This window comes from Streptomyces sp. NPDC003691 (assembly GCF_053981115.1).
On record NZ_JBSFNQ010000062.1, the window covers coordinates 1 to 45,598 of the forward strand.

Sequence of the window (45,598 nt, forward strand, 5' to 3'; positions counted from 1 at the left end):
GCCAAAGAGCCCCTGGCGGGAATCCCCGCCAGGGGCTCTGAGCTGCTGTGGACCTGAGGGGATTCGAACCCCTGACCCCCTCGATGCGAACGAGGTGCGCTACCGGACTGCGCCACAGGCCCTTGCAACGAGTGAAACCTTAGCACCCCGATCGGAGTGCTTGGAAATCCGTTCCTTCGCAGGTCACTCGTTGGCCGCGCGCGGGCGGTCGTCGTCCGCGTACTGGTCGAAGAGCGGGGTGCGGCCCCGTTCGCGGGGGGTGCGGCGGGGCGGGGGCTGGGGGGCCGTGGCCGGGGGTGGGGTGGGGTCGGCCGGGGAGGAGCGGGCCGAGCTCCAGGTCTCCGGGTCGTTCATGTCGATGCCACTGGTGGCGCGCGGGGCGACCGGGGCGGTGACATAGGTGGGGAGGGGGACGGGGACCGGGTCCCAGCTTCCGCCGGAGGCCGGGCCGCGGTCGCGCTGCTGGTCGACCCATTCGGCGTGATCGGTCTGCTCGACGAGGGCGCGGCGGCCGGCCTCCTGGGGGGAGACCGGGGCGGGCTCGGGCTCGGGGCGGGGCTCCGGGGCGGCCGGCTCCGGGTGGGGGTCGGCGGCCGCGGGGGGCTGGTGGCGGTGGTGGCGGGTCTCGCGCAGGCGCTGGGCCGCGGCCTCCGCCCGGCGGCGGTCCATGACCACCACGAAGCGCCGCCGCTCCTGGGCGCGGAGATAGGCGATGTACGCGCTGAGCGTCACCGCGGGCGCCGCGGGCGCCCACAGGAAGCCGAGGCCGCCGACCGCGGCCACGACGGAGCCGGCCGTGAAGGCGAGGAAGAGCAGCACCGTGGTCCGCCGGCGGCGGGCCAGCACCTTGCTGCGGCGGGCGCGTTCGGCGGCGGCCCGGCTGGGGCGCGGCCGCGGGCGGCGGCCCGGGCGCCGGGCGGCCGGGGGTGCAGACCCGTCGGAAGCGGGTTCCGGGGCCGCGGGCCGCGGGGCCGGGCGGGGCGCCTGTGCCACGAGGTCGGGGGCCTGGGCCCGGACCTCGGTGCGGGGCGCGGCGAAGGCCCGGACGTCCACGGTGCTCAAATGCTCCGTGACCGCGTCCGGGTCGACGTCGGAATCGGGCTGCTCCGGGTGGCGGTCCAGCAGCTCCTTGGCGTACCGGCGCTCCATCGCCCCGCGTCCGGACAGCAGCCGGATGGCGGTGGAGAAGCGTTCCGTCGGACGTGCTTCGTTCAGCTCGTCCTGCCTGCGGAGCCACATCGGCACCAGGTAGGCGGCCCAGGCCCCGACGATGACTGCGTAGATGAGGCCGCTGCTGCTCACGGTCACACCGTAGAGGGATTCTCGCAAGGACATCCGCCAATTGGGCCGGTGTGTCGCTCGATCCCGCTGATATGACGGACTTTTTTTGTGATTGTTCGGATCATCACATGGCCAAGGGGGGAGGGAATTCGAACATGCATTTTATTTGTGAGGTGTCTCGGGGCGGGAGCGCCGGTGCCAGCGGGGCAGCAGGCCCTCCGGGACCTCCTCCGCGGTCAGCGCGAACACCAGATGGTCCCGCCACGCACCGTCGATGTGGAGATAGCGGGGACGGAGTCCCTCCTCGCGGAATCCGAGTTTCTCCACCACCCGGCGGCTGGGGCCGTTCTCGGGCCGAATGCACACCTCCATACGGTGCAGCCCGACCGTGCGGAAACAGTGGTCCGTGACCAGGGCGACGGCCGTCGGCATCACGCCCCGGCCCGCGACCTCCCGGTCCACCCAGTACCCCACATGCCCCGAGCACATGGACCCCCAGGTGATCCCGGCGACCGTCAACTGGCCCACCAGCCGCCCCTGGAACTCGATGACGAACGGCAGCATCCGGCCCGCGTTCGCCTCGGCACGCAGATGGCGCACCATCTGGCGGTACGTCGGACGCTGCGCGGGGGGCGCGCCGGGCGCGGGGGGCGGGATGGTGGCTTCCCAGGGGCGCAGCCAGTCACGGTTGCGCCGGTTGACCTCGCGCCAGACCCGCTGGTCGCGCAGCCTTATCGGGCGGAGGACCACATCGCCGTCCGCCAGGACCACCGGCCAGGGCGCGTTCAGCTCGTACTCCCTGAGGGTCTGGTGCCGTCCCGGTGGGCCGCGGCGGGGTGCGGGTCCGGCGCGGGGTTCGGGTGCGGCGCGGGGTGCGGGTGCGGGTGCGAGTGCGGAGCCCGGGCCGTCGCGGGGGCCGCCGTGGGACTCGGGGCCGGGTCCGTCGCGGGGTCCCGTACGGGCTCCGGTCCGGGCCCGTGGTCGGCGCCGCGCAGCTGGTCGACCGCGTGCGGCAGCACCCGCTCCAGCACGGCCAGCCCGTCCCGTACGCCACCGGGTGAACCGGGGAGGTTCACCATCAGCGTACGGCCGGCGACGCCCGCCAGGCCGCGGGAGAGGACCGCGGTCGGGACCTTCGCGGCGCCGTATGCGCGGATCGCCTCCGGGATGCCGGGGATCTCGTAGTCGAGGACGGCCCTGGTCTGCTCGGGGGTGCGGTCGGTGGGCGAAAGACCGGTGCCGCCGGTGGTGAGGATCACCTCGTAGCCCGCGGCGACCCCGTCGCGCAGCGCCCGGCCCACCGGGTCGCCGTCGGGGACGACCAGGGGCCCGTCGACGGTGAAGCCGAGTGCGGCCAGGCCCGCCGCCAGCAGCGGGCCGCCGCGGTCCTCGTAGATCCCGGCCGAGGCCCGGTTGGAGGCAGTGATCACCAGGGCCCGGCCGCGACCGCCCCCGGCCGCCCCGGAGTCCGCCCGGCCGGGAACGGGGGCCTCGCCGCCCCGGCTCACGGCCGGCTCCAGTCGCCGGACCTGCCGCCCGTCTTCTCCTCCACCCGTACGTCGGTGACGACCGCCGCCTTGTCGACCGCCTTGACCATGTCGACGACGGTCAGCGCCGCCACCGTCACCGCGGTCAGGGCCTCCATCTCTACGCCGGTACGGTCCGTGGTCCGGACGGTCGCGGCGATCTCGACGGCGTCGTCGGCGACCGTGAGGTCGACCTTCACCCCGGAGAGCGCGAGCGGATGGCAGAGCGGGATCAGCTCCGGGGTCTTCTTGGCGCCCATGATGCCCGCGATCCGGGCGGTGGCCAGCGCGTCGCCCTTGGGCATGCCCTCGCCGCGCAGCATTCCGACCACCCGGGGCGAGACCAGCACCCGGCCGGAGGCGCGTGCCGTCCGCGTGGTGACGTCCTTCGCCGAGACGTCGACCATGCGGGCCGCCCCCGCCTCGTCGATATGCGTGAGTCCGCCTGCTTCTGTACTCATTCGCTGTTCGCCGCTCCCGGTCCGGGCTGGGGGTGTCGGTGGGTGTGGTCACGGCCCGTACGGGCCCGTGTGCGCAGCCACCGTACCGCCAGAGGCGGCAGGTCAGCCCAGGAGGACCACCTCCACGTCCGCGCCGGGCCCGACGGTCGTGTCGGCCTCCGGCACCACGATCAGACAGTCCGCGTGGGCGAGCGCGGCCACCAGATGGGAGCTGGCGCCGCCGACCGGGGACACCGCACCGGCATCGGGGTCGTACGTCCCCCGGAGGAACTGTCTGCGGCCCTCCGGCGAGCGCAGCGGGGCATCGGCCTTGAGCCGGGCCCTGACCCGGGGCCGGTGCACCTCGGGCATGCCCATCAGGGTCCGGATCGCGGGCCGGACGAACAGCTCGAAGGAGACGTACGACGACACCGGGTTGCCGGGCAGGGCGAGCAGCGGGGTGTGGTCGGGGCCGATGGTGCCGAAGCCCTGCGGTTTGCCCGGCTGCATGGCGAGCGTACGGAAGTCGACCCCGCTGCCGGAGGGGGCGTCGCTCTCCCCGGCGCCCTCCGGCCCGCCGACCGCCGACTCGCCGGCCGCCGCCTCTCCGGCGTCCGAGAGCGCCTCTTTCACCACGTCGTACGCCCCCACGCTGACCCCGCCGGTGGTGACCACGAGATCGGCGCGGACGAGCTGGTCCTCAATGGTGGCGCGCAGGATCCCGGCGTCGTCGGTGACCGCGCCGACCCGGTAGGCGATGGCTCCGGCGTCGCGCGCGGCGGCCGCCAGGGCAAAGCTGTTGGAGTCGTAGATCCGGCCCTCGCCGAGCGCCTCTCCGGGCTGCACCAGCTCGCTGCCGGTGGAGAGCACCACCACCCGCGGCCGGGGCCGCACCCGCACCGCACCGCGGCCGATCGCGGCCAGCAGCCCGATCTGGGGCGGCCCGAGGACCGTGCCCCGGGCGAGGGCGAGGTCGCCCGCACCCACGTCGCTGCCGCGCTCGCGGACATGCGCGCCCGCCGCGACCGGCCGGTGGACGCGGACCTCGCCGCCCGCCGCCCCGGGCTCGGAGGCGGCCGGGAGCATGGTCGTCGCCGCGCCGCCGCCGGTGCCGCCGTCGGTCCATTCGACGGGGACGACGGCCTCGGCACCCGGCGGCAGCGGCGCGCCCGTCATGATCCGCGCGGCCTCGCCGGGGCCGACGGCCGGGAGATCCGCGCCGCCCGCCGCGATATCGCCCACCACCGTGAGCACGGCCGGGAACTCCTCCGTGGCGCCCTGGACGTCGGCCACCCGGACCGCGTATCCGTCCATGGAGCTGTTGTCGAAGGGGGGCAGGGCAACGGGGACGGTGACGTCCTCGACGAGGACGCAGCCCTGGGCGTCGGCCAGGTGCAGCTCGATCGGGTCGAGCGGGCGGATCGCCGCGAGAATGTCCTCAAGGTGGTCGTCCACCGACCAGATCGTGCTGCTCAACGCGCTCAATTCGGCTGCATCTCCTCGGTCACATAGCCCCGGAGCCAGTGCCGGAACTCCGGTCCCAGGTCATCACGTTCGCACGCGAGTCTGACAATCGCCCGCAGATAGTCCCCACGGTCGCCGGTGTCGTACCGCCGCCCCTTGAAGATCACCCCGTGCACCGGGCCGCCGATCTTCTCGTCACCGGCCAGTTTCTGGAGGGCGTCGGTCAGCTGGATCTCGTTGCCGCGGCCCGGTTCGGTCTCCCGGAGTATCGCGAAGACCGCCGGGTCGAGGACGTAGCGGCCGATGATCGCGAGATTGCTGGGCGCCTCGGCGGGCTCGGGCTTCTCGACGAGCTGGGTGACGCGGACGACATCGGTTTCGGGGGTCGTCTCGACGGCGGCGCAGCCGTACTGGTGGATCTGGGCGGGGTCGACCTCCATCAGGGCGATGACACTGCCGCCCTCGCGCTCCTGGATTTCCACCATGCGCGCGAGCAGCGGGTCGCGGGGGTCGATCAGGTCGTCGCCGAGGAGGACGGCGAACGGCTGGTCACCGACGTGGGGCTCGGCGCACAGCACCGCGTGGCCGAGGCCGCGCGGGTTGCCCTGCCGGACGTAGTGCATGGTGGCGAGGTCGCTCGACTCCTGAACGGTCTTCAACCGGTGCTCGTCGCCCTTGCGGGTGAGCGCCTCCTCCAGCTCGTAGTTCCGGTCGAAGTGGTCCTCCAGCGGGCGCTTGTTCCGCCCTGTGATCATGAGTACGTCGGAGAGCCCGGCGGCGACGGCCTCCTCGACCACGTACTGGATCGCCGGTTTGTCGACGACAGGCAGCATCTCCTTGGGAGTGGCTTTGGTGGCCGGGAGGAAGCGCGTACCGAGGCCGGCGGCGGGAATGACCGCCTTGCTGATCCTGGAGTTCGACTCAGTCATGCCCGGCACAATATCCGGTGCATATGCGGGGAAGATCAGGCTCCGTTTGAGTTCCCGCTGGTAAAAGCGCATACGAGGGGTTTGTGAGCGGCGAATGAGACAGGAACGTTCCGGTGGAGTGTCCGAAAACGGAGCGGCCGCGGGCGATGCTTCCGGGGCCCGGACGGAGAGGGTCCGGAACGCCCGGGACACCGGGGGAACCAGGGGTCCAGGAGGCGTGAGAGAAGCCGGGGACAGCGGTGACACCGGAGGAAGCGGAACCGCCGGGAGCGGTGGCGAGGGCGGGGGCGGCGGCGAGGGCGGTGGCGGGGCCGGTGACATCACGGCGGACACCACGGCAGACACCGCGGCGGACACCGCGGCGGACACCGCGGACGGGAAGCGGGCCCTCCGGCGCCGTCTGCTCGACACCCGCGGCCGTCTCTCACCCGAGGACACCGGGGCCGCCGCCCGCGCCCTGACCCGGCACGCCCTGGAGCTGCCCGAACTCACCGGCGCCGGGACCGTGGCCGCGTATGTCTCCGTGGGGCGCGAACCCGGCACCCGCGCGCTGCTCGACGCGCTGCGCACCCGGGGCGTACGCGTCCTGCTGCCCGTGCTCCTCCCCGACAACGACCTCGACTGGGGCGTGTACGAGGGCGCGGACCGGCTGGTGCGCGCCGGGCGCGGGCTGCTGGAGCCGGACGGGCCCCGGCTCGGGTCCGGTGCCGTACGGGAGGCGGACGCCGTACTGCTGCCCGGGCTGGCCGTGGACGGGCGCGGGATGCGGCTGGGGCGGGGAGGCGGTTCGTACGACCGGGTCCTGGCCCGGCTCGCGACCGTCCCCGTACCGCCGCCGCTGGTGGTGCTGCTGTACGCGCACGAGGTGGTGGAGCGGGTGCCGGAGGAGGCGCACGACCGGCCCGTGCACGCCGTCGTCACCCCGGACGGGCTGCGGCGCTTCACCGCGGGCTGAGCGGTAGCGGGCGGCCGAGGCGGGCCGGGCAGGGGCGGGGCGCCCGGGGCGGAAACGGCGCGGGGCGTGGGCGGGGGAACGGCCTGGGGCGGAAACGGCGCGGGGCCCCGGCCGTGGATCCGGCCGGGGCCCGCGCTGCGTACTCGGATGGTGCTTCCGGTGCGCTCCTGGTGTGCGTCCGGTGTCAGGAGCCCGGGGACTCCGACGGGGTGAGGGTCAGGGTGTCGACCGTGTTCTCCTCCACCGCTTCCTTGCTGAAGGACCAGTCCAGCAGTTCACCCTTGGCCCATTTGTCCGTCTGGTCGGTGTAGTGCGCGCTGTACGCGTGCCCCGACGCGCCGGTCAGGTTGATCCAGCGCGACTTGTCCCAGTCGCCGACGTTGACCACCATCCGCATGGACGGCACCCAGACGACGTTGTATCCGGTGGCCGCGTTCCAGCCGGTGGCGTTCACCGTCGCCTCGCCGCCGCCGAGGTTCCACGGGCCGCGGTTGAGCAGGTGCTGGAGCAGTCCGGGGCCCTCGGTGCCGAGGGTCTGGTTCTTCAGCGTGAGCTGGTGCAGCCTGCCCCAGTTCCAGGTGTCGATGTCCTTGCCCAGCTTGGCCGTCAGCTCCCAGCGGGCGTCCTCCATGGCCCGGGCGAACAGCTCGTCGCGGGTCTTGGTGGCCGCGTCCGTACGGCTGGCCGGCGACTGCCACCAGACGTTGTCCTGGTCCTCGAAGATGCCGCGGACCACCTCGAACCAGCGGTCGCCGCCGTCCGGCTGCGCCGAGTCGCCGTCCCGCTCACCGCATTCGATGACCGGCAGGATCTTATCGTCGGGACCGGCCGCGTCCGCCGGGCGCACGCTCAGGCAGTCGCCCTCGGCCCGCAGCTCCTTCGGCAGCTTGTTACCGAAGGCGAGCTTGAGGATATTGCGCCACACCGCGTTGAAGTACGCGGCGGCGGCGGAGTCCGGCTCCTGGCTGTAGTCCCAGCCCTCCAGCAGCTTCTGCGCCTCGCGGACGTTGGGGTCCTTGATGTCGATCTTGAGCAGGGTGGGGTTCAGCAGGGTGGCGATCTCGCTGCGGTTGTCCATCTGCATGGTCCGCATGTCCTCGGTGGAGATCTTTCCACCGTCTTCGATCTTCTTCTCGATCAGATCGTTGATGCGCTGGCTGCGGGCGCCGTAGCCCCAGTCCTTGGTGAGCATGTGCCGGTACGAATCGTCGATGACGGCCTGGTTGGCGGTGACGATATAGCCGCGCTCCGGGTCTTCCTCGTACGGCATCTCGTCGAACGGGATCGGGTTGTTCTTCCAGCCGTACGAGGGGTCCCAGCCGGGCGCCGGGCGGGTGCCGTCGCCCTTGGTGCGGATCGGGACCCGGCCGGGAGCCTGGTAGCCGATCTTGCCGGTCTTGTCCGCGTAGATCAGGTTCTGGGACGGCACCTCGAACTTACTGGCCGCTTCGCGGAAGGACTTGAAGTCCTTGGCACGGTTCAGGTCGAAGACGGCGTCCATGGACCTGCCGGGTTCGAGTGCCGTCCACTGGAGGGAGACTCCGTAGCCGGTGGCACGGTCCGGAGCGGAGTTGTCGACCGGCGCCTTCACGCCGACGTTCTCCAGCTCGTCGGAGCGGTCGGAGATCAGCGGGCCGCGCTTGGTCTCCCGGACCGTGATCGTCCGGTCCTTGCCGCCCGCGACCTTGATGACCTCCTTGCGGATGGTCAGCTTCACCTCGCGGTTCCGCTTGGCGTCGGCGAGGTAGCTGTCGCCGGAGACCTTCTCCAGATAGAGGTCGGTGACATCGGCGCCCAGGTTGGTCAGGCCCCAGGCGATGTCCTGGTTGTGTCCGATGATCACACCGGGCATTCCGGCGAAGGTGAAGCCCGCGGTGTCGAAGTTGCAGCTCGCGGAGACGGTCCGGCAGTGGAGCCCCATCTGGTACCAGACGGAGGGCAGCTGCGGAGACAGGTGCGGATCGTTGGCGAGCAGCGGCTTCCCGGTGGTGGTGTAGCGGCCGGAGACGACCCAGGAGTTCGAGCCGATACCGTCGCCGTTGGGGCCGAGCAGGGCGGGAATGCCGTCGAGGGTCTCGGCGACCCCGGCGAGCTGGGCGTTCACGCCCTCGACTGCGTCGGAGGCGTCGGTACCGCCGGTGAAGCCTTCACCGGCGCTACTGCTGCCGGAGACGCCGGAGCCGTCGGCCGTACCGGAGCCGCCTTCGGAACCGGAGTCGGCGCTGCCGCCGTTGCTCCCGTTGCCGCTGTTGTCGTTGCCGAGGTCCGAACCGCTGCCGCCGTCACCATCGCCGTCACCGCGGTTCTCCGAGGGGTCGGCCTTCGGGTCGAAGGCGCCCTCGGACTCGTCGACGGCACCGTTGCGCACGATCGGCTTGTTCCTGCTGTACGGATAGTCCGGATACAGCTGGTCGATCTGCGTACCGGACAGCCGGGAGGTCATCAGCGCGCGGTCGATCTCGTCCTGCATGTTCCCGCGCAGGTCCCAGGCCATCGCCTTGAGCCAGGCCACCGAGTCGACCGGCGTCCAGGGCTCGGGCTTGTAGTCGTTACTGAAGGCGAGGGCCGCGTACTCGACGGAGAGCTCCTTGCCCTCCTTGCCCTTCAGGTAGGCGTTGACGCCCTCGGAGTACGCCTCCAGATAGGCCTTCGTCTTCGGCGTGAGCTTGGTGTCGTACTCCTGCTGCGCGACCTTGCGCCAGCCCAGCGTCCGGAGGAAGGCATCCGTCTTGACCTGCCCGGAGCCGAACATCTCGGAGAGCCTGCCCGCCGTCATATGGCGGCGTACGTCCATCTCCCAGAAGCGGTCCTGGGCCTGGACGAAGCCCTGGGCGCGGAAGAGGTCCTCGTCGCTGTCCGCGTAGATCTGCGGGACGCCGTAGTCGTCGCGCTTGACCTCGACCCGGCCCTTGAGGCCCGGGACGCTGATCTCGCCGGTGGTCTGGGGGAAGGAGGCGCGGACTGCGTCGACGCCCCAGTAGCCGCCGTAGCCGACGCCGCCGAGCAGCGCCAGCACCAGGACGATCACGAACAAACGGCCGCGTCGCCCCTTCTTCTTCTTGGGGGAAGAGGCCGTTGTGTTGGAGGGCATCGCTGTCCTTCGAGGCGCAAGCTGGTCCTGGAGTGCTGAAGCAACCATAGGCGCAGCGGCTCTCCGCCCCCGACGCGGTATCCGGCTGCACCCGACCGGAGCGCCACCTTGCGCCCCATTCACGGCAGTTGGCGAAGGGCAACATCGATGTGGCCTCAGGCGTCAAGAAAACGTTAAAGATTAGGTAAGGTAACGAAGTGTCGCCGCCCGGAATCACCGTCCGGCACGTAGAGGCGCGAGGGGAAGGATCGGCCACTGACTGTTCACGACCTCAACGAGCTCCTGTTCAGCAGCGCTCTTGTCCTGCTGATCGCCGTCGCCGCGGTGCGTATCTCGTCCCGCAGCGGCCTCCCCAGCCTGCTGCTGTATCTGGGCATCGGGGTGGCCATCGGCCAGGACGGCATCTTCAACGTCACGTTCAACAACGCCGAACTGACACAGGTGATCGGATATGCCGCACTTGTGGTGATTCTTGCCGAAGGTGGCCTGGGCACCAAATGGCAAGAGATCAAACCCGCGTTGCCCGCCGCGGTCGCCCTGTCGACCGCCGGTGTCGCGGTGAGCGTGGGCATCACGGCCACGGCGGCGCACTATCTCGTCGGTCTGGAGTGGCGCCAGGCCCTGATCATCGGAGCGGTCGTCTCGTCGACGGACGCGGCCGCGGTCTTCTCCGTACTGCGGAAGGTACCGCTGCCGTCCCGGGTCACCGGTGTGCTGGAGGCCGAGTCCGGCTTCAACGACGCCCCCGTTGTGATCCTGGTGGTGGCCTTCTCCACGGCGGGCCCGGTCGACGACTGGTACGTCCTGGTCGGGAAGATAGCGCTGGAGCTGTCGATCGGCGCGGCCATCGGACTGGCGGTCGGCTTCCTCGGCGCCTTCGGGCTGCGGCATGTGGCGCTGCCGGCGTCCGGTCTCTACCCGATCGCCGTGATGGCCATCGCGGTGATCGCGTACGCCGCCGGGGCGATGGCCCACGGCAGCGGCTTCCTCGCCGTCTATCTGGCCGCCGTCGTCCTCGGGAACTCCAAGCTGCCGCACGCTCCGGCCAGCCGCGGTTTCGCCGAGGGGCTGGGCTGGATCGCACAGATCGGGATGTTCGTCCTGCTGGGGCTGCTGGTCACCCCGCACGAGCTGGGCGACGACCTGGTGCCCGCGCTGCTCATCGGGCTGGTGCTGACGATGGTGGCCCGGCCGGTGTCGGTGTTCGTCAGCCTCGTGCCGTTCCGGATCCCGAAACGGGAGCAGGTGCTGCTCTCCTGGGCCGGCCTGCGCGGAGCCGTACCGATCATCCTGGCGACCATCCCGATGGTGTCGGGGGTCGCCGACAGCACCCGGATCTTCAACATCGTCTTCGTCCTGGTCGTCGTCTACACCCTGATCCAGGGGCCGACGCTGCCCTGGCTGGCGAAGGCGCTGAAGCTGGGCCCGGGAGCACCCTCCGACCTGGGCATCGAGTCGGCGCCGCTGGAGCGGCTGCGCGGGCATCTGCTGTCCGTCGCCATTCCGGACGAGTCGAAGATGCACGGCGTGGAGGTCGCGGAGCTGCGGCTGCCCGCGGGAGCGGCGGTGACGCTGGTCGTCCGGGACAACAAGAGCTTCGTACCGCTGCCGACGACCGTGCTGCGGCGCGGGGACGAACTGCTGGTGGTGGCGACGGACCCGGTACGGGACGCGGCGGAACGGCGGCTGCGGGCCGTGGCGCAGGGCGGCAAGCTGGCGGGCTGGCTGGGGACGGCGCGGTAGGGGGCTCCGGGGGGCCGGAGTCCCGGGGTCCGGGGTTCCGGTCACGGCGCGGCTCCCGTGCCGGGGTCTCGTGGGGGCGGCACCCGGGGCCCCTGGTGAGGGGCTCCGGGGCCGGGCCGGTGGCCGGTGCGGGGCGGTTCCGGTTGCGGACGGGCCGGAGCCGGGCCATCAGCTCGGCCTCGGCGCGGCGGACGGTCGCACCGTCGGAGCCGTACGACTACGGAACGTGGCGTTCCGGGTGGTCAACGGGACAAGGCGCTAGCATGAGGGCAATCTGATCGACCACCTCTGCCTGACGCAGAGCTGGCGCGACCGTATGGCGGCCGCGGAGTCTCGGACGTCCCCTCTGTGGACCGGACCCCGGTATCTACCGCAGTCCCGCGCGAGTGGACAGCTCTCGGCGACCCCCTGAGACGGCTCATACGGCCCGTGGGGCCGCTACCAGGCGGCAGAAAGGCACGGACCGTGGACTCCGCGGTCACCGACCCGGGGGGCTCCTCCGCCTCCCCGAAGGGCGCTCCCGCCGGGGGCTCCCGCCCCGAGGGCGGGGAGCGTCCCGGGTACGGGCAGCTGCTCCGTACCCCCGGCGCCTGGACCTTCCTCCTCCCCGGCTTCGCCGCCCGGCAGCCGTTCGCGATGCTGACCATCGGCATCATCCTGCTGGTCCAGCACACCACCGGTTCGTACGGCAGCGCCGGTGCGGTCGCCGCGGCGGCCGGTGTCTCGATGGCACTGTTCGCGCCGCAGAGCGGCAGGCTCGCCGACCGCTACGGGCAGCGGGCCGTACTGCTGCCCGGGGTCGTGGTGCACGCCGCGTCCGTATCGGCGCTGATAGCGCTGGCGCTGACCGGCGCCCCGCTGTGGGCGCTGTTCGTCGCAGCGGTCCCGACGGGTGCCTCCGTACCGCAGATCGGGCCCATGGTGCGGGCCCGGTGGGCCGCCAAACTCGACGGGTCGCCGCTGATGCCGACGGCGGCGGCCTTCGAATCGGTGACGGACGAGTTCACCTTCGTCGTCGGTCCGGTGCTGGCGACCGCGCTGTGCACCGGAGTGCACCCGGCGGCCGGTCTGATCGCGGAGGGGGTGCTGACCCTGGTCGGCGGTCTCCTGTTCGCCGCCCAGCACCGTACGCAGCCCCCCGTACTGCGGCGCGACGGCGCCACGGGCCCCGGGGGCCCCGGCGGCCCCGGCGGAGCACGTACGTCCGCGCTCTCCGTACCCGGTGTACGGGTGCTGATCGTGGCGTTCCTCGGTATCGGCGCCGTCTTCGGCGGGATGCAGGTCTCCCTGACGGCGTTCACCGAGGAGATCGGCAACCCGGGCGTGAACGGCGTGCTCTACGGGATCTTCGCGGCCGGCAACATGCTGGCCGGAATCGCCTGCGGGGTCGTCGCCGCGAAGAACGGGCCGCTGCGGCGGATGGTCTTCGGATACGTGGGCCTGACCCTGAGCGTCTCCATGCTCTGGTCACTGGACTCCGTGATCCTGCTCGGCGCCCTGGGCCTGCTGGTCGGACTCTTTATCGCACCGGCCCTGATCAGCGGCTACACCCTGGTCGAATCCCTGGTTCCGGCCACCGCCCGGACCGAGGCGTTCACCTGGCTGACCGGGGCCGTGGCCCTCGGCCAGGCGGCCGCGGTGACCTCCGCGGGACAGCTGGCGGACGCGCACGGCGCGAGTGCCGGATTCCTGGTCCCGCTGGTGGGCACCGTACTGGCCCTGACCACGCTGCTGGCACTGCGCAACCGGCTGGCAGCCGGGGACGGCGGGCCCGGAGGACCCGGCGCGGGGCGGATAGCGGCCCGTGGAACGGCCCGCGGGACCAGTGGTGAGGATCACCGCTCGCGGGTGCCGGTGGACTGAAGCGTTGGAATAGGTCACTATAGACCGTCGTTAGCACTCATTGAGTGAGAGTGCCAGGAGGAAGACAAGTGCCGACCTACCAGTACCAGTGCACCGAATGCGGCGAGGGCCTCGAGGCGGTGCAGAAGTTCACCGACGACGCCCTGACCGTATGCCCGAGCTGCGACGGACGCCTGAAGAAGGTGTTCTCCGCGGTCGGCATCGTCTTCAAGGGTTCCGGTTTCTACCGGAACGACAGCCGTGGCGCGTCGTCCAGCTCGTCCCCGGCCGGTTCGTCGAAGGGCTCCGGCTCGGACAAGTCGTCGGCGCCCGGTTCCGCCTCGGACTCCTCCGGCTCCTCCTCGTCGTCGTCCGGGTCGTCCTCGGCCTCCGCGGCTTCGTCGTCTTCGTCCTCGTCGGGGTCTTCTTCCCCGGCGTCGAAGGCAAGCACCTCGGCCGCCTGAATTCCTGCCGCCTGAAATCTCTGCCGGGACCCCGTCCGTCTGATGCGGACGGGGTCTTCGGCATGTCCGGCACCTGCGGCGGCGGAGCCGGACGGGTGGCGGATTCGCGGGGGTTCCGGCCGGTCGGCGCCTCGATAGTGTGATCGGTATGGCGAACACCTATGCAGAGATCGGCGTGATCGGCGGCTCGGGGCTCTACTCCTTCCTGGAGGATGTCACCGAGGTCACCGTGGACACGCCGTACGGCAGCCCGAGCGACTCACTCTTCCTGGGCGAGGTGGGCGGCCGGACGGTCGCCTTCCTCCCCCGGCACGGCCGTGACCACCGCGTTCCGCCGCACCGGATCAACTACCGCGCCAATCTGTGGGCCCTGCGTTCCGTGGGCGTACGCCAGGTGCTGTCGCCCTGCGCGGTGGGCGGGCTGCGCCCGGAGTACGGGCCGGGAACGCTCGTCGTACCCGATCAGCTCGTGGACCGTACGAAGTCGCGGGCCGAGACCTACTTCGACGGTGTGCCGCGGCCGGACGGCGCGGTACCGAACGTGGTGCACACCACCTTCGCCGATCCGTACTGCCCGGCGGGGCGTGCCGTGGCGATGAAAGCGGCGCGCGGGCGGGACTGGGAGCCGGTCGACGGCGGCGCGCTGGTCGTCATCGAAGGGCCGCGGTTCTCGACCCGGGCGGAGTCGCGGTGGTTCGCGTCCTCGGGGTGGTCGGTCGTGGGGATGACGGGTCACCCGGAGGCGGTTCTCGCCCGTGAGCTGGCGCTCTGCTACACGGCGCTGGCGCTGGTCACGGATCTGGACGCGGGTGCGGAGACCGGTGAGGGCGTTTCGCACACCGAGGTGATGCGGGTCTTCGGCGAGAACGTCGGACGTCTGCGGGAGGTGCTCTTCGACGCCGTGGCGGCGCTGCCGACGGTCGTGGAGCGGGAGTGCCTCTGTGCGGACGCGCACGACGGCTGGAACCTGGGGATCGAGCTGCCCTGACACCGGTGGCATCCGGGACGCCAGAGGTATCAGGGGTACCAGGGGGGCACCCGGGGACACCGGAGGGTGAGGGCGTTGTCCACAACCGGGCGCTTGTCCACAGGCTCCGGCGGGATCGTGGCGGGAGGGGGATCGTGAGGGCACACGGCCGATGACGGCCGGGACCGGTCTTCGACGACAGGTGGTGCCCGACGATGTCCGCTCTCTCTTCTCCTTCCTCTTCTTCCTCTGCTGCTTCCTCCGCTGCTTCCTCCGCTTCTTCTTCCGGTGCTTCTTCTGCTGCTGCTTCGTCGTTCTTCTCCGATGCTTCTGCTGCTCCCCCGCAGCCGGGGGGCTCGTTCCTTCCGCCGCCGTCGGTGCCGGGTCCCCGGGCCGTGCCGGATTTCCCGCCGCTGCGGGTCGGGGGCGGGGCGCACCGGCTGAGGCGGGTGCTCAGGCGGCGCCGGGGGGTGCTGGCGGCCGGGCTGGCCATGGTCGCCGCCGCCGCGGCCGCGTCGGGGGTCCGGGGCGCCGGGGATCAGGAGGGCGGTCCGCCGTCCGCGGGGGCCGCGGCGCGCGGGGGTCCGGGCCCTTCGGGGCCGGCCGGCCCGGCGGTGCGGATGGTGTCGGCTCCGGTGCGGATCGCCGACGCGGAGACGGTGCGGCTGCTGCGCCCCGGCGACCGGGTCGATGTGATCGCGACGCCCGGGCCTCCGCCGGGAGCCGGGGCGGGACCGGGCCTGCGGGCCGGGGACGGATCGGGGCGGAACGGCGGGTCCGAAGAGGACGGGTCCGAAGACGGCGCGGCCCGGGTGGTGGTGGCCGGGGTGCGGGTGACCGCGGTACCGGAGCCGCCGGGGGTGGAGGAGCGGCCGGAGGACGGCGGCGGGGCACTGGTGGTGCTCTCCGTGCCACGCGCCTCGGCCGCCGAACTGGCGGGTGCGGCGGCCACCTCCCGGCTGGCGGTGACGGTGTGCTGACCGGGCCGGGGCAGGTGGGCGCGGTTCGCACAGGCGTACCTCCGTTGCGCCTCCCGGTCACACAGAATTGGACAGTACGACCACTGTTTGCCGTAGGTTGCGGAGCGCTTGGCTCCGAAACCCGCGTTCGCAACGAAAGGCTCAGTGGTGACCGAGAAGAACGTCAGCCTCCTGGAGGGCTTCAAGGCCTTCCTGATGCGTGGCAATGTGATCGACCTGGCGGTGGCCGTCGTCATCGGCGCGGCCTTCACCCAAGTGGTGAACTCCGTCGTGAAGGGTGTTATCAACCCGCTGGTCGGCGCTTTCGGCACCAAGGACCTCGACGCCTACAGCTCCTGCCTCAAGGGCACCTGCAAGGTGGTCAACGGCGAGGTGCAGGGCATCCAGATCCTCTGGGGTTCGGTGCTCGGCGCGATCCTCAGCTTCCTGATCACGGCCGGGGTCGTCTACTTCCTCCTGGTGCTGCCGATGGCCAAGTACCTGGCCCGCAAGGCGGCCAGGGACGCGGCGAAGGAAGGCACGAAGGAGGTCGTCGAGCTGTCGGAGCTGGAGGTCCTCAAGGAGATCCGCGACACGCTGATCGCCCAGTCCCGGGGCAACGGGACCGCCGGTCAGTCGTCGGGGCGGCCGCTGAACTAGGCTCCCGCTTTTTGCGGGTCCTGCGGGGCCGCCTTCCGGCTCGGCTGTCGGGCCGGCCCCGAAGCCGGCTCCCGGCCGCGGGTCAGAAGTGGTGGGGCGGCTTCTCGTCGAGGAAGCGCGCGAGGTCGTCGGCGCTGCCGCCGCCCGGCGAAGGCCGCTCGCCCCACCCGCGGTCCGTATCGTCCGAGGACTGCTCGTCCAGCGGATCGTCGAAGACCAGGGCCGGCTTGGGTGTGCTGTGCCGGGGGTTCTCCGCGTCTCGCGGGCCGGGGGCGGGGGCGGTGCTCATGCCTCCAGGGTACGGCGGGCGGCGGCGGGATTCAGCGGTCGTCCGGTCCGAGCGCCCACAGGCCGAGGACGACGAGGAACGACAGCCCGAGGAAGGCCGCCCCCCACCAGGCCGTTCCGGTGCGGCCGGCCATCCAGGCGTCGACGACCACGGTGAGGCCCCACAACTGTCCGGTCACGGCGGTCAGGACGAGCACCAGCCGGGCGGTCAGCCCGGCGGCCCGGCCGGGGTTCTGCTCCCCGCCGGCCCCGGGCCCCGGGCCGGTGTGCCGGATGCGGGGATCCGTCCAGCCGCTGGTCGGCCGGATCTGTGGATATCTCCCGGGTACGGGCCGGTTCAGCCGGGGCTCGGCGCTCCCCGGCCGGTACGGGGGCGGAGGCGGCGGCTCCGGGGCGCAGGCGGCGGGCCCCTGCGCGGTGGCGGCAGGGTGATCCGGAAGGCTGGCCCCCGGCTCATGCGCGGGCGCGTACTCGGGCTCGGGCTCGGCCCCAGGCTCATGCACGGGCCGGTGCTCGGGCGCGGACCCGGGCTCATGCTCGGGCGCGGGCTCGGGGGGCGGTGGTCCGGAGGTGGTCATACACGATCCTTGGGGAGTTCCGCGCCGGGGCAGCCGATCTCCACGGCCCGCTCGGGCGCGATATCGGCGAACTGCCGGCACCAGGCGTCCTTGTCGCTCTCGCCCGAGCGTGTGGTGGCCAGCGCCCAGATGCTGCCGTCGAGGTCCTCGGTGACGATGACACGGGGCAGCGGGCGGGGCGGCGGCCCGGCCGTGACCGCTCCGGTACGGATGTCGAAGACCCCTTCGTGGCAGGGGCAGAGCAGTTCTCCCTCCTGTCCCCGGTCGGCCCGGAAGAGCACGGCACAGGCGAGGTGCGTACAGACTGCCGAGTAGCCGACCAGGGTGCCGTCCGCGAGGCGGACGGCGACGGCACGGTCGTCGTCTCCGGGGTAGGTGAAGGCGAGGGACTCGCCGGGGGCGAGCGCGTCCGCGATCTTCCGGGGCTCCGGTACTCCTTCGACGTCGTTGTGGCGGTGGAGGATCCCGGCGGCGACCCCGATGCCCCCGAGAGCCAGCCCGCCGGAGACGGTGGTGACGATCCGGAGATAGTCGCGGCGGGTGGTGAGCGCGTCGGCGGCGATCCGGTCGTGCAGGGCCTCCCGCGCCCCGTCCGGACCTCCGGCGGAATGACCTCCGGGGCCGTCCCCCGCAGGGCCCTGCCCCGGAGGCGGGCCCGCGCCGCGGCCGGGCGGCCGGCCGCCGTTCCCGGGCGGCGGACCGGACGGCGGACCGTCGCCGGGCCCCGGGGGTCCGGCGGGCGGGGGCGCGGTCAGGCTCATCGGGCAGTCGCCTTCCGTCTCATCGGAGAGTCGTCTTCCGTCTCATCGAGGGGGCGCCTTCCGTACGTCGACTCCATTGACCTCGACGACGGGCAGGCCGCCCGGGAGGGGCCTGCCCGGCCGGTCAGCGGGGACGACGGTGGCCACCCCGGTCCGTACCGTCGTCCCGCCGAAGTCGAAGGTGTCGGCGACCTCGACACCGGGCCGTTCGGCGCGCAGTTCGTCGAGGGTGCCGTAGAACAGGGCGCCGGTGGGGCAGACCGTGGCGCACATGGGGGCGAGCCCGGCGGAGGTGCGGTCGTAGCAGAGGTCGCATTTCATCTGGAGCTTCGCCGCCAGGTCGATCTTCGGTACGCCGAAGGGGCAGGCGTTGACGCAGTGGGCGCAGCCGATGCAGCGGGAGGTGTCGGCCTGCTGGACGACACCGTCGGCGGTGACCAGGATCGCGTCGGCCGGACACACCTCGGCGCAGGGGGCGACGGGGTCCTCGCAGTGCATGCAGACCGTGGGAAGGGAGGCGACGGAATGGCCCTCGTCCGGGTAGTCGAGGTGGATCATCGAGCGGCCGCGGTGCGAATCGCACTCGCGGCAGGCGGAGACACAGGCCTGGCAGCCGATGCAGCGGCCCGGGTCGATGAAGATCGTTCTGCCCATCATGGCGGGCGTCAGCTCCTCTCCGCGGTCCCCCGGCCCTGGGGTGCCGTGGGCGGCAGGGGGTCGGTACGGGCGGCCGCGGCCTCCGGCGGGTACCCGGTGCGGCCGGACGGGGTGGGCGGTACGGGGACCTCGTCGAAGTGGTCGGCCCGTTCGATACGGCAGGCGCAGACCTTGTACTCGGGAATCTTCGAGCGGGGGTCGAGCGCGGCGTTCGTCAGGGTGTTGGCCGCGGTGGGGATCGGCCAGTGGTACGGGACGAAGACGGTGTCGGGCCGGATTGCCTCGGTGACCAGGGCCGGGAGGACCGTGGCGCCGCGGCGGGTGACGACGCGGACGGGGTCGCCGTTGCGGAAGCCGTGCGCGGGGTGCAGTTCCGCCCAGGGGCGCGGGGTCTGCTCGACGAGGGCGCCGAGCCGGCGGGTCTGGTTGCCGGAGAGGAAGTGGGCGACGGTCCGGCCGGTGGTGAGCGACAGGGGGTACTCGTCGCTGTACGGGTCGGCCGGGGGGCGCCACTCCACCCGCTGGAGATGGATCAGACCGTCGGGGTGGTACGTCCTGCCGTCCTCGAAGAGCCGGGGGGTGCCCGGATGCTCGGTGGTGGGGCAGGGCCAGGCGATGCCGCCGGTCTCCTCCAGACGTTCGTAGGTGATGCCGTAGTAGTCGTTGACGGTCCCGGCGGAGGCGCGCCGGAGTTCGTCGAAGACATCGCGGGATCCGGTGAAGGGGAACTTGTCCCCGGCACCCAGCAGATGGGCGAGACGGCACATCACCCAGGTGTCGGTACGGACCCCGGGTGGCGGTTCCTGGGCCTTGTTGTGTTTGACGACCCGGGCTTCGGCGTTGGCCATCACGCCCTCGTCCTCGGCCCAGGTGGTCACTGGGAGGACGACATGCGCATTGGCGGCGGTCTCGGAGAGGAAGAAGTCGCATTGGACATGGAAGTCGAGAGTGTCGTAGGCCGCGGTGACGGCCGGCAGGTCCGGCAGGGAGACCAGGGGGTTGTTGCAGATGCCGAGCAGACCGCGGATCTCGCCGCGCCGCATCTGGTGGACCATCTCCACCATGGAGGTTCCGGCGGGCGGAAGCCGGGCTTCGTCGATGCCCCAGAACCGGCTGATCTGGCGGCGGTGCTCCGGATCGTTGATGGAACGGCCACCGGGCAGCAGGTCGGACTTCTGGCCGTGTTCCCGGCCGCCCTGGCCGTTGCCCTGGCCGGTGAGGGTGCCGTATCCGGCGCCGGGCCGTCCGATGTTCCCGGTGGCGGCGCAGAGGTTGATGACGGCGAGACAGTTGTCCACGCCCTGGGTGTGGTGCTCGATGCCGCGGGCGTGCCAGGCCATGGCCTTGTCCGCGGTGCCGAAGACCCGGGCGACCTCCGTGACCTGCTCCGCGGGCACACCGCAGATGTCGGCGGCCCGCCGGGGCGGGCAGTCGGCGGCCGCGGCCCGGACCTCGTCCCAGCCGGTGGTGTGCGCGGCGAGGAACGCCTCGTCGGCGAGGCCCTCCTCGACGACGGTGTGCAGGACGGCGTTGAAGAAGGCCGCGTCCGTGCCGGGCCGCAGGGCGACGTGGATATCGGCGGTGCGGGCCACTGCGGTCTCGCGGGGGTCGACGACGACGAGCTTCGCGCCCCGGTCCCGGGCGCCCCAGACGTACTGGGTCAGTACGGGGAAGCATTCGCCGATGTTGGATCCGGCGATCAGGAGGCAGTCGGTGAGGAGGATGTCGGAGAAGGGGTTGCCGGCCCGGTCGATGCCGAAGGCCAGTTTGTTGGCGCCCGCGGCGGACACCATGCAGAGGCGGCCGTTGTAGTCGACGTGCCGGGTGCCCAGGGCGACCCGGGCGAACTTGCCGACGAGGTAGGTCTTCTCGGTGAAGAGGCTGGCGCCGCCGAGCATCCCGAAGGCGTCTTTCCCGTACCGTTCCTGGATTCCGCGGATCCCGGCCGCGGTGACGGAGAGCGCTTCGTCCCAGGACACCTCGCGGAACGGTTCGTCGCGGGAGCCGCGGACCAGGGGCGCGGTGAGCCGGTCGGGGTGGTTGATCTGCTGGTACGCGTTGATGCCCTTGGGGCAGAGCCGCATCCGGTTGATGTCGTGGTTGCGGGGCTCGACCCCGAAGACCTTGCCCGCGGCGTCGACCCGCAGATACATGCCGCACTGCACTCCGCAGAAGCAGCAGTGGGTGGGGACGAGGGTTTCGCCGTCCCGGCCGCCCCGGAGGCTTCCGGCGGGAAGCTCTCCGGCGTCGCGGAAGGCGGTGGCGCCGGGCGGGGCGATCGCCGGGTCCAGTGGCAGGCGGCCGTCCGTGGCGGGTGGGCGGCGAGCGGTCGTCACTGGAAGCCCTTCTTGACGTCGGTGAGGTATGCGGAGCCCCGCAGGACGCGTTTGCAGCGGGGGCAGTACTCGGCCCAGTCGCCGAAGTCGAGATCCAGATCCCGCAGGGTGCCGCGCACGGTCTCGATGGAAGGGGTGGTGTCGACGGGTTCGGAGCAGCGGCGGCAGACGAGGATCTCCGCGTCCTGCCGGGCGGTGTACTTGACCAGTTGCATACCGACGGCGGCCGGCCGCTGGACGATGTGGAAGAACTTCCCGAAGGGGATGTACACCAGCGTCAGCACCACCGCGGCCATATGGAGGACGGCGAGGAACTGGTACCCGCCGCCGTCGAGGAAGAGCGACGAGAAGGTGAGGAGGAGACCCGTCACGGCGATCACGATCAGGGCGATCAGCGGCACGAGGTCGTAGCCGAACCGCTGTCCGGCGACGGCGCCCCGGCCCCTGGTGCGGCGCCACAGGAAGTAGGAGGCGCCCGCGATGACCAGGACGGCGGCCAGGTCGAGGCCGTGGAACATGATCCAGCCGACGGCGCTCAGGGCGTTGAAGCCGAGGACTTTGAATCCCCAGATCCGCATCTCGTAACCGGGTCCGGAACCGGTCGCCGAGGTGAAGGTGAACCAGCCCCAGGTCAGGGGGAAGGTGATCAGGGCGGCGAGTACACAGCCCCAGAAGATCGACTGGTGCGCGATCCAGCGGGCCCGGGAGCGGGCGCCCAGGAACTTCTGGAAGCCGAGAGTGGTGGCGATCATCCGGGGCACCGCGGTGGGTGCCCGGCGGAGGTTCGCGGCCGAGAAGAAGGCGCGCCACCCCTGGTGGAAGAGACGGCGGGCGCCGGGAGAGGAGATCCAGACGGTATAGCGGTAGGTCACGCCGAAGGCGAGGAAGACGGTGGCGACGGCATAGGGCAGGAGTGCCGAGTCGAAGTCGCGCAGCATCCGGCTGCCCAGCACGATCGCCAGCACGAGCAGTCCGGAGACGGCCGCCCCGGCTGCGACGGCCCGCACCGCCACGTCCGTCCGCGGCCCGGCAGCACCGGCACCGGCACCGGCACCGGCAGAAGGGGAGGGGGACGGGGAGAGGGAAGGGGCGGTGGAGGGGAGGGGCGGGGCGGGGGGAGGGGAGGGGGGAGCCCCCCGGGGATGCGGGTCGCCGGGGGGTGGCGGCGGGGCGGTCACGCCGCCACCGTAGGCAGCGCGCGCCGGATGCGCCTTCTGTGGCCGTGGCCCGTCAGGCGGTGGGGTGACGGCTTAGGCCAGTCGGCCCGGGGCCCCGGTAGGGAGCGGGCCGGGTGAGGGAAGGGCCTCGTATGACGATGCCCCCTGCCGGTGACGGGACCGGTGCCGGAGATCGCTCCGGAGACGGTGCGGAAGGCGGTGCGGAAGACCGGGGCGCGGCCGGAGCGGGCGCCTCCGCCGGAAGCGGGGGTGCGGACGGGCCCGGCGGCGGGTACCTCCGGGCCGGGGAGGGGGCAGGAGGTCCGGGCCGCCCGGTGGTGCACGGAGTGGCGCCCTGGCGGCGGATGCTCCCCCGCCGCAAGGACGAGGCGCACCGCGCGGCGACCCCGCTGGAGCTGTTCTTCGACCTCTGTTTCGTCGTCGCGGTGGCCCAGGCGGGTGTCCAGCTCGTGCACGCGGTCGCCGAGGGGCATATCGCGCAGGGCGTGGCCGGGTACGGCTTCGTCTTCTTCGGCGTGTGGTGGGCGTGGATGAACTTCACCTGGTTCGCGTCCGCCTACGACTGCGACGACGTGCCGTACCGGATCGCGACGCTGGTGCAGATCGCCGGGGTGCTGGTGTACGCGGCGGGGGTCCCGCGGGCGTTCGGCGAGGACGACTGGAGCATCGCGGTCGCCGGGTATCTGATCATGCGGCTGGCGCTGACCACGCAGTGGCTGCGGGCCGCGGCTTCGGAGACGGGCGAGGCACGGCGTACGGCACTGCGGTACGCCGGGGGGATCGTGGTCTGTCAGCTGGCGTGGGTGGCCCTGCTGTTCGCGCCGGACGGGTCGAAGCGGTGGCTGTTCCTGGCGGTGATCGCGGCCGAGCTGGCGGTGCCGCTGTTCGCGGAGCACCGGCACCGTACGCCGTGGCATCCGCATCACATCGCGGAGCGGTACGGGCTGTTCACGCTGATCGTGCTCGGGGAGACGATGTCGGCGAGCACCATCGCGGTGCAGTCGGCGCTCGACGAGCACAAGGCGGTGGCCGAGCTGCTGCCGCTGGCGGCCGGGGGGCTGCTGATCATTTTCTCGGCCTGGTGGATCTACTTCGCGGTGCCGGAACACGAGCATCTGACGTCCAACCGGCGGGCGCTGCCCTGGGGGTACGGGCATGTGCTGGTGTTCGGTTCGGCCGCGGCGATCGGTGCGGGTATGGAGGTTGCCGTGGAGCACGCGGTGGGGCAGGCGCATATTTCGGTGGTCGCGGCCGCGGCGGCCGTCACCGTTCCGACGGCGGTCTTCCTGCTGACGGTGTGGCTGCTGCATTCGCGGCACTTCAAGCGGGGTGCGGCGCAGCAGTCGGTGATTCCGCTGGCGGCGGGGGCGGTGCTGGCCTGTACGTTCGCCGGGGACTGGGCGGTTCCGGCGGCGGGTCTGGTGGCGGCGGGGGCGGTCGCGGCCGGGGTGGTGCTGGCGGAGCGGGCCCGGCGCGGGCCGGCGCCACGGCCCGCGTGATACGCAGAAGCCATGACGGACGCAGAGGGTGTACGGGACGGGCGGAGCGGGCACGACGCGCTGACGGATGTGGCGGGTCTGCGGGTGGGTCATGCGGAGGTGCCGGGTGCGGGGGCGCTGAGCGGGACGACGGTGGTGCTGGCGCCGGTGGGGGGTGCGGTGGCGGCGGTGGACGTACGGGGCGGTGGTCCGGGCACCCGGGAGACGGACGCGCTGGACCCGCGGAATCTGGTGCAGCGGGTGGAGGCCGTGGTGCTGACGGGCGGCAGCGCGTTCGGGCTGGACGCGGCGGGTGGGGTGATGGCGTGGCTGGAGGAGCGGGGGCGGGGGGTGCCGGTGGCTCCGGGACGGGTGGTGCCGGTGGTTCCGGCGGCCTGTCTGTTCGATCTGGGGCGCGGCGGGGACTGGGGGGCGCGGCCGGGGGCGGCGGAGGGCCGGGCGGCGGTGGCGGCCGCGGAGGCGTCGGGTGATGGTGCTCCGGTGGTGATGGGGAACGCCGGGGCGGGTGCGGGGGCGGTGGCGGGTGCGCTGAAGGGGGGTGTGGGGACGGCGAGTACGGTGCTGAGGGGTGCCGGGGCGGGCGGTGCCGATGTGACGGTGGGGGCGCTGGTGGTGGCCAATGCGGCGGGGTCGGTGCTGGATCCGGTGACGGGGGTGCTGTACGGGCAGTATCTGCACGGGACGGGTGACGCGGCGGCCGACGGCACGGCCGGGTCCGCCGAGTCGGCCGAGCCCTCCGGGCCCGAAGGGGCTTCCGGGGCGGAGTGGATCCGGTTTCCGGATCCCGCCGTGCACGCGGCGGCCCTGCGGCGTCTGGCGGCGGCGCAGGAGGCGAACGGTCCCCAGCCGCTGAACACCACGCTGGTGGTGGTGGCGACGGATGCCGACCTGGTCCGGGCGCAGGCGCACAAGCTTGCGGGTACGGCGCATGACGGTATCGCGCGCGCCGTTCGGCCGGTGCATCTGCTCAATGACGGTGACACGGTCTTCGCGCTCGCCACGGGTGCGGTCCCGCTGCCCGCGGAGGATCCGCTGGCGCTCAACGGGGTGCTGGCGGCGGGGGCCGACGTGGTGTCGCGGGCGCTGGTGAAGGCGGTGCTGGCGGCGGAGTCGGTGACGGGTCCCGGCGGGGTGTATCCGGCGTACCGCGATCTCTATCGGTAGCCCCACCGCACCCGTCGTACTCCTGGCCGAGGACATCAACTGACATGCCAGATATGCACCGTTGACAGCGCAGGGGAACTTCCTCAAGAGTTCCTTCGTTTTCGGTAACGCTGGACGCGGTGTCGGACGCAGGGGCTACTTTTAGCAATCAACGTGTTACTTGTGGCGACGGCCAGGAGACCCACTTTGAACGATCCGTACGAGACAACCGAGACGCACCTCGCGCGACTCCTGGGTCGGGCGCTCAACTCTTTCGACCTGCCCGACGCGACGGTCGAGAGACTGGACTCGGCTCTGGCTCACGCGAGTTCGCTGCACTCCTCGCACCACAGCGCGGACCTGGACCGTGCCACGTACCGCCACGCCTATCTGCTCGCCGACGGCTCCTCGGTGGTGCTCTGGGAGCTGGTGCACAGCTCGGGGCAGGGCGGTTCGGAGCAGCACGAGGTGTACGCGGACGAGTCGGAGGTGCGGCTGGCCGCGTCCCGGCTGCCGTCGGGCTTTCCCGGTTTCGCGGACACGGGTCCGGCGGGCCGCCCCGGCCCCGGGTCCGGCCCGGGCAGCCGGTCCTCCGAGGACGATATCGGTGGCGGTGCCAATGGCCGCGGCAGTGGCAGCGGCAGTGCTGACGGGGTGGACGGCGTGCCGGATGCCGGTGACCGGGGTCCGCTCGGGCCTGCGGGTTTCGGTTCCGACGGCCTTGCGGGCAGCGGTTTCGGCCCGCTCCCCGGCCCGGGTTTCGACAGCGATATCGACCTGCTCGCCGGTCTGCTGTCGGCGCCGCCCGCTCCGCTCCCCCGGATGTACGTCCCGGACAATTCCGCCGACCACGCCCGCCGGGTGCTGCGACGCGCGGAGAACCCGGACGGCCCCGGGCCGGAGACGGCGGAGCTGCTGCGGGGCGCCTTCGCCCACCACATCACGCAGGTCTTCGGCCGCCAGTGCCGGGTCGGCGACCGGGAGGCCGGATTCACCCTCTACGAGCATGCGTTTCTGCTGATCGACGGGGCCGAGGTGTCCCTCTGGGAGGTCGAGCACACGGCGACTCCCGACGGCCGGCATATGTGCGAGGTGTATCTGTCGGAGAGCGGTGCGCGGGAAGCGATGGAGTCGCGGGGACGGGGCCGTTCGGTGCCGCGGGCCGGCCTCTGACGCGCCTCTGAGACCCCCACCCGGCCGACCGCACCCGACCGCACGAGGCGACACGGGCCGCACCGGGTGACGGTACGGCCGAAGGCCCCGGGGAGCTTCCCCTGGGCCTTCGGTCCTCGGTTCCGTACGGAGGGTGCTTCAGCGGGTCAGTACGGCGTCCCTGACCTCGTCGTCCTCGCCGCCCCCGATGCCCCGCCCGGCGTCCGCCGCCGTCGCCGGCGGCTCCTCCGGGAGGTCGGCGCCGCCCTCCAGATGCTGGGCCGGGCGGGCGGGCAGGGCGAACATCAGCAGGAAGATCACCGCCAGGACCGCGACGATCCACCACAGCGAATTCTCGAAGGCCTGCGAGAAGGCCGTACCCGCGGTGGCCGGGGTGAGCCGCTCCTCGTCGACGGAGCCGAAGAAGACCACCGCGACCAGTCCGAGCCCGAGCGCGGTGCCCATCTGCTGCACCGTGCTGATCAGCCCGGACGCCGATCCGGCGTGCTCGCGCGGTACGCCCGAGAGGATGGCGTCCGTCAGCGGTGCCACGATCAGCCCCATGCCGAGGCCCATCAGGATCAGCGGTGCCGTCATCTGCCAGGTGGTGATGGCGGTCCCGTAGTGGTCGGCCTCCCAGATGTAGAGCAGGATTCCGGCGATCATCGTCAGCGCTCCGGCCTGGAGGACCTTCCGGCCGAACTTCGGCACCAGCTTCTGGACCGAGATTCCCGCCGCGACGGACACGGCGATCGAGAACGGGACGCCCGTCAGTCCGGCGCGCAGCGCGCTCCAGCCCAGACCGGTCTGCATGTAGATCGTCCAGACCAGGAAGAAGACGCCGAGCGCCAGGCCGAAGACGAGCTGGACGGAGATCCCGGCCGCGAAGGACTTGATGGAGAAGAGGGAGAGCTCGATGAGCGGGGAGCCGTCCTTGCGCGCCTTGTGGCGCTCGTACACCACCAGGGCACCGAAGACCGGCACGCTGCCCGCCATGCAGACGAAGCCCCAGACGGGCCAGTCCAGCTCATGGCCGCGGGTCAGCGGGTAGACCAGCATCAGCATGGCGGTGGTGACCAGGAGGACGCCGACCAGGTCGAGGCGGAGTGCCTTGGGGGCCCGGGACTCGGTGATGTACTTGCGGCCCAGGATCAGCCCGGCGATACCGACGGGCAGGTTGATCAGGAAGATCGGCCGCCATTCGAGGCCGAAGAGGTTCCACTCGGTGAGCAGGGCGCCGAGGAGCGGCCCCGAGACCGCCCCGAGCCCGACGACGGCGCCGAAGAGTCCGAAGACCTTGCCGCGTTCATGGGCCGGGAAGGTGGTGTGGACGATCGCCAGGACCTGGGGGACCATCAGGGCGGCCATGGCGCCCTGGAACAGCCGGGCCGCGATCAGCATCTCGGGGTTGGCGGCGAGACCGCAGAGCGCGGACGCGACGGTGAATCCGCTGATGCCGACGAGGAAGAGGCGCTTGCGGCCGTAGATGTCGCCGAGCCTGCCGCCCGTGATCAGTCCGGCCGCGAAGGCCAGGGCGTATCCGGCGGTGATCCACTGGATGGCGCCGAAGGACGCGTCGATGGTCCGCTCGATGCTGGGGATCGCGATATTGACGATGGTGACATCGACGAGGTCCATAAAGGCGGCCGTCATGATCACGGCGAGGGCGATCCACCGGCGCCGGTCGGCCTCCGCTCCGGCGGCCGGGCCGGTGTGATCCGCGGGGGCGGAGCGGTCAGCGGGGGCGTCGGCCGGGGGCTCCGGAGCGCCCGTCCGGGCCGCCGGACCACCGCTCAGGGCCGCCGGATCACTGCTCAGGTCTGGCTGTGAGGTCATGGGAGGACGGTAGAAGTCCACTAGGACAAAAGAAGTCCTAGTTGGGCGTCATCCTGGGGAACATGACGGATACACCAGTGCGACTGCTGAATCTTCTGTCCCTTCTCCAGACACCGCGTGAATGGCCGGGCAGCGAGCTGGCCGGCCGCCTCTCGGTGAGTACCCGGACCATCCGCCGGGATATCGACCGGCTCCGGGATCTGGGCTATCCGGTGGAGGCCACCAAGGGGGCGATCGGCGGATACCGGCTGGTCGCGGGGGCCGCGCTGCCTCCACTGCTGCTCGACGACGAGGAGGCGGTGGCGATCGCGGTAGGGCTGCGGGCCGGGGCGGGACATGCCATCGAGGGCATCGAGGAGGCTTCCGTACGGGCCCTGGCCAAGCTGGAGCAGGTACTGCCGAACCGGCTGCGGCACCGGGTGACGACCTTGCAGAACGCGACGATCCCGCTGGTCCGCGGCGACGGCGCGACCATCGACCCCCGGACCCTGACGGGGATCGCGGGCGCGGTCAGCGGGCGGGAGAAGCTGCGCTTCGGCTATCGCGCCGGGGACGGCACGGAGTCGAAGCGGCTGGTGGAGCCGTACCGGCTGGTCTCGACCGGGTGGCGCTGGTATCTGGTGGCGTACGACCTGGGCCGGGAGGACTGGCGGACCTTCCGGGTGGACCGGGTGTCGGAACCGTTCCCGACGGGGGCGCGGTTCACGGCGCGGGAGCTGCCGATGGGCAGCGGGGCGGAGCTGCTGAAGGCGACCATGTCGCCGACGCGGCCGGGGACGCGCGGCGAGTACGACGTGGACGTGGCGTTCGAGGCACCCGCGGAGTTCGTGACGGCGCGGCTGCCGGGGCATCTGGGCACGCCGGTCCCGACGGGCCCCGAGAGCTGCCGGCTGCGGCACCGCTCCACGGATTCCGTGGAGTGGCTGGCGCTGCGGCTGGCCCTGGTGGAGTGCGAGTTCACCGTCCACGGACCGGCGGAGCTGGTGGCGTACGTGAGCGACCTCGGCGCCCGTCTGACCCGCTCGGCACCGGCCTGACACCGAGGGGCCGGGGCCGACGGGGGCGCGGCCCGGGCCGGGGGGCCGCCGGGGGCGTGGGCCGGGGCCGTACGGGAAGGACTCCGGGCCGTACTGGAAGAGCCCGGGGCCGTACGGAAAGGGAAGGACCCCGAGGCCGGGGGGAGGGCCTCGGGGTCCGCTCGGTGGGGGCCTCGGAGGGCCCCGGGGTGGCGGCGGGGTCGCGGGGACCCGCCGCCGGGTCGGGCACCGGCGGGGCCGCTTCCGGCGGCCGCCGTCGCACCCGGGTCGTTACGCCGCCTCGTCGAAGCCGGTGTCCCGGGCCATGCGCTTCAGCTCCAGCAGCGCGTGCTTCTCGATCTGACGGATCCGCTCGCGCGTCAGACCGTGCTGCTTGCCGACTTCGGTCAGGGTGCGCTCCCGGCCGTCGACGATGCCGTACCGCATCCGGATGATGGACGCGGTCCGCTGGTCGAGCTGGCCGATCAGATCGTCGAGCCCCTCGCTGCGCAGCAGGGTGAGCACGGACTGCTCGGGCGAGATGGCGGAGGTGTCCTCCAGCAGATCGCCGAACTGCGTCTCGCCCGCGTCGTCCACGGCCATGTTCAGGCTGACGGGGTCGCGGGCCCAGTCGAGGACGTCGGTGACGCGCTCGGGGGTGGAGCCCAGCTCCTGCGCGATCTCGGCCGCCTCGGGCTCCCGGCCCTTCTCGCGGTTGAACTCGCGCTGCACCCGGCGGATCCGGCCCAGCTCCTCCACCAGATGGACGGGGAGCCGGATGGTGCGGGACTGGTCGGCTATGGAGCGGGTGATGGCCTGGCGGATCCACCAGGTCGCATAGGTGGAGAACTTGAAGCCCTTGGCGTAGTCGAACTTCTCGACCGCGCGGACCAGGCCCGCGTTCCCCTCCTGGATCAGGTCGAGCAGCGGCAGGCCGCTGCGCGGATAGCGCCGGGCGACGGCCACGACCAGCCGGAGGTTGGAGCGGATGAACTCGTCCTTGGCACGTTCGCCGGCGGCCGCCAGCGCCTCCAGTTCGTCGCGCGCGGCTCCGCCCGCGTCGCTCTCCGCCTGGCCGTCGAGGATCTGCCGGGCGTAGACCCCGGCCTCGATGGTCTGGGACAGCTCCACTTCGCGGGCCGCGTCCAGCAGCGGCGTACGCGCGATCTCGTCGAGGTACATGCCGACCAGGTCGCGGTCGGCGATCTCTCCGCCGGAGGCGCGAGCGCTGCTGGCCCGGCCAGTGGTCCTGGTGGTCTCGGACTGGCGACGGGCGACGGCACGGGTGGCCATGCGAGCTCCCTTGCTGAGTAGGTCGCGACACCCTTGCGGGTGCCCTGCTTCCGATGGAATCAACGATTGCAATCCGGACAGAATTCCCGTGGAGCCCGACATTTTTTATGATCTTGCAGTACCCTGTCCGGCCACACGAGGAGGTCGCATGATCGGGTCCGGGCAGAAGCCCACAGAGGTGCAGGTCAGAGCGGGTACGGAGGCCGATCTCAACGAGCTGACCGCGCTCTACAACCACTATGTCGAAGAGACGCCCATCACCTTCGACACGGCTCCCTTCACACCCGGGGAGCGGCTTCCGTGGTTGCGCTCCCACCCTGAAGACGGCCCCCACCGGCTTCTGGTTGCCCGGGATGCCGGAGAGGTCCTGCTCGGGTACGTCACCACGAGCCCCCTGCGCCCCAAGGCGGCGTACGCGACATCCGTCGAGGTCAGCATCTACTGCGCGCCCGACGCGGGCGGCAAGGGCGTGGGCACGGCGCTCTACGAGCACCTGTTCAAGGCGCTGGAGGGCGAGGACGTCCACCGGGCGTACGCGGGGATAACCCAGCCGAACGACGCCTCGGTACGGCTCCACACCCGCTTCGGCTTCCGCCCCGTCGGGACGTACACCGAGGCCGGGCGGAAGTTCGGCCGCTACTGGGACATCACCTGGTACGAGAAGCGGCTCGGCCCCGGCGAGGCGTAGCGCCCGGGGGCGGCGGGCCCGCGGCGTGGCATGGCGCCGGGCGCGGCGGGCGGGCCCGGCCCCCGGGGTACCGGCCCCAGGCCCCAGGTCCAGGAGCCCGGGTACCGGTCCCCGGGTCGTAGGACCGATGACCGCCCCCGCTGGGCCCCCGGTCCGTTACGGGCCGCTCCGGAGCGCGCCTACTGTCACGCCATGAGCACCGAGCCCCGCCCCGTCCCGCACCTCTCCCGGCCCGCCGCCGACACCACCGGCGTCCTCGACGAGGCCCTCGAACGCATCCACACCTCCGGCCCCGAGTTCCTCGGCTGGCTGAGCAATCACGCGCCGATGGCCGTCGAGGCCCTGGTCCGCCACGGCGAGTCCGGCTCGGTCCACCGGTGGCTCGACCGCTACCGCGAAAGACTGGAGGACCTGCCGGCCCCGTACGAGAGGATCACCGCCGCCAACCGGCACGAGGCCCTCGGAGACCCCCGCCGGATCACCGACTGGGCACTCCACTTCGAGCGGGAGGTCGCGGAGCGGCCGTGGCGCGAGGTGCTGGCCGAGTGGTGGCCCGAGCTGCTGCCGGGCATCGCGGGCGGCGCCACGCATCCGGTGATCCGGGTGGGGCATGCCGTACGGACCCTGCTGACGACGGAGGAGACCGCGCCCCGGACCGCCGAGCTGGCGCATGCCCTCGGCTACTGGGCGGCCCGCCACGCGCCGCTGCCCGCCGGGCTCCGGTTCACCCCCGCGCCCGGTACGGCGGCGGAGGCGCTCGACGCGGTCGCCGCCGTACCGGACCAGTCGGGCGGTATCACCTCTCGTCTTGACCAACTGACCGCGCTGCCCGGCTGGGGCGGCGGGCCCGTCTCCCCCGGGGAGGCCGGGGCACGGCTGCGCGAGCTGGTGACCGCCGCGACGCACCGGTACGCCACCCACGGCCATGCGGAGCCGGTGATGCTGGTCCACGCGGCGACCGCGCCCAACGCCGTGCTGCGGACCCTGCCCGCGCTCCCCGAGCGGCTGTGGGCGCCGAGCCTTGGCGCCGCCTGGGCGGCCTCGGCCGCGGTGACCGCGGCGTACGTCCCGACCGGCCTGGCCCCGTGGGAGGGTGCGGGCGGCGCCCCGGACCGGACCCCGGAGGAGATCTTCGCGGCGGCCGCGGCCCACGGCGACGACCACACCATCAAGTTCACGGACACGGCGCTGGACGTCGGGGACGCCACGGCGCTGACGGCCGCGGTCCGCTCCATCGACCTGAACACACCGTTCCGCTGAACCCGCCCCCCTGTCCCCCGGCCCCGGGGGGCTGAAACCTCCCCCTCCTGCCCGCCGGGGCCCGGCGGCTCAGCCGAACTGGAGCGACCGTTTGGCCAGCCCCCACCAGAAGCCGTCGATCACGCTGCGCCCGGCGCCCAGCTCGTCCTCGGCCGCGCCGAGGGTGACGAAGAGCGGAGCGAAGTGTTCGGTACGGGGGTGGGCGAGCCGGCCCGCCGGGGCGGCGTGCTCGAAGTCGAGGAGGGCGTCGATATCGGCACCGTCCAGCGCCTCCCGCCCCCAGGCGTCGAACTCGGTGGACCAGCCCGGTACGCCTTCGTGCCGCAGGGCGGCGAGGTTATGGGTGAAGAAGCCGCTGCCGACGATCAGCACGCCCTCGTCCCGCAGGGGTGCCAGCCTGCGCCCGATCTCCATCAGCCGCTGCGGATCGAGTGTGGGCAGCGATATCTGGAGCACCGGAACCGAGGCGTCCGGGTACATCTCCACCAGGGGTACGTAGGCCCCGTGGTCGAGCCCCCGGTCCGGCACGTCCTGGACCGGGCTTCCGGCGCGGCGCAGCAGTTTCCGTACGGAGTCGGCGAGGGCGGGCGCGCCGGGCGCCGGGTAGCGCACGCCGTAGTAGCGCTCGGGGAAGCCCCAGAAGTCGTAGACCAGCGGCAGGGTGGTGGTGGCACCGACGGCGAGGGGTGCCTCCTCCCAGTGGGCGGAGACCATGAGGATCGCGGCGGGCCGGGGCAGTTCGGCGGACCAGGCGGCGAGCTGGCCGGGCCAGACGGGGTCGTCGGCGAGCGGGGGTGCGCCGTGCGAGAGGTAGATCGCGGGCATGCGCCCCGCCGGGGACGTGCCGGGGGTGTCGGACACGGCGGTCATGGGGGCCTCCAATCAACTTGAAAGTTCAAGCTGCATCCCACCCTAAACCCGATTTAGTTCAACTTTCAAGAATGGGTCGTAGAGTAGGGGTATGAACACGGCATCCACAGCACCCGTCAACGAGGACGAGGACGAGGGCAACGGCGAAGGTGAAGGCGGGAGCGGGACCACGGACCGGGGCGGCCGGGTGCCGCGCTGGCTCACCGATGAGGAACAGCGCGTCTGGCGCGCCTATCTCCATGCCACCACCCTCTTCGACGACCACCTCGACCGCCAGTTGCAGCGGGACGCCGGAATGCCGCATATCTACTACGGGCTGCTGGTCCAGCTGTCGCAGGCGCCGCGCCGCCGCAAGCGGATGACCGACCTGGCGATCGACGCCAAGATCACCCGCTCCCGCCTCTCGCACGCCGTCGCCCGGCTGGAGCAGAAGGGCTGGGTACGGCGCGAGGACTGCCCCTCGGACAAGCGCGGCCAGAACGCGGTGCTGACGGACCAGGGGTACGCGGTGCTGGAGGAGGCCGCGCCCGGCCATGTCGACGCCGTACGCCAGGCGATGTTCGACCGGCTCAGCCCCGAGCAGGTCGCCCAGCTCGGCGAGATCATGCTGATCATCGCGGACGGCCTCCAGCCCTCGGACTCGGGCGCCGACCTGCCCTGGCTCCGCTGACCCGCTCCGGCCCGCGCACGGGCCGGACCACCGGCCCCCGCGTACGGGCCGCCCCGCGCGGCACAAAGGCCCGCACAGCGCGGAGGGCCGCACAGCACGGAGGGCCCCGCCGGATCTCTCCGGCGGGGCCCTCCGCTTCTTTGCCGTCCGCACCGGTATCCCCGGAACCTCCGGCACATCCGGCATATCCAGCGCATCCGGCACCGCACAGCACGGCCGGACCTCCGGCACCGCAGAGGCGGGCCGCGCTCACCCCGGTGGAGCGCGGCCCGCCCGCCTGTTACCGGTCCGCCCGGCCCGGTGCCCGCCGGGCGCCCGGTGCGTTCAGCACACCCGGCACACCCGGCACACCCCGCGTACCCGGCGTACCCGGCGCACCCCGCGTATCCGGCGTACTCAGTGCACTCAGTGCACTCAGTGCACGATGACGGGAACCTTCACCTCGGCGTCCGCGCCCTCGCCGCCGGACGCGGCACCGGCCCCGCCCGCGCCGGGCCTGCCGGCGTTGATCATCGTCAGCGCGATCGCGGAGGCGACCACCAGGATGGCGACCGCCCACCAGATCGCGGTGGTGAAGCCGTGCACCATGCCCTGGAACTGGAGCAGCTTGGGATCGGCCGCCCCGGCCGCGCGGTCGGTGATGAACGAGGTGGTGGCGGAGGCCGCGATGGTGTTCAGCAGCGCCGTACCGATGGCACCGCCGACCTGCTGAGAGGTGTTGACCATCGCGGAGGCGACACCGGCGTCGGTGGGCTCGACCCCGTGGGTGGCCAGCGCCATCGCGGGCATGAAGGCCGTACCCATACCGAGGCCCAGCAGGAGCTGCGCGGGCAGGATCACGGCCGTGTACGAGGTGCCGACCTCCAGCTGGGTCAGCATCAGCATGCCCAGCGCGGCGACCAGGAATCCGGGGCCCATCAGCCAGCGCGCGGGCACCCGGGTCATCAGCCGGGTGCCGATCTGGGTGGAGCCCACGATCATGCCGACGATCATCGGCATAAAGGCGAAACCGGTCTTGACCGGCGAGTACCCCTCGACGACCTGGAGGTAGATCGTCAGGAAGAGGAACAGGCCGAACATCGCGATGATGGCGAGCCCCAGGGAGAGGTAGATCCCGCCCCGGTTGCGCTCGGTCAGTACCCGCAGCGGCAGCAGCGGCGCCTTGACCTTGGACTCGGTGACGACGAAGGCGGCCAGCAGCACCACGGAGGCGACGAACATGCCGATCGTCAGCCCGTCCGACCAGCCGGAGTGCTCGGCACGGGCGAAGCCGTAGACCAGGGCCACCAGACCGAGCGTGGACAGCACGACGCCCGGGATGTCGAGCGCCGAGCGGTTACGGGCGCCCTCGGGCTCCCGGATCACCAGGTAGGCGCCGACGGCCGCGACGATCGCGAAGGGGATGTTGACGTAGAAGGTCCAGCGCCAGTCCAGGTACTCGGTGAGGAATCCGCCAAGGATCAGACCGACGGCGCCACCGCCACCGGCGATCGCACCGTAGATACCGAAGGCCTTGGCGCGCTCCTTGGCGTCGGTGAACATCACGGCGAGCAGCGAGAGCGCGGCGGGCGCCAGCAGCGCGCCGAACACGCCCTGGAGGGCGCGGGCGCCGAGCATCATCGCCTCGCCCGTGGCGGCACCGCCGAGCGCGGAGGCCACGGCGAAGCCGATGAGGCCGACGATAAAGGTCCGCTGTCGGCCCCAGAGGTCGGCTATCCGGCCGCCGAAGAGGAGGAGTCCGCCGAAGGCGAGCGCGTAGGCGGTGATGACCCACTGGCGGTTGCCGTCGGAGATGCCCAGGTCCTCCTGGGCGGTGGGCAGGGCGATGTTCACGATGGTGGCGTCGAGGACGACCATCAGCTGGGCGAGCGCGATGAAGACGAGCGCCTTCCACCGCGCCGGGTCGGCACCGGCCGGGCCGGTATCCGCGAGGGCGGTGTCGGGAAGGGTGCGGTCTGTTTTTGACATGGCTGGGGCCACCTAGGAGTGCGAAGTTCTCGTAAGTACTGAAAGCGGGCAGGTCGGCGTTGTGTACGCCCACCGGTCCGGCGGATCGTTCCGTACGCCCGGGAACGGGCCGTACGCGCCGGGCCCCGGGCCCGTCCGGTCACGGTCGGCGATGAGTCGCGGCCGGGGCGGGTCGAGTCGGGTCAGAAGGTCGGTTCGGAGGTCGGGTCAGGTCGGGTCGGAGGTCAGGTCGGGTCGGAGGTCAGGTCGGGTCAGCGGCTGCAGGGCGGGTGGGGGTGGTTGCGCAAATCCTCCAGGGTGGCTGGTCTGCCGGGGAGTTCGGAACGGGCCGGCCCCTCGACGCCGTCCAGGAAGACCTGGAGGTGGCGGTGGATGAAGGGCTCGTTGCTCTCGGGGCTGGTGCCGGGCAGCGGGCGGGTGAACTGGCCGATGGCGACCATCAGATCGCCCGCGCCGACGTCCGCGCGCATCCGCCCGGCCGACTGCGCCCGCTCGACCAGGGCCGACACCTCCGCCTCCAGACGGGTGCGCCGGACGACCAGTTCGGGATGCTCCCGGTCGAAGGTCTCCCGGATCATCGGGCAGAGCGCCCCGGTGCGCTCGTCGGCGGCGCCGTGCACGAACCGCCGGACCGCGTCGAAGGGGTCGTCCTCCTCCGCGGCCGCCCGGACCGCCAGCTCGCAGGTGCGGTCGAGGACCGCGAGCACAACCTCGTGCACCAGGGACGCACGGTCCGGGAAGTGGCGGTAGAGCGTGGCGTTCCCGATGCCCGCGCCGCGGGCGATCTCGTCGAACGAGACCTCCGGCCCGTACACCGTGAACATGTCCCGGGCGGTCCGGACGATCCGCTCGCGGTTCCGCTGGGCGTCCGCCCGGGGGCGGGTACGCGGGGCACGGGCCGGCAGGTCATGGGCGCACCCGGGGACGGCCTTCACTGCGGCGGCCTCCCCTTCGGCGGTACCGGCGGCGATACACACGGCCCAATCCCCTTTCCCGGCCCTCGGCCGTCCGTTCCGTTCTCTGCTGTTCGGTGCTGTTCGGTGCTGTTCGGTGCTGTTGGTCATCGGCCCGGGACTCCCCGGGTGCCGGCCCTCAGGAAGCGGGGACCGGATCCCCGTTTCCGGGCGGCACTGATGCAAACGGGGAGACCGTCCCCGGTTATTTCCCGGACCGAATGTGACCTGCGTCAAACTTTCCGGTCCCGGGGAAGAACCGCTCCTCACGACCGGCGGTCCTTCCCGTACGCCCCGGGCCGCCCCGGCCTTCCCGACCCACCCACCCACCCACCCGCCCGCCCTCTCCCTCTCCCCCCTGTCCCTACTCCACCCTCCCCCCGAACGGCCCTGCTCCACGAGCGTCCCGCCCCCGCCCGCCGGAGGCTGGGCCCATGCACCACGAGCGCCGCCGGATACGCCCGACCAGCCGGATATCCAGCCGGGGAACCGGCCGGGCGCCCGGCCCCGTCCGCACCACGGACTCCCTCCTCGCGCCGACGCCCGCCACCAGCCGCGGACGGCTCCGGTCGGGCCGCCTGGTCAGGGTCACGGGCCGTGCCCACCCGCGCCGGATCGGCGGCATCGCCGCCCTCCTGGCCCTCGCCATCGCCGCGCTGACCACGGCCAGCGACCCGCTCCCGTCGCCCAGCCGGGCGTCCGCGGGCCCGGCCGCCGCCGTCCCGGACGCCTCCGGCCTCGGCCCCTGTCATCTGCCGGCCTCCCTCGGCATCCAGATGTCCGAGGGCCTGCCGACCCCTCCCGGCTACTCCCCCTCCACCGGCGAGGTCCGGGCCCTCAACCTGATGATCGACTTCCCGGACGCGGTCGGGGAGGGCACGGCCGCGGAACGCCTCGGGGAGTTCTTCCCGCAGACCTCGGACTGGTTCCGGACCAGCTCGTACGGGCGCCTCGACTATGTCCCCCAGGCCCCGGTGACCGGCTGGCTGCGGATGCCGCTGCCGTTCGGCGAGTACGGGATAGAGCGCGGTTCCCCGTACGAGCCGGCGTACCGCGATCTCGTCGAGGACATCGTGAAGGTCGCCGATCCGCAGGTCGACTTCAGCGCGTACGACCTGGTCAACATATTGGTGACACCGAACGCGGGCCCGTCGGCGCTGGACACCGTGCTGTCGGTGACGTTCTCCGGCAACCCGGACGCGCCCGTCGCCGACGGCGTACCCCTGGCGAACACGTCCTTCGTCTACAGTCGCCAGGACGACGGCTCCGGCTCGTACGCGGAGACCGGCTTCCGGGTGCTGCCCCACGAGAACGGCCATGTCTTCGGCCTGCCCGACCTCTACACCGCGGACGGCGGCGGCACGGTCGGGCACTGGGACATCATGTCCGAGGACTGGGGGGCCAACAACGACCTGCTCGGCTGGCACAAGTGGAAGCTGGGCTGGCTGGACCCCGAGCAGATCCACTGCGCGGCCGCGCCCGGCACCGCCGAGTACCGCCTCACCCCGCTCGCGACCTCCGGGGGCGCGAAGATGACGATCGTGCCGGTCTCGGCCGACACCGGATACGCGGTCGAGGTCCGCACCCAGGAGGGCAACGACGACGCCGTCTGCCGTCCGGGGGTCCTCATCTACCGCGTCCAGGCCAATGTGGACACCGGCCAGGGCCCGGTGACGGTCTCCGACAGCCACGCCGACAGCGGCGGCTGCACCAAACGCCCCAATGTGCACGCGGAACTCTCGGACGCGCCGTACCGGCCGGGCCAGACGTTCAAGGACCGGAAGAACGGGGTGGAGATCGCGGTGGTGTCGGAGGAGAAGGACGTCTATACGGTCCGGGTCACCCGCGGCTGACGGCTTCAGGGGCACCGCCCGCTCCGCCCCGCCGCCACATCGCTACATCGCCACAGACCAGGGTCGGAGTCGGGGTCGGGGTCGGGGTCAGTTCGCTGCCTCCCCACCGGAGACGTACCCCGCCAGGGACTCCCGCAGCTCCCCCTTCGCGATCTTCCCCGTGGCGATGCGCGGCACATCCCCGAAGACCACATGGGCGGGCACCTTGTACACCGCGAGCCGGGCCCGCACATGCTCCCGCAGTTGCCCGCCGGTGGCCTCGGCGCCCGGCCGGAGTCGTACGACGGCCGCGACCTCCTCCCCGAGCACCGGATGCGGGACACCGACGACGGCGGCGTCGGCGACCGCCGGATGCCCGTGCAGAACGCCCTCCACCTCCGCGCAGTACACGTTCTCGCCGCCGCGGATCACCACGTCCTTGACGCGGTCGACGACCGCGATCCGGCCGTCGGCGCCGACGACCCCCAGATCGCCGGTCCGGAACCAGCCGTCGGGGGTGAACGCGGCCGCGGTGGCCGCCTCGTCCCGCCAGTAGCCGCGGATCAGCGACTGGCCGCGCAGCAGCAGCTCGCCGTGCTCGTCCGTGCGCACCTCGACGGCGGGGGCGGGAATGCCCGCGGCGGCCGGATCGGCGCGGTAGGCGTCCCCGGAGTGGGCCAGGACACCGCCGCTGGTCTCGGTGAGCCCGTAGCCGGTACGGGGCTCGATACGCGTCCCGTACCGCTCGGCCAGCCGGGCCGTCAGGACGGGCGGCGGGGCGGCGCCGCCGGTGGACAGCTGAGTGAGCGTCGCCAGCGGGCTCCCGGCCCGGTCCGCGGCGTCGAGCAGTTGGAGGGCGGTCGCCGGCACTCCGGACCAGTGGGTGACCCGGTGCCGGTCGATCAGGGCGACCGCGGTGTCCGCGTCCCATGCCCGCATCAGGACGAGCGTGCCGCCCGCGGCCATCATCGCGTAGAGATGGGTGAAGGCGGCGACATGGAAGAAGGGGTACGTCATCAGGGCGACGGGCGCCGGTCCGACACCGGGCACCCCGCCCCGGGCGAGCACGGCCACGGCGGCGTGGAACCGTGGGTGGACGGCCGCCCCGGCCTGCGCGAGCTGGGTGGCGACGGCGCCCTTGGGGCGGCCCGTGGTGCCCGAGGTGTAGATGATCGTGGCGTCGTCCTCGGGCCGTACCTCGACGGCGGGCGGGGCGCCGTACGGATCGGGCGCGGGAAAGTCCTCGTACCGCTCGACGCCCTCCCCGTTCTCCGCACTCCCCCCGAAGACCACGATGCGCGCCCCACCGTTCCGGGCCCGGTCCCGTACCGACGGCAGCTGCTCCTCGTCGACGAGCAGCAGACCCGGAGCGCAGTCGTCCAGGACGTACGCCAGCTCGCTCTCGGTCCACCAGGTGTTGAGGGGTACGGCGACCAGCCCGGCGAACTGGGCGGCCCAGAAGGCCACCTGCCACTCGGGCCGGTTCCGCATCAGCACCGCGGCCCGCTCCCCGGGCCGGATCCCGTACTCCCCGGCGAAGCGCCGGGCGAGCGCGGTGGCGGCGGCGAAGAACTCGCGATAGGTCCAGACGGTGTCCTCCCCGACCAGAAACGGCCGGTCGCCGTGCGCCCAGGTGGCCTCGACGAACTCGACGAGGGTCCGGGGCGCGTTCACGTACTCCAGCCGCCCGTCACCCCCGCGCGCCACCTCGAACGGCCCGCCACTCGCCACCAGCCCCTCGCCCCTCACCGGCACCCCTCCGCTCCCCGTCCCCGGGCGCATCCCCGCCCGCCGACTACCGCGCGGACGCTAGGCCCGCCTCCCCCGCACGTCAAGCCGCACCCGCGCCGGACCCCTGCCCACGGCATCACCACGGTGATCCGCCACCCGCTACACTGTCGGCGGCGGTACGGGCCTGCGTGCGCGGCACCGCCCCGGAGTACCGGCCCTTCAGGACCGTTCTCCACCACGCCTTCGTAGCTCAGGGGATAGAGCACCGCTCTCCTAAAGCGGGTGTCGCAGGTTCGAATCCTGCCGGGGGCACAGACCGAAGGGCCGGCTCGGAGGGGTGATCCCCGGAGTCGGCCCTTCGTCGTGCTCACGGCCGTGCCACCTGCATCCCGGAAGGCGGGCGCGTTCTCAGGCAGCGTGCGGAGTGAAGGTGACACGCGAGTCGCCCTCGTCGATGGCCAGGTTCAAGGTGCCGTCCAGGGCCTTGGCCAGGCGTCGCAGCAGCGGAAGGGTGGGGACGGTGTCACCGCCCTCCATCCGGGACACCTGGGGCTGCGTCATCCCGGCGCGCTCGGCCAGTTCGGCCTGAGACAGCCCGAGCTGGATCCGGCGGTCGTGGACCGCCTGTCCGAGATCACCGGCCAGTCGCGCGTCGACGTACTCCTGGTCGTACTCGACCGCCTCACCCGCAAGCTGCCGGGCCCGGCGTGTTCTCCACGTGCTGTGGTTCATCAGCTCTCCTTACGGCGATCGTAGGCGTGCTCGGCATGGCCGTGCGGCGTCGCAGGTTCGAACCCTGCCGGAGCACCACCTGCACCGCAGGTCGAGGATATTCAGGCCCCTCACCCCTAGGGTGGGCGCGCGGGTACATCAGGATCCGCGGCGACCGGCCACAGCCACCAGAAGCTGGCATACTTCAAGTATGGCAACCCGGAAGATCACCATCACTGTGCCGGAAGAGCTGGTGGAGTCCATCAAGGAGCGCGTTGACGCGCGTGGGGTATCCGGCTACATCGCAGCTGCCGCCGCTCATCAGGACGCCATGGACCGGCTGCGCGAGCTGGCCGAGCGTCTCGAAAGCGAACACGGTGCCGTGACGGACGACGAGCAGCAGGCGGCGCTGGATCGCATCGCCGCCATCGACGGCTGGCACGACGAGCAGCATGCGGGCTCGGACGCGGCCGCGTGAGCCGCGCTGCCCGGGCGAAGCTGCACCGGCCCCGACAGCGCCTCTTCGTTTTCGACTGCGAGGCTCTCTCCAAGGCTGTTCAGGGCGATCGGGAGATCACTGCGCTGGTCAAGACGGCTCCGCGGCTCGACATCCCGATCGCCACCTCGGCACTCACGACCCTGGAAGCCTGGGATCCTCGCGAAACATCGAGGCAGGCGCTGTGGAACTGGACGCTGTCCCGGATCCGCGTCGTGCATACCGATGACCAGGTGATCGCCATGGCACGCGAGATGCTGAAAACAGCCGGTCTGCACGGGCACAAGTACGCCATCGACGCCGTTCTGGCGGCTGTGGCCGGGCGGGAAGCGGCGCAGGGAACCGAGACGACCGTCTTCACGTCCGACACCGACGATATGAGTCAACTCCTCGCGGGCCACTCCGTGCGCGTCGAAAAGGTATGACGAGACACTGCCCCTGTCTCGATGCGGGCTCTCGCCGACTTCCCTGAGCAGCAGACGGGTACGGTGTCCCCGCCCTCGCGTGCCGGGTCACAGGTCGTTGAAGGTCCAGAAGAGGCCGACCTCGGTGTCGGAGACGACGACGAGGCCGCAGTCCTCGGTGAAGACGGTCATGGGGCTGTACCCCAGGGTCTTCAGCGTGAAGTCGAGCGTGCCGGACGGGCTGCCGGTCTTGATGACGTTGGTTCGGTAGGTGGCGTCGTTTCCGTACCGGGCCAGGATCGTCTGTGCCATTGCCCGCAGTTCCTCCGCGGACTCTTCGAAGTACTGGAGGTTCTCCAGGGTGCAACCGCCCTCGGTGAGAGCCAGGAGCAGGTCCTCGGCGCTGTTCCGGTCGATCTCCCGGAGGCGCGGCGCCATGTACTCCGGGGGGTGGCCGGCGAAGGGCCAGAAGGGGTTGCCCGCGCGTTCGGGGTCCTGTGCGGCGTCGTCGATGCGGGCACGGCCCCGGGGGTCCGGCACGGCGCGGGCCATCAATGCGAGGACATCGAACGTCCAGTCGTCGTGACGGCGGGGCCCGGTGGCGATGTACGCGCACGCGTCCCTGTACAGGTGGCGTACGGCGGTGTCCCAGGACCTCTGGTCGGCGGGCATCCGATGCGGGCCTCTCTCAGCGGGTCGCCGGGGCTTGCAGGACATCGAGGTCACGACCGGCTCCGGGGCAGCCGTGTCCCGTCACCGTACCTCCCCATAATGCGGACGTGACCTGGGCCGGCCGGGGCAGAAACCGGATGTGATCCGTCGGGCCTCCCTGATACCGTCGCCATCGCTCGCGGGCACGTGAGGCGGTTCCGTTTACGCCCCTCCCGCGACGCTCACCCTGGGGAGGGGCTCTTTCGTGATTCGTCCGTTGAACAGACGGACCGTGCGCCGGCGGCGTGCGGTCGGTCGTGTCGCTCTTGCCGTCGCGCTCGCCGTGACTGCCGGGACCGCGGTCGCCGCGGGGCCGGCGGGCGCCGTGGGCCGTGCTGATTCCGCAGGTCCCGTCGTGGTCAGCCCGGGCGCGCGTTATGTGCCCCGTGCCACCGTCGTGCTCAACGCCGGTGAGACCGGGTTCCTCACCGCGCAGGAGGGCGACGACCGGCTCCGGTGGATCGACTACTCCACCGGTGCGGCGACCGTGCTCGACGACCGGCTGCCCCAGCCGCTCCGCTACGACGTGGACGAATTCCGCTTCACAAAGTATCCGGCGGACTTCGGTCATGGCTCCGACACCGTCGCCGTGTATACGGAGTCCCCGTCGCCGCGCGTCGTGCTGCGGCAGCGCGGTGGTGCGGAGCTGGGGACGGTTCCGGTGCCGGAGGGGCAGACGTATGTCGCGGCGTACGGCGACACCGTCGTCACCCGCAGCGGTGCCGCGGACGCCGTGACGGGGCTGCACCTGCTGCGGCTGCGGGACGGCGTGGTGCAGGAGCAGAAGGTCGAGGGGCTGCCCGAGGGGTGGACGCTCACCATCAGTGAAGGGGACGCCAGGTCGGTCGCCGTCCGGGGCATCAAGTGGGTGAACAGCTCGATGTCCCAGGGCTGGTGGGTCGTCGACCTCGCCACCGGTGCGGTCAGGACACTCTCCACCCAGGGTGAGAGCGTGTCCTTCGACCGCGACACCGTCTTCCACTTCGGTGCTCCGTCGGGCGATGCCGCCCAGGTGTACCGCCGTGACGATCCGAACGCGGAGCCGGTCACCGCCGATCTGCGGGATGTGAGCTCGTACGGGGATGTCGTACGGCGCTTCGGCGACCGCTTCGTCACCGTGACCCCGCCCAGCGCCGGCAACGAGGGCGGCTACCGGGGCAATCCGCTCGTCCTGCGCGACACCGCGGGGAACCGGGAGAAGCTGCTCGCCGTCGCCGCGCCCTCGGTGCACCGTACGCCCGACGGTTCGGTCCTGGTGGCGGGCGCCGAGCAGGACGGCACCTACGGCGCGCTCGACTGGGGCTACTACCTCTTCACCCCCGCCGCGGACGGAACCGTCGCCCGGAAGCGGCTCGCGGACATCGAGCACCGGGAGGCCCAGCCGGCCGGTATCGCGCTGGGCAGCGGCATCCTCACCACCGCCGACGATTCGCGGTACTACGACCCGCACACCATCATCGGCGGCTTCCGGAGCACCTGGCTCAAGACCTCCGGCCGTCCGGAGGAGCTGAACTCGACCACCGACATGTCGGTGTCCGGCCGGGACGACGACGGCTGCAGCACGGCCCACGGCATCTACTGCGTGACGATGTTCGCGAGCGGCGACGGGCATCACGGCCGCAAGGCCGCGACCGAGCAGGACGTCACCGTGCTCCACCGGAACGGCACCGAGCAGTGGGGGCCGGGCGTGACGTCCGGGCTCGGCAGTCCTCAGCTCGCCGACCTCTCGGGCCGGTTCGGTGTGGTGAACCAGGCGTGGGGCGGCTCGCAGGCGGTGCTCCGCTTCGAGGCGGACGGCAGCGGGAAGACGGTCCTGAAGCGGGAGCCGGTCGCGTCGGCCGTCTGGGGCAGCACCCTCCGGAGCGCCGTCGGCCGCTGGGACGACACCGGGTCGGGCGTCTCGACCATGGTGGAGACGAAGGACCTCTCGACGGGCACTGTCACCACGGCCTTCGACGCGGGCTGTGTCCCAAGCGACCTCCAGGCCGTGGGCCGCTGGACGTACTGGCGGTGCAGCGACTACTGGCACGACTTCAAGGGCGCCGGCCTCTACGACCACCAGACCGGGCGTTCCCTGAAGCTGGGTGCCGACCTCGCGCTCCTCGGTGACGGCTATCTGGTCGGGCAGTCGGCCGCCGGTCTGACCCTCGTCGACTTCCACAACGGGTTCCCAGCCGGTGCCGAGGAGGCCGACCTGCCCCGGCGGGTCGTCGCCACCGCCACCGAACTCGGTGACCGGACCGCGCGCCGGGCCGGGTGGACCGTCGACCGGTTCGGTGGTCATGCCGCGTACACGGGCGCGGACCGCCGGGTGCGGATCGTCCCGTCCGGCGTCCCGGCCTCCCGGATCGCCGTCATCGACACCGACGTGCCCGCCGCGGACATCAGGGCGGGCGCCTGGAAGCCGCGCTGGTGGCTGTCGAAGCCGGCGGCGTCATGGACGCTGGCGCTGAAGAACCGGACGACCGGGGCAGTGGTACGGACGCTCTCCGGCGGCGAGGCCAGGGGGCTGATCGCACCCGAGTGGGACGGCAAGGACACCGCCGGGAAGGACGTCGCGAACGGTTCCTACACCTGGACGCTGGCGGCGAAGCCCGCCGACGGTGTCCAGGCGGACCTCGCCGCCACCGGGACGGTGCAGGTCACCGGCCGCGGTCCCGCCGTACGCCGCGACTACGCGGGCGACGACGGCTACCCGGATCTCTACGCCCGCGGCACCGGCGGCTCGCTCACCGTCTACCGGGGCAATGCGGCCGGTACGGTCTCGGCGAAAGCCGACGGCGGAGTCTGGCCCACCACCTCCACCCTGGTCCCGTTCGGCGACCTCGACGGCGACAACGCCAACGACACCCTGGTCACGGAGCAGGACGGCTCGCTGTACCGCTACTCCCCCGAGCGCGGCAAGGCCGTCACCCCGGACACCCCGCGGACGAGGATCGGCTCCGGCTGGGCGGCCTTCGACGGCCTGACCTACTCGGGCGACCTCACCGCGGACGGCGTCCCGGATCTGGTGGCCCGGCAGACCGCCACCGGTGACCTGTACCTCTTCGCGGGTACGAAGGCGGGCGGCTTCACCCGCACCGGCCGGATCGGCACCAGCTGGAAGAGCCTGACCATCGTCGGCGCGGGAGACCTCAACGGCGACCGGCACGCCGACCTCATCGCCCGTACCGCCAACGGCGACCTCTACCGCTACTACGGCACCGGCAAGGGCACCATCTCCTCCGGCACGAAGATCGGCTCCGG

Annotated in this window: 38 protein-coding genes, 2 tRNA genes and 1 pseudogene; 19 read left to right on the forward strand and 22 right to left on the reverse strand. The window is 72.1% G+C overall.

Translation table 11 applies throughout. From position 1 onward, the window contains the following. Positions 1-48: 48 nt before the first annotated feature. The 7 genes and pseudogenes from ACWDR0_RS25115 to galU all read right to left on the reverse strand — a co-directional run bounded on the left by ACWDR0_RS25115 (position 49) and on the right by galU (position 5,640). Positions 49-122 (reverse strand) — tRNA-Ala (locus tag ACWDR0_RS25115). 61 nt (positions 123-183) lie between these two features. Next, positions 184-1,302, reverse strand: coding sequence for a divisome protein SepX/GlpR (gene sepX, locus ACWDR0_RS25120; protein WP_456354018.1), 1,119 nt, complete (start codon positions 1,300-1,302; stop codon positions 184-186). A gap of 141 nt (positions 1,303-1,443) precedes the next feature. Continuing rightward, positions 1,444-2,052, reverse strand: a complete 609-nt coding sequence (locus ACWDR0_RS25125) for a GNAT family N-acetyltransferase (protein ID WP_456354019.1) — start codon at positions 2,050-2,052, stop codon at positions 1,444-1,446. A gap of 206 nt (positions 2,053-2,258) precedes the next feature. Then, a pseudogene (locus ACWDR0_RS25130) lies at positions 2,259-2,789 on the reverse strand (MogA/MoaB family molybdenum cofactor biosynthesis protein); the annotation flags it as partial. Then, entirely contained in the window at positions 2,786-3,268 is a 483-nt protein-coding gene (gene moaC / locus ACWDR0_RS25135; protein ID WP_456354020.1) for a cyclic pyranopterin monophosphate synthase MoaC, read from the reverse strand. The pseudogene ACWDR0_RS25130 and the gene moaC, both read right to left, overlap by 4 nt. Positions 3,269-3,370: 102 nt before the next feature. Continuing rightward, positions 3,371-4,723 (reverse strand): molybdotransferase-like divisome protein Glp, encoded by a 1,353-nt coding sequence (glp, locus tag ACWDR0_RS25140; RefSeq protein WP_456354049.1) that lies wholly within the window; start codon positions 4,721-4,723, stop codon positions 3,371-3,373. Between the two features lie 5 nt (positions 4,724-4,728). Continuing rightward, on the reverse strand, positions 4,729-5,640 hold the full coding sequence (galU, locus tag ACWDR0_RS25145) for a UTP--glucose-1-phosphate uridylyltransferase GalU (RefSeq protein ID WP_456354021.1): 912 nt from the start codon (positions 5,638-5,640) through the stop codon (positions 4,729-4,731). Between the two features lie 319 nt (positions 5,641-5,959). On the opposite strand from galU, the gene ACWDR0_RS25150 reads away from it, so the two are divergent. Continuing rightward, entirely contained in the window at positions 5,960-6,595 is a 636-nt protein-coding gene (locus tag ACWDR0_RS25150; RefSeq protein WP_456354050.1) for a 5-formyltetrahydrofolate cyclo-ligase, read from the forward strand. A 184-nt stretch (positions 6,596-6,779) separates the two neighbouring features. Here ACWDR0_RS25150 and ACWDR0_RS25155 read toward each other — a convergent pair whose 3' ends face one another. Next, positions 6,780-9,686, reverse strand: a complete 2,907-nt coding sequence (locus ACWDR0_RS25155) for a penicillin acylase family protein (RefSeq protein WP_456354022.1) — start codon at positions 9,684-9,686, stop codon at positions 6,780-6,782. Between the two features lie 255 nt (positions 9,687-9,941). Between ACWDR0_RS25155 and ACWDR0_RS25160 the strand changes: the two genes are divergently transcribed. The 6 genes from ACWDR0_RS25160 (at position 9,942) to mscL (ending at position 16,321) form a co-directional block, all read left to right on the forward strand. Next, positions 9,942-11,429, forward strand: coding sequence for a potassium/proton antiporter (locus tag ACWDR0_RS25160; protein ID WP_456354051.1), 1,488 nt, complete (start codon positions 9,942-9,944; stop codon positions 11,427-11,429). A gap of 570 nt (positions 11,430-11,999) precedes the next feature. Next, entirely contained in the window at positions 12,000-13,292 is a 1,293-nt protein-coding gene (locus tag ACWDR0_RS25165) for an MFS transporter (RefSeq protein WP_456354052.1), read from the forward strand. 68 nt (positions 13,293-13,360) lie between these two features. Continuing rightward, complete coding sequence (locus ACWDR0_RS25170) at positions 13,361-13,735, forward strand: FmdB family zinc ribbon protein (protein ID WP_456354023.1); 375 nt, start codon at positions 13,361-13,363, stop codon at positions 13,733-13,735. A gap of 148 nt (positions 13,736-13,883) precedes the next feature. Then, the gene (locus ACWDR0_RS25175) at positions 13,884-14,723 is read left to right on the forward strand and encodes an S-methyl-5'-thioadenosine phosphorylase (RefSeq protein WP_456354024.1); all 840 of its coding nucleotides are present in this window, start codon (positions 13,884-13,886) and stop codon (positions 14,721-14,723) included. Positions 14,724-15,337: 614 nt separating this feature from the next. Then, on the forward strand, positions 15,338-15,682 hold the full coding sequence (locus ACWDR0_RS25180; RefSeq protein ID WP_456354025.1) for an RcpC/CpaB family pilus assembly protein: 345 nt from the start codon (positions 15,338-15,340) through the stop codon (positions 15,680-15,682). A gap of 147 nt (positions 15,683-15,829) precedes the next feature. Next, positions 15,830-16,321 (forward strand): large conductance mechanosensitive channel protein MscL, encoded by a 492-nt coding sequence (mscL, locus tag ACWDR0_RS25185; protein WP_456354026.1) that lies wholly within the window; start codon positions 15,830-15,832, stop codon positions 16,319-16,321. A gap of 82 nt (positions 16,322-16,403) precedes the next feature. On the opposite strand, the gene ACWDR0_RS25190 is transcribed toward mscL, so the two are convergent. From ACWDR0_RS25190 to ACWDR0_RS25215, 6 genes are all read right to left on the reverse strand, one after another. Next, positions 16,404-16,610 carry a hypothetical protein gene (locus tag ACWDR0_RS25190; RefSeq protein ID WP_456354027.1) on the reverse strand — a complete coding sequence of 69 codons (207 nt, stop codon included), beginning with the start codon at positions 16,608-16,610 and terminating at the stop codon, positions 16,404-16,406. A 31-nt stretch (positions 16,611-16,641) separates the two neighbouring features. Further along, positions 16,642-16,950: a hypothetical protein gene (locus ACWDR0_RS25195; RefSeq protein WP_456354053.1), complete on the reverse strand. Its 309-nt coding sequence runs from the start codon at positions 16,948-16,950 to the stop codon at positions 16,642-16,644. 233 nt (positions 16,951-17,183) lie between these two features. Beyond that, positions 17,184-17,948, reverse strand: coding sequence for a QcrA and Rieske domain-containing protein (locus ACWDR0_RS25200; RefSeq protein WP_456354028.1), 765 nt, complete (start codon positions 17,946-17,948; stop codon positions 17,184-17,186). Positions 17,949-17,990: 42 nt separating this feature from the next. Continuing rightward, entirely contained in the window at positions 17,991-18,605 is a 615-nt protein-coding gene (locus ACWDR0_RS25205) for a 4Fe-4S dicluster domain-containing protein (RefSeq protein WP_456354029.1), read from the reverse strand. An 8-nt stretch (positions 18,606-18,613) separates the two neighbouring features. After that, positions 18,614-20,941 (reverse strand): molybdopterin oxidoreductase family protein, encoded by a 2,328-nt coding sequence (locus ACWDR0_RS25210; RefSeq protein WP_456354030.1) that lies wholly within the window; start codon positions 20,939-20,941, stop codon positions 18,614-18,616. After that, a complete protein-coding gene (locus tag ACWDR0_RS25215; protein WP_456354031.1) occupies positions 20,938-22,119 on the reverse strand; it encodes an MFS transporter in 1,182 nt (393 codons plus the stop codon). The genes ACWDR0_RS25210 and ACWDR0_RS25215 overlap by 4 nt, the downstream gene beginning before the upstream one ends. Positions 22,120-22,463: 344 nt before the next feature. On the opposite strand from ACWDR0_RS25215, the gene ACWDR0_RS25220 reads away from it, so the two are divergent. From ACWDR0_RS25220 to ACWDR0_RS25230, 3 genes are all read left to right on the forward strand, one after another. Then, the gene (locus ACWDR0_RS25220) at positions 22,464-23,618 is read left to right on the forward strand and encodes a low temperature requirement protein A (RefSeq protein WP_456354054.1); all 1,155 of its coding nucleotides are present in this window, start codon (positions 22,464-22,466) and stop codon (positions 23,616-23,618) included. 12 nt (positions 23,619-23,630) lie between these two features. Beyond that, entirely contained in the window at positions 23,631-24,782 is a 1,152-nt protein-coding gene (locus tag ACWDR0_RS25225) for a P1 family peptidase (RefSeq protein WP_456354032.1), read from the forward strand. Positions 24,783-24,968: 186 nt separating this feature from the next. Then, a complete protein-coding gene (locus tag ACWDR0_RS25230; RefSeq protein WP_456354033.1) occupies positions 24,969-25,934 on the forward strand; it encodes a DUF6227 family protein in 966 nt (321 codons plus the stop codon). Between the two features lie 138 nt (positions 25,935-26,072). Here the strand turns inward: ACWDR0_RS25230 and ACWDR0_RS25235 are convergent, their stop codons facing one another. Continuing rightward, on the reverse strand, positions 26,073-27,749 hold the full coding sequence (locus ACWDR0_RS25235; protein WP_456354034.1) for an MFS transporter: 1,677 nt from the start codon (positions 27,747-27,749) through the stop codon (positions 26,073-26,075). 62 nt (positions 27,750-27,811) lie between these two features. On the opposite strand from ACWDR0_RS25235, the gene ACWDR0_RS25240 reads away from it, so the two are divergent. Continuing rightward, positions 27,812-28,786: a helix-turn-helix transcriptional regulator gene (locus ACWDR0_RS25240; protein WP_456354035.1), complete on the forward strand. Its 975-nt coding sequence runs from the start codon at positions 27,812-27,814 to the stop codon at positions 28,784-28,786. A gap of 270 nt (positions 28,787-29,056) precedes the next feature. Here the strand turns inward: ACWDR0_RS25240 and ACWDR0_RS25245 are convergent, their stop codons facing one another. Further along, positions 29,057-30,058 carry a sigma-70 family RNA polymerase sigma factor gene (locus ACWDR0_RS25245; RefSeq protein WP_456354036.1) on the reverse strand — a complete coding sequence of 334 codons (1,002 nt, stop codon included), beginning with the start codon at positions 30,056-30,058 and terminating at the stop codon, positions 29,057-29,059. A gap of 148 nt (positions 30,059-30,206) precedes the next feature. Here ACWDR0_RS25245 and ACWDR0_RS25250 point away from each other — a divergent pair, with 148 nt between their 5' ends. Further along, entirely contained in the window at positions 30,207-30,746 is a 540-nt protein-coding gene (locus ACWDR0_RS25250) for an N-acetyltransferase family protein (RefSeq protein ID WP_456354037.1), read from the forward strand. Positions 30,747-30,938: 192 nt separating this feature from the next. Beyond that, on the forward strand, positions 30,939-32,006 hold the full coding sequence (locus ACWDR0_RS25255) for a questin oxidase family protein (protein ID WP_456354038.1): 1,068 nt from the start codon (positions 30,939-30,941) through the stop codon (positions 32,004-32,006). A 69-nt stretch (positions 32,007-32,075) separates the two neighbouring features. Here ACWDR0_RS25255 and ACWDR0_RS25260 read toward each other — a convergent pair whose 3' ends face one another. Next, positions 32,076-32,876 (reverse strand): dioxygenase family protein, encoded by an 801-nt coding sequence (locus ACWDR0_RS25260; RefSeq protein WP_456354039.1) that lies wholly within the window; start codon positions 32,874-32,876, stop codon positions 32,076-32,078. Between the two features lie 91 nt (positions 32,877-32,967). Here ACWDR0_RS25260 and ACWDR0_RS25265 point away from each other — a divergent pair, with 91 nt between their 5' ends. Then, the gene (locus tag ACWDR0_RS25265; RefSeq protein WP_456354040.1) at positions 32,968-33,546 is read left to right on the forward strand and encodes a MarR family winged helix-turn-helix transcriptional regulator; all 579 of its coding nucleotides are present in this window, start codon (positions 32,968-32,970) and stop codon (positions 33,544-33,546) included. 414 nt (positions 33,547-33,960) lie between these two features. On the opposite strand, the gene ACWDR0_RS25270 is transcribed toward ACWDR0_RS25265, so the two are convergent. Further along, complete coding sequence (locus tag ACWDR0_RS25270) at positions 33,961-35,514, reverse strand: MFS transporter (protein WP_456354041.1); 1,554 nt, start codon at positions 35,512-35,514, stop codon at positions 33,961-33,963. A 251-nt stretch (positions 35,515-35,765) separates the two neighbouring features. After that, on the reverse strand, positions 35,766-36,485 hold the full coding sequence (locus ACWDR0_RS25275) for a TetR/AcrR family transcriptional regulator (RefSeq protein ID WP_456354055.1): 720 nt from the start codon (positions 36,483-36,485) through the stop codon (positions 35,766-35,768). A 416-nt stretch (positions 36,486-36,901) separates the two neighbouring features. Between ACWDR0_RS25275 and ACWDR0_RS25280 the strand changes: the two genes are divergently transcribed. Further along, the gene (locus ACWDR0_RS25280; protein WP_456354042.1) at positions 36,902-38,320 is read left to right on the forward strand and encodes a M6 family metalloprotease domain-containing protein; all 1,419 of its coding nucleotides are present in this window, start codon (positions 36,902-36,904) and stop codon (positions 38,318-38,320) included. 87 nt (positions 38,321-38,407) lie between these two features. On the opposite strand, the gene ACWDR0_RS25285 is transcribed toward ACWDR0_RS25280, so the two are convergent. Then, positions 38,408-40,054, reverse strand: coding sequence for a class I adenylate-forming enzyme family protein (locus tag ACWDR0_RS25285; RefSeq protein ID WP_456354043.1), 1,647 nt, complete (start codon positions 40,052-40,054; stop codon positions 38,408-38,410). A gap of 215 nt (positions 40,055-40,269) precedes the next feature. Here ACWDR0_RS25285 and ACWDR0_RS25290 point away from each other — a divergent pair. Then, positions 40,270-40,342: transfer RNA gene (locus ACWDR0_RS25290), tRNA-Arg, on the forward strand. Between the two features lie 96 nt (positions 40,343-40,438). On the opposite strand, the gene ACWDR0_RS25295 is transcribed toward ACWDR0_RS25290, so the two are convergent. Beyond that, positions 40,439-40,762, reverse strand: a complete 324-nt coding sequence (locus ACWDR0_RS25295; protein WP_456354044.1) for a helix-turn-helix domain-containing protein — start codon at positions 40,760-40,762, stop codon at positions 40,439-40,441. A 190-nt stretch (positions 40,763-40,952) separates the two neighbouring features. On the opposite strand from ACWDR0_RS25295, the gene ACWDR0_RS25300 reads away from it, so the two are divergent. Beyond that, on the forward strand, positions 40,953-41,219 hold the full coding sequence (locus tag ACWDR0_RS25300) for a hypothetical protein (RefSeq protein WP_456354045.1): 267 nt from the start codon (positions 40,953-40,955) through the stop codon (positions 41,217-41,219). After that, positions 41,216-41,662: a hypothetical protein gene (locus tag ACWDR0_RS25305; RefSeq protein WP_456354046.1), complete on the forward strand. Its 447-nt coding sequence runs from the start codon at positions 41,216-41,218 to the stop codon at positions 41,660-41,662. Before ACWDR0_RS25300 ends, ACWDR0_RS25305 begins: the two co-directional genes overlap by 4 nt. A gap of 87 nt (positions 41,663-41,749) precedes the next feature. On the opposite strand, the gene ACWDR0_RS25310 is transcribed toward ACWDR0_RS25305, so the two are convergent. Beyond that, positions 41,750-42,313 (reverse strand): hypothetical protein, encoded by a 564-nt coding sequence (locus ACWDR0_RS25310; protein WP_456354047.1) that lies wholly within the window; start codon positions 42,311-42,313, stop codon positions 41,750-41,752. A gap of 394 nt (positions 42,314-42,707) precedes the next feature. Between ACWDR0_RS25310 and ACWDR0_RS25315 the strand changes: the two genes are divergently transcribed. Then, positions 42,708-45,598: FG-GAP-like repeat-containing protein (locus ACWDR0_RS25315; protein WP_456354048.1), on the forward strand; the 2,891-nt coding region annotated here is incomplete at its 3' end.

Bases quoted from the DNA above. Each gene is read 5' to 3' on its own strand.
- moaC (WP_456354020.1), bottom strand. From the start codon at position 3,268: ATGAGTACAGAAGCAGGCGGACTCACGCATATCGACGAGGCGGGGGCG.
- galU (WP_456354021.1), bottom strand. From the start codon at position 5,640: ATGACTGAGTCGAACTCCAGGATCAGCAAGGCGGTCATTCCCGCCGCC.
- ACWDR0_RS25155 (WP_456354022.1), bottom strand. From the start codon at position 9,686: ATGCCCTCCAACACAACGGCCTCTTCCCCCAAGAAGAAGAAGGGGCGA.
- ACWDR0_RS25175 (WP_456354024.1), top strand. From the start codon at position 13,884: ATGGCGAACACCTATGCAGAGATCGGCGTGATCGGCGGCTCGGGGCTC.
- ACWDR0_RS25190 (WP_456354027.1), bottom strand. From the start codon at position 16,610: ATGAGCACCGCCCCCGCCCCCGGCCCGCGAGACGCGGAGAACCCCCGG.
- ACWDR0_RS25200 (WP_456354028.1), bottom strand. From the start codon at position 17,948: ATGAGCCTGACCGCGCCCCCGCCCGCCGGACCCCCGGGGCCCGGCGAC.
- ACWDR0_RS25205 (WP_456354029.1), bottom strand. From the start codon at position 18,605: ATGATGGGCAGAACGATCTTCATCGACCCGGGCCGCTGCATCGGCTGC.
- ACWDR0_RS25220 (WP_456354054.1), top strand. From the start codon at position 22,464: ATGCTCCCCCGCCGCAAGGACGAGGCGCACCGCGCGGCGACCCCGCTG.
- ACWDR0_RS25225 (WP_456354032.1), top strand. From the start codon at position 23,631: ATGACGGACGCAGAGGGTGTACGGGACGGGCGGAGCGGGCACGACGCG.
- ACWDR0_RS25235 (WP_456354034.1), bottom strand. From the start codon at position 27,749: ATGACCTCACAGCCAGACCTGAGCAGTGATCCGGCGGCCCTGAGCGGT.
- ACWDR0_RS25240 (WP_456354035.1), top strand. From the start codon at position 27,812: ATGACGGATACACCAGTGCGACTGCTGAATCTTCTGTCCCTTCTCCAG.
- ACWDR0_RS25245 (WP_456354036.1), bottom strand. From the start codon at position 30,058: ATGGCCACCCGTGCCGTCGCCCGTCGCCAGTCCGAGACCACCAGGACC.
- ACWDR0_RS25250 (WP_456354037.1), top strand. From the start codon at position 30,207: ATGATCGGGTCCGGGCAGAAGCCCACAGAGGTGCAGGTCAGAGCGGGT.
- ACWDR0_RS25255 (WP_456354038.1), top strand. From the start codon at position 30,939: ATGAGCACCGAGCCCCGCCCCGTCCCGCACCTCTCCCGGCCCGCCGCC.
- ACWDR0_RS25260 (WP_456354039.1), bottom strand. From the start codon at position 32,876: ATGACCGCCGTGTCCGACACCCCCGGCACGTCCCCGGCGGGGCGCATG.
- ACWDR0_RS25265 (WP_456354040.1), top strand. From the start codon at position 32,968: ATGAACACGGCATCCACAGCACCCGTCAACGAGGACGAGGACGAGGGC.
- ACWDR0_RS25270 (WP_456354041.1), bottom strand. From the start codon at position 35,514: ATGTCAAAAACAGACCGCACCCTTCCCGACACCGCCCTCGCGGATACC.
- ACWDR0_RS25280 (WP_456354042.1), top strand. From the start codon at position 36,902: ATGCACCACGAGCGCCGCCGGATACGCCCGACCAGCCGGATATCCAGC.
- ACWDR0_RS25295 (WP_456354044.1), bottom strand. From the start codon at position 40,762: ATGAACCACAGCACGTGGAGAACACGCCGGGCCCGGCAGCTTGCGGGT.
- ACWDR0_RS25300 (WP_456354045.1), top strand. From the start codon at position 40,953: ATGGCAACCCGGAAGATCACCATCACTGTGCCGGAAGAGCTGGTGGAG.
- ACWDR0_RS25310 (WP_456354047.1), bottom strand. From the start codon at position 42,313: ATGCCCGCCGACCAGAGGTCCTGGGACACCGCCGTACGCCACCTGTAC.